The sequence below is a fragment of the Stenotrophomonas sp. T8 genome, from assembly GCF_051853085.1.
GTDB lineage: Bacteria > Pseudomonadota > Gammaproteobacteria > Xanthomonadales > Xanthomonadaceae > Stenotrophomonas > Stenotrophomonas sepilia.
On the sequence record NZ_CP195329.1, the window covers coordinates 64,175 to 119,424 of the forward strand.

54 protein-coding genes and 2 pseudogenes (2 of these 56 running past the window's edge) are annotated in these 55,250 nt (G+C 64.5%); 31 read left to right on the top strand and 25 right to left on the bottom strand.

What is annotated here, in order from left to right; all coding sequences use genetic code 11:
• Positions 1-90: the end of a hypothetical protein gene (locus ACSDHM_RS00300; RefSeq protein ID WP_072169045.1), read on the top strand. It extends 399 nt beyond the left edge of the window; 90 of the gene's 489 nt are visible here — the last part of the coding sequence; the start codon falls outside the window, past its left edge; its stop codon occupies positions 88-90.
• A 160-nt stretch (positions 91-250) separates the two neighbouring features.
• Positions 251-1,612 (top strand): 2-oxoadipate dioxygenase/decarboxylase HglS, encoded by a 1,362-nt coding sequence (gene hglS / locus ACSDHM_RS00305; protein WP_439426538.1) that lies wholly within the window; start codon positions 251-253, stop codon positions 1,610-1,612.
• A gap of 136 nt (positions 1,613-1,748) precedes the next feature.
• Here hglS and ACSDHM_RS00310 read toward each other — a convergent pair whose 3' ends face one another.
• Entirely contained in the window at positions 1,749-3,263 is a 1,515-nt protein-coding gene (locus ACSDHM_RS00310; RefSeq protein WP_021202957.1) for an acetyl-CoA hydrolase/transferase family protein, read from the bottom strand.
• A 385-nt stretch (positions 3,264-3,648) separates the two neighbouring features.
• Between ACSDHM_RS00310 and glnE the strand changes: the two genes are divergently transcribed.
• Positions 3,649-6,444 carry a bifunctional [glutamate--ammonia ligase]-adenylyl-L-tyrosine phosphorylase/[glutamate--ammonia-ligase] adenylyltransferase gene (gene glnE, locus ACSDHM_RS00315; protein ID WP_088496223.1) on the top strand — a complete coding sequence of 932 codons (2,796 nt, stop codon included), beginning with the start codon at positions 3,649-3,651 and terminating at the stop codon, positions 6,442-6,444.
• A gap of 174 nt (positions 6,445-6,618) precedes the next feature.
• Here glnE and ACSDHM_RS00320 read toward each other — a convergent pair whose 3' ends face one another.
• The 6 genes from ACSDHM_RS00320 to ACSDHM_RS00345 form a co-directional block, all read right to left on the bottom strand.
• The gene (locus ACSDHM_RS00320; protein WP_005415040.1) at positions 6,619-7,179 is read right to left on the bottom strand and encodes a queuosine precursor transporter; all 561 of its coding nucleotides are present in this window, start codon (positions 7,177-7,179) and stop codon (positions 6,619-6,621) included.
• 76 nt (positions 7,180-7,255) lie between these two features.
• Positions 7,256-7,768, bottom strand: coding sequence for a hypothetical protein (locus tag ACSDHM_RS00325; protein ID WP_439426539.1), 513 nt, complete (start codon positions 7,766-7,768; stop codon positions 7,256-7,258).
• A gap of 32 nt (positions 7,769-7,800) precedes the next feature.
• A complete protein-coding gene (locus ACSDHM_RS00330) occupies positions 7,801-8,304 on the bottom strand; it encodes a hypothetical protein (RefSeq protein ID WP_439426540.1) in 504 nt (167 codons plus the stop codon).
• Positions 8,305-8,323: 19 nt separating this feature from the next.
• Entirely contained in the window at positions 8,324-9,175 is an 852-nt protein-coding gene (locus ACSDHM_RS00335) for a DUF2145 domain-containing protein (RefSeq protein WP_439426541.1), read from the bottom strand.
• Positions 9,176-9,223: 48 nt separating this feature from the next.
• Complete coding sequence (locus ACSDHM_RS00340; RefSeq protein ID WP_005415044.1) at positions 9,224-9,454, bottom strand: hypothetical protein; 231 nt, start codon at positions 9,452-9,454, stop codon at positions 9,224-9,226.
• 154 nt (positions 9,455-9,608) lie between these two features.
• Entirely contained in the window at positions 9,609-10,568 is a 960-nt protein-coding gene (locus ACSDHM_RS00345; protein WP_088496219.1) for a mitochondrial fission ELM1 family protein, read from the bottom strand.
• 126 nt (positions 10,569-10,694) lie between these two features.
• Between ACSDHM_RS00345 and ACSDHM_RS00350 the strand changes: the two genes are divergently transcribed.
• Entirely contained in the window at positions 10,695-11,285 is a 591-nt protein-coding gene (locus ACSDHM_RS00350) for a malonic semialdehyde reductase (RefSeq protein ID WP_005415046.1), read from the top strand.
• An 86-nt stretch (positions 11,286-11,371) separates the two neighbouring features.
• Positions 11,372-12,076, top strand: a complete 705-nt coding sequence (locus ACSDHM_RS00355; protein ID WP_227838105.1) for a YceI family protein — start codon at positions 11,372-11,374, stop codon at positions 12,074-12,076.
• A 175-nt stretch (positions 12,077-12,251) separates the two neighbouring features.
• On the opposite strand, the gene ACSDHM_RS00360 is transcribed toward ACSDHM_RS00355, so the two are convergent.
• Entirely contained in the window at positions 12,252-12,653 is a 402-nt protein-coding gene (locus ACSDHM_RS00360) for a hypothetical protein (protein ID WP_312539613.1), read from the bottom strand.
• Between the two features lie 197 nt (positions 12,654-12,850).
• Here ACSDHM_RS00360 and ACSDHM_RS00365 point away from each other — a divergent pair.
• Positions 12,851-13,177: pseudogene (locus tag ACSDHM_RS00365) on the top strand (hypothetical protein); the annotation flags it as partial.
• Between the two features lie 158 nt (positions 13,178-13,335).
• Here ACSDHM_RS00365 and ACSDHM_RS00370 read toward each other — a convergent pair.
• Together ACSDHM_RS00370 and ACSDHM_RS00375 are read right to left on the bottom strand one after the other, a co-directional pair.
• On the bottom strand, positions 13,336-14,133 hold the full coding sequence (locus ACSDHM_RS00370) for a siderophore-interacting protein (protein WP_072167691.1): 798 nt from the start codon (positions 14,131-14,133) through the stop codon (positions 13,336-13,338).
• 60 nt (positions 14,134-14,193) lie between these two features.
• On the bottom strand, positions 14,194-14,754 hold the full coding sequence (locus ACSDHM_RS00375; protein ID WP_072167692.1) for a PadR family transcriptional regulator: 561 nt from the start codon (positions 14,752-14,754) through the stop codon (positions 14,194-14,196).
• A gap of 545 nt (positions 14,755-15,299) precedes the next feature.
• On the opposite strand from ACSDHM_RS00375, the gene aceE reads away from it, so the two are divergent.
• Together aceE and ACSDHM_RS00385 are read left to right on the top strand one after the other, a co-directional pair.
• Entirely contained in the window at positions 15,300-17,987 is a 2,688-nt protein-coding gene (aceE, locus tag ACSDHM_RS00380) for a pyruvate dehydrogenase (acetyl-transferring), homodimeric type (RefSeq protein ID WP_088496216.1), read from the top strand.
• A gap of 88 nt (positions 17,988-18,075) precedes the next feature.
• Positions 18,076-20,490, top strand: coding sequence for a hypothetical protein (locus ACSDHM_RS00385; protein ID WP_439426542.1), 2,415 nt, complete (start codon positions 18,076-18,078; stop codon positions 20,488-20,490).
• 566 nt (positions 20,491-21,056) lie between these two features.
• Here ACSDHM_RS00385 and ACSDHM_RS00390 read toward each other — a convergent pair.
• The 3 genes from ACSDHM_RS00390 to ACSDHM_RS00400 all read right to left on the bottom strand — a co-directional run bounded on the left by ACSDHM_RS00390 (position 21,057) and on the right by ACSDHM_RS00400 (position 23,655).
• Positions 21,057-21,962 carry an HNH endonuclease gene (locus tag ACSDHM_RS00390; protein ID WP_188241569.1) on the bottom strand — a complete coding sequence of 302 codons (906 nt, stop codon included), beginning with the start codon at positions 21,960-21,962 and terminating at the stop codon, positions 21,057-21,059.
• Positions 21,963-22,584: 622 nt separating this feature from the next.
• Positions 22,585-22,953, bottom strand: a complete 369-nt coding sequence (locus tag ACSDHM_RS00395) for a hypothetical protein (RefSeq protein ID WP_439426543.1) — start codon at positions 22,951-22,953, stop codon at positions 22,585-22,587.
• 486 nt (positions 22,954-23,439) lie between these two features.
• On the bottom strand, positions 23,440-23,655 hold the full coding sequence (locus ACSDHM_RS00400; RefSeq protein ID WP_439426544.1) for a hypothetical protein: 216 nt from the start codon (positions 23,653-23,655) through the stop codon (positions 23,440-23,442).
• 170 nt (positions 23,656-23,825) lie between these two features.
• Here ACSDHM_RS00400 and ACSDHM_RS00405 point away from each other — a divergent pair, with 170 nt between their 5' ends.
• The 9 genes and pseudogenes from ACSDHM_RS00405 to ACSDHM_RS00445 all read left to right on the top strand — a co-directional run bounded on the left by ACSDHM_RS00405 (position 23,826) and on the right by ACSDHM_RS00445 (position 32,719).
• A complete protein-coding gene (locus tag ACSDHM_RS00405; RefSeq protein WP_439426545.1) occupies positions 23,826-24,470 on the top strand; it encodes a DUF1629 domain-containing protein in 645 nt (214 codons plus the stop codon).
• Between the two features lie 98 nt (positions 24,471-24,568).
• Positions 24,569-25,210 (top strand): DUF1629 domain-containing protein, encoded by a 642-nt coding sequence (locus ACSDHM_RS00410; protein ID WP_439426546.1) that lies wholly within the window; start codon positions 24,569-24,571, stop codon positions 25,208-25,210.
• A gap of 87 nt (positions 25,211-25,297) precedes the next feature.
• Positions 25,298-25,942, top strand: a complete 645-nt coding sequence (locus ACSDHM_RS00415; protein WP_439426547.1) for an imm11 family protein — start codon at positions 25,298-25,300, stop codon at positions 25,940-25,942.
• 374 nt (positions 25,943-26,316) lie between these two features.
• On the top strand, positions 26,317-26,973 hold the full coding sequence (locus tag ACSDHM_RS00420) for a DUF1629 domain-containing protein (protein ID WP_088496207.1): 657 nt from the start codon (positions 26,317-26,319) through the stop codon (positions 26,971-26,973).
• A 104-nt stretch (positions 26,974-27,077) separates the two neighbouring features.
• A complete protein-coding gene (locus ACSDHM_RS00425) occupies positions 27,078-27,722 on the top strand; it encodes an imm11 family protein (protein WP_439426548.1) in 645 nt (214 codons plus the stop codon).
• Positions 27,723-28,019: 297 nt separating this feature from the next.
• Positions 28,020-28,661: a DUF1629 domain-containing protein gene (locus ACSDHM_RS00430; protein WP_439426549.1), complete on the top strand. Its 642-nt coding sequence runs from the start codon at positions 28,020-28,022 to the stop codon at positions 28,659-28,661.
• 1,042 nt (positions 28,662-29,703) lie between these two features.
• A pseudogene (locus ACSDHM_RS00435) lies at positions 29,704-31,866 on the top strand (XVIPCD domain-containing protein); the annotation flags it as partial.
• A 3-nt stretch (positions 31,867-31,869) separates the two neighbouring features.
• A complete protein-coding gene (locus tag ACSDHM_RS00440) occupies positions 31,870-32,037 on the top strand; it encodes a hypothetical protein (RefSeq protein ID WP_439426991.1) in 168 nt (55 codons plus the stop codon).
• A 7-nt stretch (positions 32,038-32,044) separates the two neighbouring features.
• Positions 32,045-32,719: a hypothetical protein gene (locus tag ACSDHM_RS00445; protein WP_143592484.1), complete on the top strand. Its 675-nt coding sequence runs from the start codon at positions 32,045-32,047 to the stop codon at positions 32,717-32,719.
• A 79-nt stretch (positions 32,720-32,798) separates the two neighbouring features.
• Here the strand turns inward: ACSDHM_RS00445 and ACSDHM_RS00450 are convergent, their stop codons facing one another.
• Positions 32,799-33,518 (bottom strand): hypothetical protein, encoded by a 720-nt coding sequence (locus ACSDHM_RS00450; protein ID WP_439426550.1) that lies wholly within the window; start codon positions 33,516-33,518, stop codon positions 32,799-32,801.
• Between the two features lie 67 nt (positions 33,519-33,585).
• Positions 33,586-34,344 carry a hypothetical protein gene (locus tag ACSDHM_RS00455; RefSeq protein WP_439426551.1) on the bottom strand — a complete coding sequence of 253 codons (759 nt, stop codon included), beginning with the start codon at positions 34,342-34,344 and terminating at the stop codon, positions 33,586-33,588.
• Positions 34,345-34,669: 325 nt separating this feature from the next.
• Here ACSDHM_RS00455 and ACSDHM_RS00460 point away from each other — a divergent pair, with 325 nt between their 5' ends.
• The 7 genes from ACSDHM_RS00460 (at position 34,670) to ACSDHM_RS00490 (ending at position 40,065) form a co-directional block, all read left to right on the top strand.
• On the top strand, positions 34,670-35,596 hold the full coding sequence (locus ACSDHM_RS00460) for an XVIPCD domain-containing protein (protein ID WP_439426552.1): 927 nt from the start codon (positions 34,670-34,672) through the stop codon (positions 35,594-35,596).
• Positions 35,593-36,228 carry a hypothetical protein gene (locus ACSDHM_RS00465; RefSeq protein WP_439426553.1) on the top strand — a complete coding sequence of 212 codons (636 nt, stop codon included), beginning with the start codon at positions 35,593-35,595 and terminating at the stop codon, positions 36,226-36,228. The genes ACSDHM_RS00460 and ACSDHM_RS00465 overlap by 4 nt, the downstream gene beginning before the upstream one ends.
• Positions 36,229-36,230: 2 nt before the next feature.
• Positions 36,231-37,244, top strand: coding sequence for an XVIPCD domain-containing protein (locus tag ACSDHM_RS00470; RefSeq protein ID WP_439426554.1), 1,014 nt, complete (start codon positions 36,231-36,233; stop codon positions 37,242-37,244).
• Between the two features lie 185 nt (positions 37,245-37,429).
• On the top strand, positions 37,430-38,575 hold the full coding sequence (locus ACSDHM_RS00475) for a YncE family protein (RefSeq protein WP_439426555.1): 1,146 nt from the start codon (positions 37,430-37,432) through the stop codon (positions 38,573-38,575).
• Positions 38,576-38,718: 143 nt separating this feature from the next.
• Entirely contained in the window at positions 38,719-39,294 is a 576-nt protein-coding gene (locus ACSDHM_RS00480; protein WP_438915099.1) for a hypothetical protein, read from the top strand.
• 128 nt (positions 39,295-39,422) lie between these two features.
• Positions 39,423-39,728 carry a hypothetical protein gene (locus ACSDHM_RS00485; protein WP_438915100.1) on the top strand — a complete coding sequence of 102 codons (306 nt, stop codon included), beginning with the start codon at positions 39,423-39,425 and terminating at the stop codon, positions 39,726-39,728.
• Positions 39,715-40,065 (top strand): XVIPCD domain-containing protein, encoded by a 351-nt coding sequence (locus tag ACSDHM_RS00490; protein ID WP_438915101.1) that lies wholly within the window; start codon positions 39,715-39,717, stop codon positions 40,063-40,065. The genes ACSDHM_RS00485 and ACSDHM_RS00490 overlap by 14 nt, the downstream gene beginning before the upstream one ends.
• A 63-nt stretch (positions 40,066-40,128) precedes the next feature.
• Here ACSDHM_RS00490 and ACSDHM_RS00495 read toward each other — a convergent pair whose 3' ends face one another.
• Positions 40,129-40,545, bottom strand: a complete 417-nt coding sequence (locus ACSDHM_RS00495) for an XVIPCD domain-containing protein (protein ID WP_439426556.1) — start codon at positions 40,543-40,545, stop codon at positions 40,129-40,131.
• Positions 40,546-40,620: 75 nt separating this feature from the next.
• Positions 40,621-41,100: a nuclear transport factor 2 family protein gene (locus tag ACSDHM_RS00500; protein WP_151355154.1), complete on the bottom strand. Its 480-nt coding sequence runs from the start codon at positions 41,098-41,100 to the stop codon at positions 40,621-40,623.
• Positions 41,101-41,327: 227 nt separating this feature from the next.
• On the opposite strand from ACSDHM_RS00500, the gene ACSDHM_RS00505 reads away from it, so the two are divergent.
• Positions 41,328-42,140, top strand: coding sequence for an alpha/beta fold hydrolase (locus ACSDHM_RS00505; protein WP_072167703.1), 813 nt, complete (start codon positions 41,328-41,330; stop codon positions 42,138-42,140).
• A 293-nt stretch (positions 42,141-42,433) separates the two neighbouring features.
• Here ACSDHM_RS00505 and ACSDHM_RS00510 read toward each other — a convergent pair whose 3' ends face one another.
• Positions 42,434-43,114, bottom strand: coding sequence for a hypothetical protein (locus ACSDHM_RS00510; protein WP_439426557.1), 681 nt, complete (start codon positions 43,112-43,114; stop codon positions 42,434-42,436).
• Positions 43,115-43,248: 134 nt separating this feature from the next.
• Here ACSDHM_RS00510 and ACSDHM_RS00515 point away from each other — a divergent pair, with 134 nt between their 5' ends.
• Together ACSDHM_RS00515 and ACSDHM_RS00520 are read left to right on the top strand one after the other, a co-directional pair.
• A complete protein-coding gene (locus tag ACSDHM_RS00515; protein WP_088496225.1) occupies positions 43,249-43,893 on the top strand; it encodes a hypothetical protein in 645 nt (214 codons plus the stop codon).
• A 64-nt stretch (positions 43,894-43,957) separates the two neighbouring features.
• Positions 43,958-44,926 carry a polysaccharide deacetylase family protein gene (locus ACSDHM_RS00520; RefSeq protein WP_065186647.1) on the top strand — a complete coding sequence of 323 codons (969 nt, stop codon included), beginning with the start codon at positions 43,958-43,960 and terminating at the stop codon, positions 44,924-44,926.
• A 3-nt stretch (positions 44,927-44,929) separates the two neighbouring features.
• On the opposite strand, the gene ACSDHM_RS00525 is transcribed toward ACSDHM_RS00520, so the two are convergent.
• The 3 genes from ACSDHM_RS00525 to ACSDHM_RS00535 form a co-directional block, all read right to left on the bottom strand.
• Positions 44,930-45,772 carry a class I SAM-dependent methyltransferase gene (locus ACSDHM_RS00525; protein ID WP_439426558.1) on the bottom strand — a complete coding sequence of 281 codons (843 nt, stop codon included), beginning with the start codon at positions 45,770-45,772 and terminating at the stop codon, positions 44,930-44,932.
• A gap of 456 nt (positions 45,773-46,228) precedes the next feature.
• Positions 46,229-46,867: a hypothetical protein gene (locus ACSDHM_RS00530; RefSeq protein ID WP_143592482.1), complete on the bottom strand. Its 639-nt coding sequence runs from the start codon at positions 46,865-46,867 to the stop codon at positions 46,229-46,231.
• Between the two features lie 136 nt (positions 46,868-47,003).
• Positions 47,004-47,423: a hypothetical protein gene (locus tag ACSDHM_RS00535; protein WP_439426559.1), complete on the bottom strand. Its 420-nt coding sequence runs from the start codon at positions 47,421-47,423 to the stop codon at positions 47,004-47,006.
• A gap of 90 nt (positions 47,424-47,513) precedes the next feature.
• Between ACSDHM_RS00535 and ACSDHM_RS00540 the strand changes: the two genes are divergently transcribed.
• Entirely contained in the window at positions 47,514-47,798 is a 285-nt protein-coding gene (locus tag ACSDHM_RS00540) for a hypothetical protein (RefSeq protein ID WP_005415073.1), read from the top strand.
• 86 nt (positions 47,799-47,884) lie between these two features.
• Here the strand turns inward: ACSDHM_RS00540 and dmeF are convergent, their stop codons facing one another.
• Complete coding sequence (gene dmeF / locus ACSDHM_RS00545) at positions 47,885-48,847, bottom strand: CDF family Co(II)/Ni(II) efflux transporter DmeF (protein ID WP_111201455.1); 963 nt, start codon at positions 48,845-48,847, stop codon at positions 47,885-47,887.
• Between the two features lie 50 nt (positions 48,848-48,897).
• Here dmeF and ACSDHM_RS00550 point away from each other — a divergent pair, with 50 nt between their 5' ends.
• A complete protein-coding gene (locus ACSDHM_RS00550; RefSeq protein WP_049417302.1) occupies positions 48,898-49,182 on the top strand; it encodes a metal-sensing transcriptional repressor in 285 nt (94 codons plus the stop codon).
• A 77-nt stretch (positions 49,183-49,259) separates the two neighbouring features.
• On the opposite strand, the gene ACSDHM_RS00555 is transcribed toward ACSDHM_RS00550, so the two are convergent.
• Positions 49,260-49,631: a MerC domain-containing protein gene (locus ACSDHM_RS00555; protein ID WP_188241585.1), complete on the bottom strand. Its 372-nt coding sequence runs from the start codon at positions 49,629-49,631 to the stop codon at positions 49,260-49,262.
• Between the two features lie 68 nt (positions 49,632-49,699).
• On the opposite strand from ACSDHM_RS00555, the gene ACSDHM_RS00560 reads away from it, so the two are divergent.
• A complete protein-coding gene (locus tag ACSDHM_RS00560; protein WP_439426560.1) occupies positions 49,700-51,025 on the top strand; it encodes a GTP-binding protein in 1,326 nt (441 codons plus the stop codon).
• A gap of 143 nt (positions 51,026-51,168) precedes the next feature.
• Here ACSDHM_RS00560 and ACSDHM_RS00565 read toward each other — a convergent pair whose 3' ends face one another.
• The gene (locus ACSDHM_RS00565; protein WP_439426561.1) at positions 51,169-52,776 is read right to left on the bottom strand and encodes an ATP-binding cassette domain-containing protein; all 1,608 of its coding nucleotides are present in this window, start codon (positions 52,774-52,776) and stop codon (positions 51,169-51,171) included.
• A gap of 226 nt (positions 52,777-53,002) precedes the next feature.
• Positions 53,003-53,902 carry a LysR family transcriptional regulator gene (locus ACSDHM_RS00570; RefSeq protein WP_088496186.1) on the bottom strand — a complete coding sequence of 300 codons (900 nt, stop codon included), beginning with the start codon at positions 53,900-53,902 and terminating at the stop codon, positions 53,003-53,005.
• A 226-nt stretch (positions 53,903-54,128) separates the two neighbouring features.
• Here ACSDHM_RS00570 and ACSDHM_RS00575 point away from each other — a divergent pair, with 226 nt between their 5' ends.
• A protein-coding gene (locus ACSDHM_RS00575; RefSeq protein WP_439426562.1) for a serine hydrolase domain-containing protein crosses the window boundary here: on the top strand, positions 54,129-55,250 show its 5' portion. 57 nt of this gene lie beyond the right edge of the window; 1,122 of the gene's 1,179 nt are visible here — the first part of the coding sequence; the start codon lies at positions 54,129-54,131; its stop codon lies beyond the right edge, outside the window.

Sequence of the window (55,250 nt, forward strand, 5' to 3'; positions counted from 1 at the left end):
GCTGTGCGCCATGCCATCGTGGCCAGCTACCAGCACTGGGACCGGCCGATCACCCTGGATGCCACGCTGAAGCGCCAGTTGAAGCGGTAGTGCCGGCCGCTGGCCGGCAATAGCATCCTTTCCAGGCATCCGGGGTTGCCGGCCAGCGGCCGGCACTACCCGGTCATGTTGCTCTGCGTATCGCCGCCGCCACGCGCTCCGGCGACAATACGGGTCCGAGCTGTTCCCCGTTCCCGTAATCGAGTGACTGATGAGCGCCTCTTTCGTTTCGCCTGATGTGATCCGCCGCCTGTTCGCGCAGGCCATGTCCCGCATGTACCGCACCGAAGTGCCGCTGTACGGCACGCTGGTGGAACTGGTGGAGCGGATCAACGCGCAGGTGCTTGCCCAGGACCCGGCGCTGGCCGCGCAGCTGCAGCGCAACGACGAGCATGCGCGCCTTGATGAAGAGCGTCATGGCGCGATCCGCGTCGGTACCGTGCAGGAACTAGCGACACTGCGCCGCCTGTTCGCGGTGATGGGCATGTACCCGGTCGGCTACTACGACCTGTCGGTGGCCGGCGTGCCGGTGCACTCCACCGCGTTCCGCCCGCTGACCGGCGCGGCGCTGGCGCAGAATCCGTTCCGCGTGTTCACCTCGCTGCTGCGCCTGGAGCTGATCGAAGACGAAGCCCTGCGTGCCGAGTCGGCGAAGATCCTCGCACGCCGCCGCATCTTCACCGACGGCGCGCTGGCGCTGATCGACCAGGCCGAGCGCGACGGTGGCCTGTTGCAGGCCGATGCCGAGCGCTTCGTCCAGGAGGCGCTGGAAACCTTCCGCTGGCACGGCGATGCCACGGTCGACCTGCCGACCTACCACGCCCTGCACAACGCGCACCGCCTGGTGGCTGACGTGGTCAGTTTCCGCGGCCCACACATCAACCACCTGACCCCGCGCACGCTGGACATCGACGCTGCACAGGCGGCAATGATCGAGCACGGCATGGCGGCCAAGGCGGTGATTGAAGGCCCGCCGCGTCGTGCCTGCCCGATCCTGCTGCGCCAGACCAGCTTCAAGGCGCTGGAAGAGGCCGTGCACTTCCCGGATGCCGAAGGGGGTGATGCCGGCACCCATACCGCGCGCTTCGGCGAGATCGAACAACGCGGCCTGGCGCTGACCCCGAAGGGCCGCGCGCTGTACGACCAGCTGCTGTCGCAGGCCCGCGACGCCGGTGGTGAAGGCAGCACCGGCGGCGACTACGGCCAGCGCCTGCAGGCGGTGTTCGCCAGCTTCCCGGATGACCATGACACCCTGCGCCAGGAAGGCCTGGGGTATTACCGCTACCAGCTGACCGACGCTGGCCGCGCCGCGCCGGAGCGCGTGGCCGATCTGCCCGCTGAAGTGCTGGTGGCCGCCGGCCTGGCCACGGCCGACCCGATCGTCTACGAGGATTTCCTGCCGGTCAGTGCCGCGGGCATCTTCCAGTCGAACCTGGGCGGCGAAGAACAGCGCGCCTATGCCGCGCATGCCAACCGTGAGGCCTTCGAGCAGGCCTTGGGCGTGGCGGTGAACGACGAGTTCGAGATCTACGAGCGGCTGCAGGCCGAGTCGCTGGCGGCGCTGCGCGGGTAAACCGCTTGCCGTGGAGCCGAGCGTGGGCTCGGCTCTACAGGGATTCTGCGGAGCGGCCCCTTTGTAGAGCCGGCCGCTGGCCGGCTGTTGGGGAAGCCGGCCAGCGGCCGGCTCTACCCGACGTCCGTAGCGGGCCTCAGCCCTTCATCGTGCCGGTATCCAGCCAGCGCTGGTGCCACGACAACGCTTCCGGCAGCAGGTGCGGGGTGTGCTTGCCGTAGCTCTCGCGGCTGGCACGGTCGAAGTAATCCTGCAGCTGCGGGCGGAAGTCCGGGTGGGCGCAGTTGTCGATCAGCACCTGCGCGCGCTTGCGCGGGGTCAGGCCGCGCAGATCGGCCAGGCCCTGTTCGGTGACGATCACCGACACATCGTGCTCGGTGTGGTCGACATGGCTGGCCATCGGCACGATCGCCGAGATGGTGCCGTTCTTGGCGGTGGACGGGCTCAGGAACGCCGACAGGAAACCGTTGCGGGCAAAGTCACCGGAACCGCCGATGCCGTTCATGATCCGCGTGCCCATCACGTGCGTCGAATTGACGTTGCCGTAGATGTCCACCTCGATCATGCCGTTCATGCCGATGCAGCCCAGGCGGCGCACCAGTTCCGGGTGGTTGGAGATTTCCTGCGTGCGCATGATGATGCGCTCGCGGTAGAAATCGATGTTCTCCTTGAACGTCTCATTCGCCTGCGGGCTCAGCGCGAAGCCGGTGCAGGAGGCGTAGCTCAGCACGCCGTCGCGCAGCAGGTCGAGCATGCCGTCCTGGATCACTTCGGTGAACGCGGCCAGGTCGCGGAAACCACTCTTGGCCAGGCCGGCCAGCACGGCGTTGGGGATGTTGCCCACGCCCGACTGCAGCGGCAGCAGGTTCGGCGGCAGGCGGCCCTTCTTCACCTCGTGCTTGAGGAACTCGATCAGGTGCGAAGCGATCTGCTCGCTGGTTGCATCGATCGGGCTGAACGGGCTGTTGCGGTCCGGGCCGTTGGTACGCACCACGGCCACGATCTTGTCCGGGTCGCAGCGCAGCGCGGTATCGCCGATGCGGTCGTTGGCGTTCACCAGCGGAATCGGCTTGCGGTGCGGCGGCAGCGCGGTGCCGTAGTAGATGTCATGCATGCCGTCGACGCCGGCCGGCTGCCATTCGTTGACCTCGACGATCACCTTCCTGGCCAGGTCCAGCCAGGTCTTGTTGTTGCCGACCGAGGTGGAGGGCACCAGCGAACCATCTTCGCGGATGGCCGAGACTTCGATGACGGCGGTATCGATCTCGCCATAGAAGCCGAACCACACGTGCTGGGCAACGTGGCTGAGGTGGATGTCGATGTAGTCGAGTTTGCCCTCGTTGATGCGGTTGCGCGCGTCCGGGTCGCTCTGGAACGGCATGCGCATGGCGATGCCATCGGCCTTGGCCAGCGCGCCATCGAGTTCCGGCGCGGTCGAGGCGCCGGTCATCAGCTTGATCTGGAAGGGATTGCCCTGGGCATGCACCGCTTCGATGCGGCGGGCCAGTTCGACGGGAACGGCCTTGGGATAGCCGGAGCCGGTAAAGCCGCTCATGGCCACGGTTTCACCGGGCTGGATCAGCGCGGCTGCGGCCTCGGCGGAGACCACGCGGTCACGGAGACGCGCGTTGGCGATGCGATCAACAGACATGACGACAGTGTTTCTGGGGGGAATCCCGATTATCGGCCATCCTCATCCGTACGGGGGGTTCTACCTTCGTGGAATGGCTTTTCCCCCAGGGGCTCACCCATACCCACCGGTTCTGTTTTGCAGTGCAGCGTGCAAAGTGCATTCGCAGCCCGCACGATGGCCCTGCATCCCGACGTGGGGGAGGGAGCAGAGCCCGCTGGCAGTTCGCTGCAAGCGGGCTTTTTTATTGCCTGTCGCCCAGTATGAATGCGCGGCTCCCAGTATCGGTAGTGGCGGCCGCTGGCCGGCAACCCCAGTAACCTTCGGCAGGATCATCGGATTTGCCGGCCAGCGGCCGGCACTACTGGGTCCGTTGCGCCCCAGCCGGGTCGATACAATCAGACCCATGACCCTCGCCCCCGCTGACCTGCCCGCCGCCCTGCAGCCTCTTGTCGACCGCGCGCTGGCGCGCTTGGCCCAGGTCCTGCCCGAACCCATCCCGACCGATCTGCTGCCGCTGCTGAGCCGGTTGGCGGTGACCAGCGACTTCGCGCTGGACACCCTGGTGCGGCAACCGGCGCTGCTGGCGCAGCTGGCCGCGCCCGGTTGCCCGCCCATCCCGCCACCGGTGCTCGATCCGCTGCAGCCCAGCGACTGGCCGGCGCAGATCCGGCGCTGGCGTACTGCCATGTCGACGCGGCTGATCTGGCGCGACCTGACCGGTCTGGACGACGTGGCACAGACCCTGGCTGGCGCCACCACCCTGGCCGAGAACTGCCTGCGGCTGGCGCTGGACGCGCTGCAGCAGGAATTCGCCCAGCGGCACGGTGTGGTCCGCGATGGCGAAGGCGCCGCGCAGCAGCTGGTGGTGTTCGGCCTCGGCAAGCTCGGCGGCGGCGAGCTCAACTTCAGTTCCGATATCGACCTGGTCTACGCCTATCCGCACGGCGGCGAATCCGACGGCCCGCGCGCGCTGGCCGCTGAAGAGTATTTCGCCCGCCTCGGCCAGCGCCTGGCCAAGCTGCTGGACGAAACCACCGTCGATGGCTTCAGCCACCGCGTCGACCTGCGCCTGCGCCCGTTCGGCAGCGCCGGCCGCGTCGCGCTGTCGTTCGCGGCGATGGACCAGTACTTCCAGCGGGAAGGCCGCGACTGGGAGCGCTATGCGTGGCTGAAGGCGCGCGCTGTCGCCGGTGATATCGAGGCCGGTGAAGCGTGGCTGCAGACCCTGCGCCCGTTCGTGTACCGCCGCTACCTGGATTTCACTGCGCTCGATGGCCTGCGCGAGATGAAGGCGGCGATCACCGCCGAAGTCGCGCGCCGCGAGTTGCACGAAGACATCAAGCGCGGCGCCGGTGGCATCCGCGAGATCGAGTTCCTGTGCCAGGCGCTGCAGCTGATCCGCGGTGGCCGCGAACCTGCGCTGCGCGAGCGCCGCCTGCTGGTGGCGCTGGACGCGCTGGTGGCTGCGGGGCAGATCGCGCCCGAGGACGGCAGTGCGCTGCGCGAGGCCTACCTGTTCCTGCGCCGCCTGGAGAACCGCCTGCAGATGCTGCGCGATGCGCAGACCCACGTGCTGCCCAGCGATGCACTGGACCGCGAGCGCATCGCCGTCGGCCTCGGCTACCCGGACTGGGACGTGCTGCGCGCGGCGCTGGCCGAACAGCAGCAGCGGGTCAGTACCGAATTCGCCGCCCTGCTGGCACCGCGCAAGGGCCAGGCCGCGCCCGACGCGCTGGCCAATTACTGGCGTAGCCTGCCCGAGGGCAGCAACGCACCGCTGCTGGCTGAAGCCGGTTTCCTCGATGCCAACGGCGCGGACCAGTCATTGCGTGATTTCGCGCAGGGAACCGGCGTGAAGTCATTGTCCGATGCCGCGCGTGCGCGGCTGGATCGCGTACTGCCCGCGTTGCTGCATGCGGCCACGCGTTCGCCGCAACCCGACGCCGCGCTCAGGCGCGTGCTTGGCCTGCTGCAAGCGGTGCTGCGCCGGACCAGCTATCTCGCGCTGCTGGACGAACAGCCCAGCGCGCTGGCGCGGTTGGTCGACGTGCTGGCGCGCAGCGCGCTGCTGGCCGAGCGGCTGGCCGCGTACCCGCTGCTGCTGGACGAACTGCTGGACGTGCGCGTGTCCGGGCCGATGCCCGATGCGGCCGGCATGCTGGCCGAGTGCCAGCAGGTGCTGGCAGTGGAAGATCCCGAATCCGCACTGCGCTGGCTCAACGAGACGCGGCTGGCGCTCAGCTTCCGCATGGCAATGGCCACGCTGGATGGCCGCCAGGGTGCGGTGGACAGCACGCGGCAACTGGCCGAGCTGGCGCAGGCGGTGGTCACCACCGTGCTGGCGATGGCCGAGGCGGACATGCGCGCCGCGCACGGCGGGATTCCCGGTGGACGTTTCGCGATCATCGGCTACGGCAGCCTCGGCGGGCTTGAGCTGGGCTTCGGTTCCGACCTGGACCTGGTGTTCCTGCACGACAATCCGGCCGGCGTGGAGGCCAGCGATGGCGCACGTCCGCTGGAACCGGGGCGCTGGTATGCACGACTGGCACAGAAGGTGATGGCGCTGCTTGGTGCGGTCACCGCCGCCGGGCGCCTGTACGACATCGACGTGCGCCTGCGCCCGGACGGTGGCAAGGGTTCGCTGGTGTCTTCGTTGGCCAGCTACACCGAATACCAGCGCGAACGCGCGTGGACCTGGGAACACCAGGCCCTGGTCCGCGCACGCGGTGTGGCCGGTGATGCCAGCCTGCTGGCCGATTTCGAACAGGTGCGCGCACAGACACTGGGTCGTGAGCGCGATCCGGCCACGCTGTATGCCGATGTGCTGAAGATGCGCGGCCGCATGCGCACTGAACTGGACCGCAGCGATGCCGCGCGGCTGGACCTGAAACAGGGTGCCGGTGGCGTGGTGGACCTGGAGTTCCTGCTGCAGACCGGCGTGCTGGCGCGTAGTGCGCAGCATTCCGCGCTGTTGCAGCCACGCGACACGCCGTCGCTGATCGATGCGTTGGCGGTTGCCGGTTTCCTTCCGGAAGACACTGCGCAAGCACTGCATGGCGCGCATGCCACGCTGCTGGATGTCGGCCTGGCCTGCACGCTGGACCGGCGCCCGCGACTGGCACCGACCACGCCCGCGATTGAAGAGGCGTGTGCCGCGATTACGGCAGCGTGCAGAGCGGCAGCGTTGCCGTTCGGGTGATGGGTGCACCCATTAGAACAATTGCCCGGGGATGATCCGCTGTTGGTAGGTGCCAACCGTTGGTCGGCACAATCTGTCAGCGGTGATGAACTCTGATGGAGCGTGCCGACCAACGGTCGGCACCTACCGTGCTCATGTGCCATCCAAGGTCGGCACCTACCAGAGCATGTGCGGTCAGCTGGTCGCGCGCAGCGGCGCCATCTTCCACAGCAGCGCGCGGAACGGGGCCAGCAGGCACACGCCGATCGCCAGCTTCACTGCCAGGTCGCCGGCTGCCCAGCTCACCCACGGCAGGGTGGAACCGGCAAACGCGATCGACCAGAAAATGGTGGTATCCACCGTCGCACTGCAGGTCGTGGCCACCATCGGTGCGCGCCACCAGCTGCCACGGCGCAGGCGGTCGAACACGGTGATGTCCAGCAACTGCGCCACGATGAAGGCCGAGCACGAGGCAACGGCGATGCGCGGCGTGGCCACCCAGATCGACAGCAGCACCGCCACCGCGAAGCCGATCCACGCCACGCGGCGCGCCGGGCCCGGGCCGAAGCGGCGGTTGATCAGGTTGCTGACCAGGAACGCGACCGGATAACTGAAGGCACCCCAGGTCAGCCAGTCGTTGATCGGGTACTGCACCAGCACGTTGGACAGCAGCACCACCGCGCCCATCGCCAATACCGCCAGCACCAGGGCGCGGGCGGTCAGCGGGGCAAACACAGGGGCAGGACGCACGGACATCGCGAGCCAGGGGGGACAAAGGGGATCGCCCATTATCCGCCCGGCCCGCGGCAAAGCCAAAACCGCTTGTTCAGCTTTACAACGCTTCGCTCATCACATCGCCCGCGGCGTAGGCGGTGGGGACGTAAGCCAGCGCCTGGCCCTGTGCGCTTTTCACGGTCCAGCCGGCACCGGCCTCGGTGGGGTCGAAATGCACCTGCTGGCCGACCACGAAGGCCGCCGTCTGGTCTTCATGCACGCGCGCCGGCCAGCGCAGGGTGGCGGTTTGATCGGCCTTGCCGGGCACCTGCAGCTGCACCTGGCGCTCGCCCGCCGCCGTGGTCTCCACCTTTTTCACTTCCATCGGTGGCAGCGGCACCGCCTTGGTGCGGTCAACCCTGCCATTGCGTTCGCTGGCCTTGAACGGCGCTTTCGACAGTTCGGACAGGCCCGCCGACGCAGCGAGCGGCACCGAGACCACGATCAGCGAGGTGATCAGCACGCTGGCCTCGCTGCTGTTCAACTCCGGCGCGGCGCCGGCATGGACGGTGGGCACCAGCAGCGCGGAGAGCAGCAATGCAGAAGCGGGAACGCGCAGGCAACGGAACATGGAGACCTCCTGGTCAGCGTGGGGACGGCGGCTCAGCGCCGGGTATCGAAGATGTCGCGCGGGCCGGTGGCTTCGGGCAGGTATTCCAGCGGGCGGCCCTGGTTGTCCTTCAGCTGCCAGCCCTGGTCGTTGCCGGTCGGCTCGAAGTTCACGGTCTGGCCCACGGTGAACTGCACGGCCGGGTCGCCGACGCCGCGCGGATACTGCATCGATGCGGTGTTCTGCGGATCGTTGGCATCACGCAGCAGCACTTCGCGGCGGCCATCGACGGTGGTGGCGATGGCACTCACCTCCATCTGCGGCAGCTTGATCTGCTGCGGGCGGGCCAGCGGCTGGCCGGCATCGGCCGCATCCTGGGCTTCCTTCGCTGCTGCGGCGCGGGCCGAGGCCACCATCTGCGTGGACATTTCCAGGCTCGGTCCCTGCGGGCCCGGGTCATGGATGATCACGATGCGGCGTTCGGCGTGGGCGGCCGTCGACCACGCCAGGCCGGTGACGGTCACCATCGACAACACAGAGGTAAGCAGCGGACGCATGTGGTTCTCCTTGCGGGATTCAGGGCGTGGCGGCAGTGGCACCGGCCACCGGCACGTGGGGGATCACCAGTTCCTGCTGCAGCTGCCTGCGCTGGTGCAGGAAGTCGAACACCGATTCCACCGTCACCACCGCATAGTTGCCGGAGATGCGTTCGCCGGCCGGATGGTCGGTGGTGGTGGCGTTGGCTACGAACAGGCGCGCACCCACGCGCTTGCCGAGGCCGATATGCAGCACGCTGGGCTGGTACTTCTGCTGGCGCAGCCACTGCTGTGCCTGTTCGCGCTTGACGATGGCCGGCGCGCCTTCGGCCTGCGCCATCGCCGCCGCCAGCACTTCCAGCACCCACTGGTTGGAGTTCTGGTAGTCGGTGGCGAACGGGTAGGCGACCACGTTGTACTTCGCTTCGTGCAGCGCCTTGGGCTGGATCGAGGGCGACACCAGCATCGCGCGCAGCGCCGCACGCAAGGGGGCCGACGGCACGCCGATGCGCAGGTCGGTATGGCCGCCGCTCTCGCCGACGAAGTTGCCGAGGCCCTCGTGGTACAGCTGCGAGCGGTCGGTCTTGCAGCGGTTGAGCAGGTGCATCGCGCGCCAGCGGTCGTCGTCCTCGCGCAGCAGGAAGGCCAGGTGGCTGTGGCGCAGGCCATAGCGGCTCAGGTCCTGGCCACCGCGCGCGGCCACCACCACGTCCACATCGGGCAGCGCGTCCAGGCGTTCGGCGGTGGTCCAGGCGACATCCAGCATCGCCGCCTGCGACGCCACGCTCGGGTAGCGCTCGCGGCAGGCGGTGCTGTCGGCCCAGGCCGGTGCGGTCGCCAGCAGGCTGGCGATCAGCAGCGCGGCGCGGCGCAGGCGGGAAAAACGATCCATGTCGGTACCTTCAACGGCGGGCAGGCCCGCGCGCCGATCATACGCTGCTCAGCGCAGCGGGCGATCCACGCCCTTGCGCTGGAGTTCCCTGTCGCAGGCATCGCTGATCGGGGCGATCGGCAGCGGCGGGCGCTCGCCCGTCTTCGGATCGCGCAGCGCCGGCTGTTCGCGGTACGCATCCAGCTGCTGCTGGCATTGATAGGAGATCGGGTCCAGCTCGGTGGGCGCGGTCGAACACGCGGCGAGCAGGGCCAGGGGCAGCAGGAGCAGGGTACGCATGAAGGCATTCGGTCCGGTGGGGGACACCGGACTCTAACGGTATGGGCGGATTGAAATGTTCAGAAATCGCTGCGCACCCCGGTAGTGCCGGCCGCTGGCCGGCATCGGCAGGGTGTCCGGTAATGCGCACAGCGTTGCCGGCCAGCGGCCGGCACTACCCCAAGGCCAGGCGCTGCTTTACTTCCGCCGCCACGCGCGCGGTTTCGCGCAATGGCTCGATGCGGTCGTACTGCCAGTCCAGCCAGTGCGGCTGCAAGCGCCCGCGTTCGCGCAACTGCTGCTGGAAACGGGCCAGCCGGCCCTGCGCGGTATCGGCCAGTGCCACCATCACCGGCATGCGCGTGGCGCAGGCTTCAGAGAGCAGGTTCACCGAATCGGGCGAGACCACCACGCGGTTGGCCCAGCCGAGCAGGCCACCATAGGGATTGGTACCGTCGCCACCATCGCCCCAGATCACGTGCGGCAGGTCGGCGAACTTCGCGCGCAGGATCTCGGCCAATGCCGGCGGCGTGCGTCGCGAGGTGGTCGCCAGCAGGCTGCCACCTTCATTGCGGATCTGCTCGGCCAGCGCCTGGAACACACCGATCATTGCCGTCTCGTCCCACGGCGCCAGCGGCGTCGGCCCGCCGACCAGCAGTGCGGTGCGCGGGCCGGGTAGGGTGCTGAAGCCGGCGAACGCGGCGCGGCCCCAGGCCAGCCAGTCGTCGTCCACCGGGTTGAGGCTGCCGAGCAGGGTCAACACATTGCTGCCGCGCAGGGCATCGTGTTCGGGCACCACCACCACGTCCCAATGGCGGGCGCCGATGCGCGGGTCGAGGATCTGCACCACCTGGCTGCCGCGTGCACGCAGCACGCGCAGGGCACCGGCCGCCTGGCGACCACAGCCGATCGCCAGTGCCGGCGCCTCAGCCGCCAGCGTCGCCAAGGCCTCGCCGTAGCCATTCACATCGCCGGGCAGGCGCCGCGGCGACAGCCAACGCCAGGGTGCGCGCGGTTGCAGGAGCAGCGGTCGGTGGGTGCCCTGGCGCAGTGCCGAGGCCAGCGCGACCGCCTGGCGGACATTGCCCGCACGGCCGTCAGTGACCGTCCATGGCGCGCTCGATCGTTTCACCATTGGCATTAATTCGTTTCAGCCCTGCTGGGTGTTGCAACAGTCGCGACACTCTACACTGCGGCTCGTCGTTTCGCCCCGCGCCGCCCGCGGGCACTGACTTCCTTTCGCCGCCCTGGAGATCCACCGATGTCCCACGCGCTCGACGCCGCCGCCCTTGATCAGCTGTTCCGTACGGCCCGCACCCAGAACGCCTTCCTCGACAAGCCGGTCCCCGAGAGCCTGCTGAAGGAACTGTACGACTTGGTGAAGTGGGGCCCCACCGCGGCCAACACCACGCCGGCCCGCTTCGTCTTCGTCACCTCGAAGGAGGCCAAGGACAAGCTGGCCCCGGCGCTGTCCGAAGGCAACCTGGCCAAGACCATGGCTGCGCCGGTCACCGTCATCATCGGTTTCGACCTGGACTTCCACGAGAAGCTGCCGTACCTGTTCCCGCACACCGATGCCAAGGCCTGGTTCGATGGCCCGCAGGAAGGCCGCCACGAAGCCGCCATCCGCAACGGCAGCCTGCAGGGTGCCTACCTGATCCTGGCTGCGCGCGCGCTGGGCCTGGATGCCGGCCCGATGTCCGGCTTCGACCCGGCCAAGGTCGACGAAGCCTTCTTCGCCGGCACCTCCATCAAGTCGAATTTCCTGGTCAACCTGGGTTACGGTGATCCGGCGGGCCTGTTCCCGCGCCTGCCGCGCCTGTCGTTCGACGAAGCGGCGCGCATCGCGTAAGTCGCTGTATCGGTTTCGGGCCCGCCGTCCCGCGGCGGGCTCTTGCTGCACCGTGTACCCACCCTACGATCCGGAGAGTTCCTCAGATGAGCGCCACCCGTAAACTGCTGCTGCCGCTGGCCCTGACCCTGGCCATCGCCGCCTGCTCCAAGCCGGCCGATACCGCTGCCCCGGCCGATGCCGCCGCCCCGGCGACCACCGAGCAGGCTGCCACCCCGGCGGCTGATGCCGCCGCTGCTGCGCCGGCTGCCGAAGCGATCAAGATCGCCTCGGGCACCTACAAGCTGGACCCGAGCCACACCGACGTGCTGGCGCAGTGGAGCCACTTCGGCTTCTCCAACCCCAGCGCGCACTTCGGCAACGTCGAAGGCACCCTGGTGTACAACGCCGAAGACGTGACCAAGTCCACCGTGGAAGTGAAGCTGCCGCTGAGCGGCCTGAACAGCTTCACCGCCAAGTTCGACGAGCACCTGAAGAGCGCCGACTTCTTCGACGCCGCCAAGTTCGCCGATGCCACCTTCAAGAGCACCAAGGTGGAAGCGGCCGGCACCAACAAGCTGACCGTCACCGGCGACCTGACCATCAAGGGCATCACCAAGCCGGTCACCCTGGACGTCACCGTCAACGGCGGCGGCGAGCACCCGATGGCCAAGGTTCCGGCCGCCGGCTTCGATGCCACCACCACCCTGAAGCGCAGCGATTTCGGCGTCGGCGCCTACGCCCCGAACGTCAGCGATGAAGTGAAGATCCGCATCACCACCGAAGCCACCGGCGAAAAGCCGGCCGCTTGATGCACCCCGCTCACTCGTCGTGAGAAGGCAGAAGGCCCGCTGAAAAGCGGGCCTTCTTTTTGGGTTCTGCATGCGAGGCACCCGATGCCGATGGGGTTGCCGGCCAGCGGCCGGCACTACCCGGCAGGTGCCAACCTGCATCTGGTGGGTGCGGACCGTTGGTCCGCACGATCCCTCAGCGCAACGCGCCCAGCCACGCCCCACATGCTTCGCTCGGGCTCTGCTTGGCCTTCACCGTCATCCCGCTCACCCGCACGAACGTCTGCGCCGCCTGCGCCACGCTCTGGCGGGCGATCAGCGCCGCCTGCTTGGTGGCAGCCTGCTGCTTGCGCAGCTGCACGATGTTGATCGAAGGCCGACCCACCGGCGCGTACTTCTGGTCGCGGCGCAGCACGTCGGCCACCTGCGCCACTTCGAATTCGGCCTGCAGGTAGCGGTGCTGTGCTTCCACCAGCTCGCGCAGCGGCGCGCGCAGTGCAGCGGTGTCGGCGAAGGCGGCCAGGGCCGCGTCGCAGGCAGCGTCATCAGCGAAACGGGCGCGCAGCGCATCCACGCTGGCCAGGGTCAGTTTGGCCATGTGGGCCTCGTTGCTGCAGGAAAGGAGCGCGATTGTCGCATTGCTTGCCGGCGGATGCGTTGAACCGGGCGATGGAATACCTGTAGAGCCGAGCCCACGCTCGGCTCATCGCGCGCAGCGCGAGGGTTTTCCGATGGCGGAACGACGAGCAGCCGAGCATGGGCTCGGCTCCACAATGGCCCGCTGTATCACCCACGGAAGTGCGCGAAGGTCTGCTGTGCGGCATGGTGGAAGACACGCTGGTGGAACGGGCCGGTACCCTCGGCCTGGAACCGAAAGTGGTGCGCGAGGCGCTGACCATGCACGTGGATGAGCTGCTGCACACCCGTGGCGTGCTGCGGCTGGTGAAGGCGCAGATCAACGGCATGATGCCCGGTGTGTATTTCGGGCTGCTGTTGCCGTTGTTGATCATCGCGCTGCTGGTGGCGCTGGAGATCTGGGCCGCGCAGCGGTTCGGGTGGATGCGGCAGGCGGCGCCCAGTGCTCCTGTAGAGCCGAGCCCACGCTCGGCTCATCGCGCGTAACGCGAGGGTGGAGCGAAAAGCAGCCGAGCGTGGGCTCGGCTCTACATGGTCAAGGGCGTGCGGACCAACGGTCCGCACCCACCCAGGAAGGTGCGTCAAAGGCGTGCGGACCAACGGTCCGCACCCACCAAGCAGGGTCCGCACCCACTGCCTTTTGATCAATCGCCGTCGGTTTCGTCCGGATGCGCCTTCCAGTAGCCGGTGGAACGAATCCAGTCGCGTGGCACACCCAGGTGGCCTTCGATGAACTTGCGCATCATCCGTGCGCGGCGAGATTCGGTGGCGATCCAGTAGAAGACATCGCCGTCCGGGGCCTCGAAGTCGGTCAGCATGTCTTCCAGCAGCGTACTGCTGGCCGCCGGGAAGCCGTTGCGCTCCAGCCAGTGGATGCGCACGTTCTCGTACTGCGGCAGGTCCTGGCGCTCGGCCTCGTCGCGCACTTCGATGAAGGCCTGCACCTCGGCACTGTCCGGCAGCATGTCCAGCCAACGGGCGATGGCCGGCAGTGCGGTTTCATCGCCGATCAGCACGTAGGCGTCGTAGGTGTCGGCCACCACGAACGAGCCGCGCGGGCCGCCGATCACCAGCATGTCGCCCGGCTGTGCGCGTTCGGCCCACGGCCCGGCCACGCCCTGGTCGTGCAGCACGAAGTCGATGGCCAGCTCGCCGCGCTCGTGGTCCCACCAGCGCGGGGTGTAGTCACGGGCCGGCGAAGGCGCCTTGCCGGCCGGGTAGCTGCGGCCTTCGGCGGTCAGCACCGGCAGCACCATCTCGCCCGCAGCGTTGGGGAAGAACAGCTTGATGTGGTCGTCGGCGCCGGGCGAATCGAAGCCGGCCAGGTCGTCGCCACCCAGCACGATGCGGCGCATGTGCGGGGTGACCTCTTCGGTGCGCAGCACGGTCAGTTCACGGAAGCGCACATCCAGGCGCAGGCGCGTGTTGTTGTGTTCGGTCATGGGGGTTACCTGTAAAGGTGTCGCGCGGGGGCGCGCGGCGTAGGGGCGACCTGGCTGGATTCAGTCTGGCTGGGTCGTTGAAATCGGTGGTTGCTCGCTACCGGCCGTACCGTTGAGCAGGGCCGAGGCCCGCGTCAGCAGCGCCGCCACTTCGTCCGCCTCGCCCTCGGCCCAGCGGCCGTGGTGATGCACCAGCGCCCGCTTGAACTCGCGCAGGGCAGTGGCCAGCGGCGGCGGCAGCGAGGCCTTGGTGATCTCGCGGGCACGGTCGAAGGCACGTCGCTGCGCCAGGCGTACCTGGGTGCGCTGCACCTTCAGCTCGAACTCACCGGCAGCGGTGATGCGGAAGATCCGCTTGCCATCCACTTCCTCGGCCTCGATCCAGCCGGCCTGCTCGAAGCTGGCCAGCAGCGGGTACATGGTGCCGGCGCTGGGCGTGTAGGCCTGCATGAACTGGTTGCTGATCAGCTGCATCAGCTCGTAGCCATGGCGCGGCTGCTCGCCGATCAGGGCCAGCACCAGCAGGCGCAGGTCGCCGCGGCTGAGCACCCGCGGCTGGCCATTGCGACGTGGCACCGCTGAATCGGTGGAACGGGCTCTGGGAGAGGGGCTTCGGCTCATTTCGATATATCGGTAAACGAGTGTGCAAACGATATATCGATATGTCGAAAGCGACAACATCCGATCCGGCCACAAGCAGGTGCAATTTGGGCCACGGACCTTCGTGCGCACAGCAAAAGGGGCGCCCCCTGCGAGGCGCCCCGGCGATGCTGTGGAAGGGAGCAGGGCCATCGGGCCCATCACTCGCGACCCACCCTGGGCCCGCGACTGGCAGCGATCCAGAGGCAGGTGCGACATGTTGTCGCCGGTTCAGAACCGCTGCCCGGCGCCCACCTACGGCGGTGCCGGAGTTGCCCTACAACCGTCATCGGCAGCAGTAACACTGCGTCCTGCGCATGGGCGCAGCGGCCCGCAAGCGACAGCCCGCGCCGCCGCCAAGGCCCGCCGCAGGGCCATCAGCGGGCCCGGCAAGCCCCTTGCGGACACTGGCCGGTTGCATCCATACGCCAGCGTAGCCAAGTGACGAAAGCCCTTGGTGCGCTACACTTTGCGGTCTAGAAATCTATACAACAGTCGCGCGCGTGCGTGCGGTTATGGGAGCGCTAATGAACTGGTTGAACGAGGTGCTGAACAACGACCCGAATCCTGTGGAAACCCAGGAGTGGATCGAGTCGTTGAAGGCCGTTATTGATGTCGAGGGCTCCGAGCGCGCGCATCAGCTGCTGGAAGGCATGGTGGAACTGACCCGTCGTTCGGGCGCCTACCTGCCGTTCTCTCCCACCACCGAATACGTCAATACCATCGAACCGCAGTTCGAGGCCAAGAGCCCGGGCAACGCCGAGCTGGAATGGCGCATCCGTTCCATCATCCGCTGGAACGCGATGGCCACGGTGGTGCGCGCCAACCGCAAGCCGGGTGACCTGGGCGGCCACATCGCCTCGTTCGCCTCCGGCGCCACCCTGTACGACGTGGGCTTCAACCACTTCTGGCGCGCCCCGAGCGAAAACCACCCGGGCGACCTGCTGTTCATCCAGGGCCACAGCGCCCCGGGCATCTACGCGCGTTCCTTCCTGGAAGGCCGCATCAGCGAAGAGCAGCTGGACAAGTTCCGCATGGAAGTGGATGGCGGTGGCCTGTCCTCGTACCCGCACCCGTGGCTGATGCCGGACTACTGGCAGACCCCGACCGTGTCGATGGGCCTGGGCCCGCTGGCCGCCATCTACCAGGCGCAGTTCATGCGCTACCTGGAAAACCGTGGCCTGATCGAGAAGTCCGACCGCAAGGTGTGGTGCTTCATCGGCGACGGCGAGAGCGACGAGCCGGAAACCCTGGGTGCCATCGCCCTGGCCGGCCGTGAAGGCCTGGACAACCTGATCTTCGTGGTGAACTGCAACCTGCAGCGCCTGGACGGCCCGGTGCGCGGCAACGGCAAGATCATCCAGGAACTGGAAGGCGTGTTCCGTGGCGGCGGCTGGAACGTGATCAAGCTGCTGTGGGGCGGTTACTGGGATGCCCTGCTGGCCAAGGACACCAACGGCGTCCTGAAGAAGCTGATGATGGAAACCGTCGACGGCGAATACCAGAACTGCAAGGCCTTCGGCGGCGCGTATACCCGCGAGCATTTCTTCGGCAAGTACCCGGAAACCGCTGCGATGGTGGCCGGCCTGAGCGACGACGACATCTGGCGCCTGAACCGTGGTGGCCACGACCCGCACAAGGTGTATGCCGCCTACCACCAGGCCGTGAACACCAAGGGCATGCCGACCGTCATCCTGGCCAAGACCGTGAAGGGTTACGGCATGGGCAGCGCCGGTGAGGCACTGAACCCGACCCACCAGACCAAGAAGCTGGACGACGAAGCGGTGCGCCACTTCCGCGACCGCTTCAACATTCCGGTGACCGACGCGCAGCTGGCCGACGGCCAGGTGCCGTTCTACCACCCGGGCCCGGATTCGCCGGAAGTGCAGTACCTGCAGGAACGCCGTGCCGCGCTGGGCGGTTACCTGCCGCAGCGCCGCCGCAAGGCCGACAAGACCTTCGTGGCACCGAAGCTGGAAGCCTACGAGCGCCTGCTGAAGAGCAGCGGCGAGCGCAGCTACTCCACCACCATGGCGTTCGTGCAGAGCCTGAACATCACCCTGCGCGACAAGGAGCTGGGCCCGCACATCGTGCCGATCGTGGCCGACGAAGCCCGTACCTTCGGCATGGAAGGCCTGTTCCGCCAGATCGGCATCTACGCGCCGTTCGGCCAGAAGTACAAGCCGGTCGATGCCGACCAGCTGATGTTCTACCGCGAAGACCAGAGCGGCCAGGTGCTGCAGCAGGGCATCAGCGAGCCGGGTGCGATCAGCTCGTGGATGGCCGCCGGTACCAGCTACTCGGTCAGCAACGTGCCGATGCTGCCGTTCTACATCTACTACTCGATGTTCGGCTTCCAGCGCGTGGGCGACATCGCCTGGCAGGCCGCCGACATGCGTACCCGCGGCTTCCTGCTGGGTGGCACCGCCGGCCGCACCACGCTGAACGGTGAAGGCCTGCAGCACGAAGATGGCTTCAGCCATCTGGTGGCCGGCGGCATCCCGAACGTGCGCAGCTATGACCCGACCTTCGGGTTCGAAGTGACGGTGATCCTGCAGCACGGCACCAAGCGCATGATGGAAGACCAGGTGGACGAGTACTACTACGTCACCCTGATGAACGAGAACTACACCCACCCGGAAATGCCGGAAGGCGCGGCCGAAGGCATCGTCAAGGGCATGTACCTGCTGACCGACGCCGGCAAGCCGAAGAAGGGCGAGCTGCGCGTGCAGCTGCTGGGTTCGGGCACCATCCTGCGCGAAGCCATTGCCGCGGCCGAGCTGCTGGACAAGGACTTCGGCGTGACCGCTGATATCTGGAGCTGCCCGAGCTTCAACGAACTGCGTCGCGATGGTTTCGACGTGGAACGTGCCAACCGCCTGCATCCGGAAGGTGAGCAGCGCAAGGCCTACGTGACCCAGCTGCTGGAAGGCCGCCAGGGCCCGGCGATTGCCGCCACCGACTACGTGCGTGCGTATGCGGACCAGATCCGTGCGTTCGTGCCGATGAGCTACACGGTGCTGGGCACGGATGGGTTTGGTCGTTCGGATACGCGTGCGAACCTGCGTCGGTTCTTTGAGGTGGATCGCTACTACATCGCGCATGCCGCGATTGCGGCGCTGGCGAAGGAAGGGAAGATGACCGCAAAGGATGTGGCCCGGGCGATCAAGCAGTACAAGATTGATCCGGAGAAGGCTAATCCTGTTGGGGTTTGATTATTCATTGTCCATGCTAGATTAAACGGGGCGGCCCTTGGGCTGCCCCGTTTTTCTTTCTGCGTCTCTTAAGGATAAGGGGGAAGTGATGCAGCAATACTTCAATAGCCTTGTTAACGACATTCGCTCAACCAGTAACGATGTTGAGCTGCGCGTCAAAGTAATCGCTGCCACTAGGCTCCTTCTGCAGCAGGCAGTATTTGGTCTTGCCGAATGGGTTGGGCAGAAAGTCCCCGATCCTTCCGTTGCGCCCGCCAGGAGTGTCGTCGATTCGCTTTGGCAACCTGCAGATGGTTCTCTTGTTGATGCGTTAGACAGTCTTCTCATTTGCGCAGAGCAGACGGGATGGTCGGGGGTATCAAGAATTCTGATCAAAGGCATCGGGACTCGCCCCGCTGAGCAAATTTGTGGAGAGCAGCCTAAGAATTTCCTTGGACTTCTACGTGCTCTAATACAAATTCGGAACAATGGCGCCGAGGGTCACGGTTTGCTGGGGGATTATCGTCCAGAATGCGAGGTGGACGCGATCGCCTATCTGGTGGATTCCCTAGCGCCGGTGCTTCCCAGAGCTACAGCGGAGGGCTTGGTCGTCGGCAGTGCACCTGATGAAGTCTTTCTGCATTTCCTCAAGGTTTGGGATGGGAGTCCGGCACTTATCCGGAAAATTCGCCGGATAGCGTCGGACAGGGTGAGAGTCTATTGCCAGCTTTACGGTGAAGGGGGACGTGCAGAATTCAACTACGATGCGTCCAACCCATTTGCTGGACTGGGGGTAAAAGAACTTCCTGCGCTCGTAAAATGGGAAAATGGCTGGTGCCCAGAAGTATTTATACCCGATCGAAAGACTGACTCTTTCGCAGGTAGGCAATCGCAAGTTGATGAGCTGATCGAATGGTACGAGGATGCTGATGCTCGGGCCTGCCTCGTTTACGGTGACGGGGGCTACGGCAAGACAACACTCGCGATCGAATTTATGCATCGTGTGTTGGAAGAGGATATTAAGGTTTCCTGGCATCCCAAGGTTGTTATCTTTTACACGGCAAAGAGAACACAGTGGGGCCTCGATGGCCTTGAGCCTATTAAGGCAGGGCAGCCTCACTTAATTGAGCTTCTTGCGAATATTCATGTTCTTCTTTTCGGAGCATTTCCCGCGAACGATTTCTATCGACTCGATCTGTCCTCGGCTGCGTTGCAGCTTCAGGGGAAGATCCAGGAGTTGAAGGGATTGAAGAGACAGGAGATCTGGCTCGTCATCGATAACACGGAAACTCTTATCTCCGACGAGGGCGAGGGCCGACTTGTAGGTAAGGAGATTAAAGAGATTGCCCGCAGGGTCGGTAGGGTGCTTTTAACCTCGCGGCGAATGGAGCATCTCGAAGCCTCACCAATTGAGGTCCCCGTGTTCGAGATGCGAGAAGCGATCGACTTCGTTAGAGATCGCTCACGCCTCCTTCAGTGCAAGCTGGGATATGAGGCGTCTGATGAGGAGCTACAGAGGGAAATTGACAGGATCGAAAGAAGGCCGATTGTCCTGGAAGCCTTCGTAAGCGCTCTCTGCGATCCCGGTGTTAGAAAAATATCGCGCGCTACGGATCGTGTTTCAAAAATGCTCAGCAAGGATCTCGGTGAGTTCCTCTTTGCAGATGTGTGGGCAAAGTTCTCGTTAGATGAGAAGCGGGTGCTTCTCCTGATGGCAAGAGTGGGCGACGTACATCAGTCTTACTCTTTCAAGACATGCTGTGAGGAATTTGAAGTTTCAGTTTCGTCAATGGAGCGAGTCCTGCAGCAGTCGAGCGGGATTGCGTCATTTGTTACTGTTGCTAATGACATACAGGTAAGTTTTTCAAGAAACTTCGTTGCCTTCGCTAGTGGGCAAAAAGTTAGAATTGCGGATGGAACGGAGTCGCCGACTGCAGAGAACGTCTCGAGAGTTACTGCGCGCGTCTCGGCAATGGTTAAGAATTCTTCCAGATACCTGGCAGGAACTGCGGCGGACGCCGTACGAACCCCACTAGCCAAAGCTGCTGAGATTGCGCGGCGCGAAGGAAAGATAGACGAGAGCCAGAGGCTATTTGAGCAGGCCGTTGCCTCGGATAGTATGAATGGGCACTTGAGGTCGAAGTTTGCCTATTTCTTGTTTTCGGCGCGGCAGGATATGGATGCCGCGCTACATCAAGCAAAGGCCGCGGTGGATCTGTTGCCTGGAGATGCGGAAGCTTGGTTCCTCAGGGGAATGATTGAGGCGCGAAAAGGCGACGCGCGTGCTTGCGATCTGTCGCTTTCCAAGGCTGAAGAGCTCGGAATTCCTTGGTACAGGTGTTCTGTCCAGATGACCTGGGGCCTCTTGAAGGCTCGGCCAGCGCAGCTCCCCCTGGCTGCGAGGGAGCTCGCGCGCCTAGATGCGTATCTGAAGTCAAAATCTAGTGATCGCAGAGTAATGGGGGAAGTTGATCTTCTGAAGAGAAGGCTGAAGTCGCTATCCGAAAGGCGTACAAAAAAATAAGTCAGGAGGCTTTGTGTGATAAGAAAAACACGAGCAAGTCAGCCTTGGGGCTTCTGTAGCTATCGAGGTTGAGCGACCAATTTCTGGAAAGGGCGTATCCGGGTTCTGGCAGACTTGCCAGCCAGTCCCAAGTAGTTTGGGTACACAATGACAACGAAATATGACGTGGGGTGACGCTGGAGTGGGTGTATGAAAAGGGGGACAGTGTTTGATTGAACTACAAAGTCGATCCAGAAAGGTCTGCGCCAGTATTTCATCGAATAACTGCGCGATGAATGCCGTAATAGAAATTGCTTCCTACACCGCTCTATGTCCGTTCCAATATCGAAAGCTGGCGGCGCGATTGCAACGAAGATGGGCCATAAATCGCGCTTGGCGGGCTAACCATTCTCCGCCAAGTGCGCCGCGCAGTTGGTGGCAAAGAATGATAACTTCAGTAATGGCCTCCTACCCCGACCGCTAATCAGGGCGAGAGAGTTCGGTTCAACAGTTGATCTCATCTCATTACCGTGCGTGTCGACGCTTGCTTAAGAGGCGTAGTGGCCGAGCAATGCTCCTGTGAACTCTTAAGATATGGGGATTAAAGTGCCTCGCCGTCTGTCAAAAATAACGTCTCGATGAAATTCTAAGAAGCCAAGTTGCTTCGCGGAGAAGACTCCACATCGAAGTGAAGCATCCAACTTCAGACCAAGCCGAACTTGAACGTCAGACGGTAGGCCGCTCGAAATCAGCAGGCGACCGGCCGACGAGAAGCTAATCCAGCCGCGATCAAAGAGTAGGTCCGCATGCGGAGCCAGCAGAAGGCCGTTCTCCCCATCAACGCGTTCGCTATGAGTACTATCTGCCCATGGCTTGATATGGCTCGCACGGAGGAATCTAAGATCCTCAATGCCGGTCAGCCGGCACCCCTTCTCAACGCCGATCAGACGCTCGCGGAACAGGCGTTGCTTCGTCCGCACTTCGGTTTCGCGTCTTGTGGTCGTCGCGCCAACGTCATCGATAGCGGCATCGATCTCTGCCTGGTCCGTCTCACCCGCCGCGAGGCCAATTGAAGCTTCCAGTGATCTCAAACGGAACACGATGGCAGATCTTGGCTGCCCTTCCCGATCTGGCGTGCCAGGCCGAACGTAGGAGGACTGGCACATGAACCTACCAAGGTATCGGTAGGGCCGCCCCTTGCCCATCATCTGGAACACCACGAGCGTCTTGCCATCTTTGACGTGCTCGCCGATCGCTCGGTTGCCGGCCACATACTTCATGTCTCCGACTTGACCTTCGCCGAAGTAATGAAAGACTTCGTCGTCGTCCCAGAAATCATGGTAGCCATGAGACACGCCGGCCTCGCCAGTGAACGCGATGACTAGCGGATACTCCTTGGGTGTCGAAATGCCGCCTTGCTGTTGCCCGCCAAATACACCGTGGATCTGCTTTTGACGGTTGTAGAGCGCGCCCACCTCGAATGGGAGTTCCATCCTAGATCCCTGTCCCGAAAGCTAAGTGCTCAGGATTCTAGCTAGAACCAGGTTCCTTGTGTCATTGGTTGACGCATTCGGCCGCTGGGGCAGAGTACGGATGAGTCTATCGGGACGCAAACCTGGGGCAGCTGTGCTCAGGCAGGCTCAAGTTCCTCCTGCGTCCCTCGGGTGAGCCCCATCCATCCTTCCAGCGCTGTAGCTCCATAGCATCGCTTGCGACCGTAGACATGGTGACTATTAGAAGACTCGGCCCAGAGTTGTCCACGAACAGTATGGCATCGCCAAGTACGCTCATATCAAAGAAGCGTCTACTGGAATCATGTTTTTCGATGGTGACGCCTTGGCAAGCCAATGCTTCGGCAAAGCTCTCGGCGTCGGCCTGGAACAGGGCAAACTCCGAGTCGGTGAGTCTTGGGTAGTTCTCAAAACTCATTGCGGTGGCCGGCGCGTACGTCCCTCCAATGATCAGTCCCAATAGCGCTGCCGTCGTCAGGGCAAGCAAAGTCCGGCTCGGCATAGTGAGGCTAGTGTTAGAGGCTAAAGGCTCAGACAGCGGCGAATGCTTCGGACCGTGCATACGATCCTTGCATTGCATTCGATGTGCGCAGCGAGGTGCGCTCTACTCCCGAACCTGCAGCCGCTCAATAGCCTGCGCAGTCAACGCCACACACGCCATCTTCAACCCTTCCATAACTCGATCCCCGAGGTATTCCTCGGGCGCGCCGTTCTGCCTAGTCCGCTCCGCAGCCAGCATCAGCTCGGCCACCACACGCAGCCCTGCCAACGCGCAATCCGCGTCTGCCAGTTGAAGACGCCGGCCAGGCAGTTGATGCCGCTCCGGCCAAGGCTGGCCATCCGCAGCCGCACCGGTTCCGATGCGGTGCAGCGTTGCGACGAAGGCGTTGGGATCGACGGACAGTTCGCGCTCGGGTTGGGCGTTGTCCGGATCGTACTGCGCGTGCAGGGAACGGAAGTCCGATGTGCTCATGGCAATGCTCCGTACAGGACAGACAGCAGCGCCACCGATAAAAGTGGCGGACGATGCGAGGCTCGAAAACCGGTCAACAACCAATCCGGCGGGTCCGAAGACCCCCACGCACCGCCCGCCATGGACCGCGAACGGATTGCCAGCCGGCGTCACACGAACGTGACGCCGGCTGACAAGCGCAAACACATGGTTGTTGACCGGGTTTTCGACGCCCGCGCCACCCTGTGTGAGGTGGCATGCCAAGGTGTACTCGCATGCTTGCGAGATGCCAAGAAACCGTAGGCCGCGGAGGCCGTAAATGCTGACGCTTACGGCATTGTTGCATGGCGCACGCGCGGCAGAACCCTTGCGGTGCAGTGGTTTCGGCCGGTGTTAAGTTATCGCCCGAATGCGCATTGAAAAGCACGGTTTGCAGCTGTTCGGGATCCCAAAAGCGACACGTAGCCCAGAGGGCCCGTTCGCGCAGCGTGCCGATTGCGACACAGCTTAACTTTGCCCCGCTACGCGCGGTCGAGGCCACAGCGCATCGTCGCGCTCCAGGTCGTAGTCGCTGCCGAACGCCAGGGCAGCCTCACGCGGCGGAAGGTCTGTGTAGCAGCCCAGCAGGTATTCATCCATGCCGGCATCGCGATGGTCGATGGCGAACAGGCGGAGGAGCTCCTTGTCGAAGGCTTCCAGCGATGCGGGGTCGATCTTGGTCATGTCATCCTCCAGAGGGGAAAGGGAGGATGGCTGGAGCGCGTCTCAAGACGTGGGACGCATGCTTGACCAGGTTCGGAATCTCGCAGTGATCTGATTGCACCAGGCGCAAGGTCGGGGTAGAACGGGGCAGACTCGCTACGGCGCATCATAGCTAAAGGAGGCGAAAGAGCATGGAAGCATTGAAGTCGAACCAGCCTGTTCCTGGCGAGTTCTTCCTCCTGATGCCTGATACCACGCGTGGGGGAAAGGGGCACGGCGTCGTGTTCGAGAACGCGAAGCGGCTGCGCATCCCGCCACGCCTGATCCTGCGACCCGAAGAGGGCGGCTTTCCGCCCATGGCGGAGAAGCCGTTGCTCGTCTACTCGGCAAAGAAGGGGAGCCTCCCAGAGGATCTGGAGGGGGGCATGAGCGGGTACTGGATGGTCTCCGAACGATTACGCGGTGCTCTTGTGTCTGTAGATCCGGCTGGCTTCGAGTTTGTGGAGTGTGATTACCGTCTTGCCGATGGATCCAAGGGGCCGCGGTACTTCCTGTGTGATGTAATCCGTGAGCTCGATGCGGTGGACGAAGAAGCCTCGAAACTTCGGATCATCACTGACGCAGGCTATCGAGGTGGGAAGTTCTACGACCTTAGGGGCGGAGCCAGTCTGGCGTTCCGCAAGCAGGTCATCGGCCACGCCAGAATATTCCGGACGCCTTACTCGGGAAACCTCGTCTTCTGCGACAGAGAGCTCCGCGACGCTGTGTGGAACGCTGGAATCGGTGGGCCGCGCGTATCCCGGGGCCTCTGGTTCACCGACGCGGCCAGCATCTGAGTCAGAGCTCTGAGGATCGGACCCTTGGGCGCCTTCTGGATTCGCTTCAACTGCTTACGAGCGAATTCGATTCACATTCACATGGTGAGATGACAAGCATGGGATCAACCTCCACCCATCGGCCGCGCAAGGGCGAGTTCTTCAAGCTACGACCGGATGCTACCCGTAGAGGAAAGGGTCACGGGGTGGTCTTTGAAAACGAGGACGCGTTGCTTGCGACTCCCAGACTGATCCTGTTGCCCGAAGCCCGTGGCGTCCCCCCACTGCGTGAAGTCGCGCGCTTGGTCTATCAGGAGCGGCAGGGCGTCCCTCCACAGGATCTGGAAGGCGGGTTGAGCGGCTATTGGCTGGTCTCCGAGCGATTGCGCCAGGTCATGGAAGAGATAGACCCTGACGCGTTCGTTTTCGCTGATACCGACTATCGCTTGGAAGACGGTTCAAAGGGACCAACCTACTTCCTTTGCGACGTGGTCCGTACGCTGGACGCCTTGGATGAAGAAGCGTCCCAGCTCAACATCGTGATCAGCGATGAGTACGAGGCAGGGAAATATTACCGCCTGACCGGTGATATCCGGTTGGCGTTCAAACGCGAAGTGCTGGGTTCGGCTCACGTGTTCAGATTGCCGTTCCAGGGCGGGGTATTCTGCGACCGAACGTTCAAAGATGCGGTGGAAGCTGCCGGCATCGTCACGGCCAAGAGATCCAACGGGCTCTGGTTTGAAGATGTGGTGAACTGCTGAGTCGGTCCCACCGGCGCTAACCTCGCGACCTATGCTGCAAGTGTGCGGAGTGCGGTACATGCCTAAAATTGGGAGAGAAACAAGCACATGCCCTCGTCAAAACGTAATCAGCCTGTGCCTGGTGAATTCTATCTGCTGATGCCCGACACGACTCGAAGGGGAAGAGGGCATGGAGTTGAGATCGAGAATGAGGACGCACTGCTGACGCCTCTCAGGCTGATCATCCGCCCCGAAGAAGGCGGCTTTCCTCATCTGTCGCAGAGACCGCGTCTGGTGCTCGATCCAGAGCTGGGGGATCCACCGCAGGACCTCGAAGGAGGAATGAGTGGCTACTGGTTGGTATCAGAGCGCCTCAAGATGGCCTTCACCGAAATAGATCCCGTCGCCTTTGAGTTCGTGGAGTGTGATTACGTGCTTCCGGACGGCACAGAGGGCCCAACGTACTACCTGTGCGAGGTTGCTCGCGAGCTGGATGCCGTCGATGAGGAAGCATCGAAGTTCCGGGTCATCGTCGATGAGGGCTATCCGGGCGGGAAGTTCTACGACCTTCGTGGCGGAGCAAGCTTGGCATTCAAGAGGGACGTAATTGGGGACAGTCATGTCTTCAGGAGCCCGTACTCCGGCGACCTTGTCTACTGCGATCGCATGTTCCGGGATGCCATACGCGCTGCGGGAATTGGAAGCGAGTGTGAAATGCGTGGCCTGAGGTTCAAGGACGCAGCCAATGTCTGATATGGCGCGCGTCATTCTAAGCATAATCCGCATGTAAAAATTGAAGACGGCTGCGGCGCGTCTCATGGAACGGGATCGGTAGTCGAACTTAAGATCGATTTCATTTTTGTCCGATTGCTTGCCGGTGCAGAACGGTTTAAAAAGCAGTCATGCCTATTCAGTGCTTGAGTTGAAGGCAGGGCGGTAAGAGGCAGGCCGCATCGGGACTTCAGAGCGCCCAGAGGAATTGGAGAGCAGCAGTAGTGCGCTATGTCGGCGGAGAGGACTTCAGGCTGTGAGCGCTCGGGCATGACTCGAGGAGGGCATGGAAGGTTGGCACCCTCTGATAAGCTCTTGGCACGCTTATTTAGATTGATTCTGAGGTGAGGCAAACAATGACTTCGAATCTGCCAAAGAAGGGCGAGTTCTTCGAGTTGCGCCCAGATGCCCGACGGCGCGGCAAAGGGCATGGCGTCGTTTTTGAGAACGAGTCTTCCCTGAAGACCCCTCCAAATTTCCTCTTGCGTCCCGATCAGGGGGGCTTCCCGCCTCTGCGCGAGACACCGCGTCTAGTGTATTACCCAAGTGAGGGGTGGCCACCGGAGGATCTTGAAGCTGGAATGAGCGGCTATTGGCTCGTTTCCGGGCGTCTCCGCGAGGTGATGGCGGCCGTGGACCCAGGTGCTTTTGCCTTCAGGGAGACTGACTATCGACTCGCTGATGGAGCAATGGGTGGCCCTTATTTCCTTTGCGATGTCATCAGAACCATTGATGCCTTGGATGAGGCAGCATCCCAGCTGAAGATCATCGTGAGTGACGACTATGAAGAGGGGAAGTACTACGACCTGACCGGCGACGCGCGTCTGGCATTCAAGCGGGAGGCCATCGTTGACGCTCACGTGTTCCGGCTCCCCTACTACGAGGGAGTCTTCTGCGACCACATCTTCAAGAACGCAGTAGAAGGTGCCGGCATCGTGACCGCCAGAACATGCAACGGGCTCTGGTTCGAAGACGTTGTGAACTGTTGGGCCAGACGGTCCTCCGAAGATTGAGTAGCACTGCGGTTTGGAGCCCAATCTTTAATGACAATGCGATCTCGATCTGTGCGTTCCGAACAATGTTTGCCTGAGCTCGCTGACGCCAGTGGATAACGAGAATGAATGAGGACGGCATGAATAGAGTTGCGCCCCCTAAAGGTCGCTTCTACGTGCTTAGCCCCGATATGGGTGCGCCTGGTCGTGGTCATGGGGTCGAATTGGACAATGAAGAGGAAATCCCTTGGCCGACCTACATGAGCGAGCCTTCTGAGGTGGGCTGGCTTGCATCACTCAGGGTTGTTCCCAAGCTTCGCTTCGATAGCCAAGTGGGTGATATGCCTTTGGATCTGCAAGGCGGATTCAACGGCTATTGGCTGATTTCTCAACCCCTGAAGGATGTAATGGAGAACATCGATGCCGAAGGCTTTGCCTTTGCGAAGTGTGCCTTTCAGCTCGAGGACAGTTCAGAAGGTGAGCCTCACTACTTGTGTGAGGTGATAAGAATTCTGGACGCGATTGACGAGAATGCATCGAGTGTGAAAATTCTGGATGGCTACCGGAACGGCAAGTACTACAGCCTCTCAGGTGGCGGCAAGTTGTCCTTCAAGGAAGCGGAAGTGGCTGATGCGCATGTATTCATGGATATCCATTCGGGCAGCCGTGTCTACTGTGACAGAGTGCTTCGCGACGCGCTCATCGAGCATGGATTTGGAATGGTGATCAATCCGCGCGGCGTGTGGATTGAAGACGCTGCAGGCTACTAGTTAAACAGCACTTTTCGCCCTCTTGGGAACGGAATCCTATGCCCGCAGAAAGCGTAATTCTACAAAGTCATCATGTCTTTGAGCAGGTGGTGTTCAGGGATCATCCTCTCGTCAAGAGGCTTGTCGAGGCGGGATACCTGGCTAAGGATGAATCGCTCAATCATCTCTACCTTCCGTCTGGAGGTGGGCTCGCGGAGGACCTCGACACCTCTCCACATCCTCGCTGTCAGGTCCAAGTGTGATCGATGTAAGCTCTCTCACAGATCGTATTTGCAAGAAGCCCAAAGGAAAACGACGATGGAACCGATGGCAATCAATGGGCCTGAATCGGGAAGATTCTTCCTGTTTGCGCCGGACCTGGAAAGCAATCGTCCTTTCAGAGGAGCGATCTTCGAGAACGTTCAGGCGCTGCTGTCGCCACCGCGGATAATCCTCAGGCCAGAGAACGGTGGATTTCCCGAGCTCCGGGAGAAGCCCCGAATTGTGTTCGATGCTTCTCAGGGGCCTGCGCCGCGGGATCTGGAGGGTGGCTTCAGTGGGTACTGGCTGGTCTCGGAGCGACTCCAGAGCGTAATGAACGCGCTGGATCCAGGCGCCTTTGCATTCGCCGAATGTGATGTTCGCTTTGCAGATGGCTCGCGGGGGCCACGCCACTTTCTGTGTGACGTAGTGAGAGAGCTGGACGCAGTGGACGAGGATCGTTCACGGCTGGATATCGAGATTGACGATGAATTCGTCAATGGCAAGTTCTACTCGATTGCAGGCGGGGCCAGCTTGGCCTTCAAGAACGATGCACTGGCAGGAGCGCATGTCTTCCTCACACCGTTCAGCACGTTCGTGATCGCTGATCGTAGGTTTGTGGATGCTGTGCATGCTGCTGGAGTGCCGGATGATCCGGAGTTGAGTGGAATATCTTTTATTGATGCATCAGATATCTGATTAAGTGCGGCTGCACGGAAGGAGCCTCCAGATGCCTCGAGTCGTTCCCATTTTTCAGCAGCATCACGCCATCGAGCAACAGATGCTTGGCAATAGTCGCTTGCTCAAGGCTCTGGCTGATGCGGGTCGCTTCAACATCGATGCCGATCAGAACCTGATCAATATGCCCCACGACAAGGCGCTCGCGCAGGCCTTGGGGGTGTCACCTCACAACGGCGGACCGATTCGTGAGTATCGAATCGGATTGGAGGCCAATCTCGCCCGCCTCGAGAGAAGCCGGGATGGCCAAGCAGCGCTGGCTGGCGACCTGGAGGCAATGGATCGCATCGCTGCCAAAGTTCATCGGTTGAGCGACATTTCACAGGTCGGCTTGGTCAACGGAGACCTGCGGACGAACACTGCTTTAGGACAAAGCACAGATCAGGCGCGTGTCCAGACGAGGGAGTTCTACAGGAGGCCCGAGGAGTACGCCCAGCAGTACTCTGGACAGCTGGAGCACCACCAGCAGTCTTCCGTTCTTTCCAGGCAATGGAGCGCCGTCACACCCAACGAGAGCCGCGTTGTATACACGCTCCAGCACTTTCAAGGATCCGGACAGCCGCTGATACGTGGCGGCAACATCGAGCTGCAGCGTAACGGATTGTCGAATGCTATCGCTGATGCCCATCAAGCCGGGCGTCTCCAGATGTCTCCGGGCGGAGTTCTTGTAGTTGAGTCTGTTCTTGGTGAAGAGGCCGCGTCACGCCTTCGTGCTCCGGTCGGGCAACGCGGCGGAGTTACCCTGGACTTCCTCCTCGGCGAAGCCTCCACGAGCCAACTGATCCGCTCCGGCGGCCTGCTCGCCTCCGGCGCCGACGCTGTCATCACCGCCCGCCGCACCTCGCAACTGCTGGAAGAAGGCAACGGCACGGCCGCCCAGTCCGAGCTCACCCACGCTCTGGCACGCAACGGCGGTGGCTGGATCGGTGGCATGGCCACGGCATCGGTGATCGGCATGTCCAGCTTCGTCCCTGCGGCCATCGTCGCGGGCGATGCGTTGCTGATGAGCAAGGCGTTCGACAAGGGCGCCGATCTGCTCGACAACCGCGCCATCTACCGGCAGACCGACAAGGCCGATGTCACATGGCAGTTCGATGGCCGCAACTGGCAGCGTCAGGCGGTCATGGACAGCGCGGGCGACGGCTTGGGCAATCCGGCTGAGCGTAGTGTGGGCGCCAGTTACGAGAAGGCCCGCGAGCTGGGCGCATATGCCCATGTAAAAGCGGTAGAGCTGGCGCTGGGCAAGGCGCCGCCGCCGCAGGATCCTTTCAGCATCCCGGCGAAGGACGGCGAGGCCCGTCTGGACAATCCCAACTGGCACCGCGATGCGCAGACCGAACAGTGGACGCGGCAGGTCAAGATCGGCGTGTCCGGTGCCAACGACCGGGGTGTGTATGAGACGCAGACCGCCAGCCCCGAACGCGCCAACGAGTTGAATCGTGAGGCGGTGCAACGCATCGAGAACAACATCGCCAACGGCAAGGCCGCGATTGCCGCCAGCTACCTGGAGACCTACGCCGCTACCCGCGCCAGCGACTTCGTGCCGCTGGTGCCGGAAGCGGTGGAGCAGGCGCGTGCCAGGCCCGACGCCATCCAGGGCTCGGACAACCAGCTCTACCAGCGCGATGAAGCAGGGCAGTGGAGCCATGCTGGCCAGAACGCACAGGGGAACATGGCGCTGGAGCTGGAGCTGACCCGCACCATCCAGCAGCCGTCGCTCGATCAGTTCAACCAGACCATTGCCGCATTGGACGCGCGACGGTTGCCATCTGCGGCGGAAGTGAACCAGAACGAGCTGCGCCACAGCTACTACGCTGCGGGCATCGCGCTGACCCCGGCGTGGGAGCAGGCCATTGCCCTGGCCACGGCACGCACGCGCGAGCAGCACGGCATTGCGGGTCCCACGCTGCAGGAACTGGGGCCTTTAGCCGAGGGCAACGCGGGCGCGTCCCGGCCCATCACCCATTACCAGGTGGGTCAGGATGGCGTGGCGCGCGCCGTCGCGACCACCAGCACGCAGGAGCTGCAGGCCGCATGGAATGAGGTGCGTGCGCGTGCCAATGAGCAGGCGCCGTTGCCGGACTCGCCCGAGCTACGCATTGCAGCGCTGTCGGCGGGTGAGCAGGAGGTGTACCGGCAGGCAATGCAGGAGGCAAATCGGCTGGGTGCTGCGCAGGTAGATGCAGGACAGGCTGCACGAGCAGCCGCGCAGGTGGCACATGGCGACAAGCCATCCGAGCAGGATGGGAATGTGGAAGTGCGGCCTGAAGAGCCTGCGACTGCGCAGCCCATTGCGCCTGCGGCGGTAGCGGTCACGCCAGCGGTAGCGGTCGCACCACCACCTACGCCCGCGCCACAGGACAAGCCCGCGCCTCAATGGCACTCCGAGCAGCGCGATCCGCCGCGGCGTGAGGCGGAGCCGCAACCTCAGCCCCATCCAAACAGCGAGGCGCCTACCGAAAACCGTATCGCCTCACAGACGCCGGAGCCCGCTGGGCCGATGCAGGCACAACCGGCCGCACCTGAGCGCGCGATGCCGCATGTCGCCGCGCCTCTGGATGCGGCAACGCAGATGATGCCCACGCAGCGCACAGAGCAGGCATCGGAACCGGAGAAGATGGCCCCGATGCCTGCGGTTGCTCCCACTCCAAAGCAGTACATGGCAGTGCAGGAGGTCGAGCCGGTGCCGTTCAAGGAGCCGCTGCCTGCTGAGCCTGCGCGCGATCCATGGCCTTTGGAGCAGGAAGCGGCACAACACGTGCCAGAGCCCGAACCGGCTCCGTTGGACGACCTCCAGCCAACCGCTGCGGCTGTCCCTGTTCCTGCCGAGCCCACGATAGCGCCAAGCCCTGAGCCAGCCGCGCCCGCACCGGATGAGGCATCGGCCCCGAACCTGGCGCTGCAGGATCCTACGCAGCCCGGCCACCCCGATCACGCGCTATATCAGCAGATCCGCGAGGGCGTGGAAGCGCTGGACGCCAAGCACGGCCGCAGCTTCGATGAAGTCAGCGAACGCATGACGGCCAGCCTTCTGGTACTGGCCAAGGACAACGACCTGGAACGGGTGGACCATGTGCTGGTGAGCAACGCCACGCACTAACACCCGGCTGGGCACACGCTGTTCGTGGTGCAGGGCGAGCCCAGCAATCCGGCACACCAGCGTGCTGCGATGCCGACCGAGCTGGCGGCGCAGACATCGGTGGAGGAATCACTGCAGCAGTTCGATGCGGTCAGCCGTGAAGCGCATCAGCGTGCGCTGGCGAATCAGATGGACCAGCAGCTGGAAGACCAGCGGGTGCAGCACGAGATACAGATTCGTGCGGCGAGCGGGGGATGAGTAGGGCATGCACTGCACTGGCGACCTGGACGGAGGACTGAAGATGACGCCACATGGAATGCGCCGGATATGCATGCTCGCAGCACTACTCGTTCTTCTGGCTACCGCGTGCCGGCCCGATGCGGCTCGCGACGAAGGCTCGATAGCAGAGGCCCATCGTCCGGATCTGGTGCCGCTTGTGCGAGCCATGCCCACCTCGTCAATGGATGCACCATTGACGGTCGAGTTCGATGTGGCTGCTCCCAGCAAAAATTCCTCTCCAACGCTCATGATCGGCATTCGCGTTGACCGCACGGATAACACCGCGGCTTTTGGGGCACTGGCCGATGTTCGGGCGTCCGGGTTCCAGGCGAAGGTTTCCATGCAGCGCCTGGAATCGAGTGGATGGAAGGACGTGCCCTTGCACCGGCTGGAATGGGTCATTGGGGAACCTGCCAGAACAATTCCCATCCCCGCCGATGGTCGAGTGACAAATGCGTGGCTGGACGATGTTGACGTGCTGGCGCTGCAGAATGCTGGGCTGGAACGACCCGATGATAACTATGCACAGCTGGCCTTCGCATGGGCACGCAATCCGTCGCCGGGCCGATACCGGGTTGAAGTGCAACTGCACTCCCCTCTGCCACAGCTTGAGCCGTACCAGCCGGAACTCCTGGTTGCTTACTTGCGCAGGCCCAAGTAAGGCAGCCTCGCCACCGCCGGTACGCTGAGTGTCACGGGTAAGTCAGCTCGGCATTCTGCCGATAGAGGGGGGATCGTATTCATCTGTCTCCCCCTCCGAACTGGACCGCGTAGACGCAGGTTCTCGCTGTATCACCTTCATCGGAACGATAGGTCAACAGGCTGGTATCCATACCCTGGTTACCACCGGTGATGGGGCGCCGGTACTGCCTGATGCCCCCTCTCTGAAATGGCACTTCTGCTCCGGTTCTGTATCCGAGGGCTTCGAGCGCTCGTCCGGCACTTTCGGCTTCCCAGTAGCACACGCCATTCGGAGCATCTGTCACTGGCTGCTTGCCCAGCTGATAGAAGATCACCTCTTGGTTGGGGAACTCACGTGCCGACTCAACCGATAGAGAAGTAACCCCATAGTTATAGCCGTCCGTTGTTGTCAGGTCCTTCGCGATGTGCCTGATGCTGACCTTTTCGTCTGGCACGAATGACACACCGATCGCCGTGCCGAACTTGTCCGGACTGATGTCCGCTCTTGACCTGAGCGAATCCGCGTAGGCGAGAATGCGTTTTTGCAGCTCGGCCATGGAGATGCGGGCAGGCTGCGTATCTGCGGCAGCGGCACGTTCATTGACGGCAGACGTATCCGTCGATCGGGCACATGCAGATGTTAGCGTGAGCAAGGCCGACAGTCCGGAAATTGCCCCAATGCGAGCTGCGCGCGGCATAGCTCGACGTAGCTGCGGCCGAAGCAATTTGGTCATGATGGCGGAGAGCAAAGCCGAAGCCTCTTTCGTTGTGATGCCCATCGGTGAGTCCCTGACGGTGTTGAAGGTACTGTGCGACCCGAATGAAGAGCGCCCGGACCTCCATCGTTCACGGCTGAACGCGATATCGTTCCAGAAGATCACGAACGCTGGTTTCCAGACGCTGCCAGTCGCTCAGCATGACGCGTGCATAGTTCATCTCGATGGCGATGCTGTCGCCCACGTCCACGATGGAATGGCGGCACATTGCGATCTGGCCTTCGCCAGCGCGTTCAAGTGTCTTTGCCTGAACTACAAGTCCGTCAGGAATGCGGTCTGCCGGGTCGCAGCTGATGAACGTTGTCAGTTGGCCCTCCGCCGAGCGGGCCACATACCAGTCTGGTTCCATTCCTGGGTTGTGCACGTAAGGCCTGCCCAGAGCAGCCTCCGAGTCCTTTGCATAGGCTGCCATCAACGATGGGTCGATCGCATACGGCGTCAGACCCCAGCGTTCGGGTTGTGCAACGCGCAGCGCGAGGTTCTCTACCGGGTCCCTTCGCTCCAGTGATCCCGGCGCGCTGGTGGTCTCACTGCTGGACCGACGCGCCAGATAGTTCTGGATGGGAACGCGATCGATGTATCTAAGCTCGACCAGCACCTGCCGCCGGCTGTCCTGCGAGCTGCGAACCGGGCGATCACCGGGAGGCGCTGCATCGAAATCCGGCCAGAACACCGTGAGCATGACGCCCCCATCGGCCAGGGGGCCCGTCTGGTTGTAGTAGAGGTTGGCCGGGAACATGAAGCGGCGCGGGCCCACTCGTGCCTCTACGGGCTCCGTTGTATAGGTATGTCCACCCACCGTACGGGGGCTGGTTGCGGCTTCGGACATGGGGGGGTCGTTCGGGCCCGTTTCCGTAGATGGGGCTTTCGCGCAGGCGGTGGTGCTCAGCACCGCCACCAGGGCGAAGGAGGCAAGCCGGCAAGCCGGCGCTCTGCTCATGGGCGATTCCCTTGCATGACCGGAACGACTATAGAACGGTGGAATGGCAAGCTCCAGTCGTTGCCGGGACCTTGCTCACGCCCGGGTCCAGTACTGCACGCTGGCTCACATATTCAGCAAGTCGCGATCGGCGTCCTCTCTTCTTGCATCTGCCCCCATCCCACCTATGCCATCATCCGCCCAGGACCGCAGTACCCATCAAGGCTGAACAGGCATGGAGCAGGCAACACGCTACACCGCAACCCTTTATCTGGCCGCACCCGGCACCCCGCTGAAAAGTGGGGGCATCTCGCCGCGCGGCCACATGTACCTGCAGGTCGCTGCGGGCGACGAGGCCCACAGCTACGGCTTCGCGCCGCCGCGCCAGGCGCCGGGCGAAACCCGCACCGGCGTGCAGTACGCGCAGGTGCGCCACGATGATGCCGACGAGCACCTGGATCCGTACTACAGCCGCACCCTGGAAATCACCGAGGAGCACTACGGCTGCCTGCGTGATTTCGCCGAGGAACCGGCCGAGTTCGAATTCGACGTTGATCGCCCGGCCACCATCAATCGCTGCAGCGATTTCGTCTGGGCGGCCCTGCACTACGCCGGCCTGCATCCGCTGCCGGCGCCGTTGGATGGCAGCAGCAACCTGGGCGAGTTCGCGGTGCTGTTCAACCTGCCGGAGATCCAGTGCATCGCCGCGCCGTTCCCGGGCAGCGACCTGAATGCCGAAACCCATCATGCGATGCCCGAGCGCGAGGCCGAGCATCATCGCCAGGGCGACCGCGCCAGCGATGAGCCGCCGCCGACGCCGATTGAAGTGGCCGGCACGCTGCTGGACCCTTCGCATCCGGACCATCGCCTGTTCTCGCAGCTGATCCAGAAAGTGGCCGAGCTGGATGCCGCGCATGGGCGCCCGTTCGATGCGGCCAGCCAGCGCATCAGCGCCAGCCTGCTGGTGCTGGCCAAGCAGAACAACCTCTCGCGCGTGGACCACGTGCTGCTCAGCCGGCCGACGAAGAGCAGCCATGCGGCGGAGAGCATCTTCATCGTGCAGGGCGACCGCAACGACCCAGGGCACCGCCGCGCCAGCATCGCCACCGAGGTGGCGGCCAAGACCGATGTGGCCGATTCGCTGCGGTTGAAGGAGCAATGACGCGGCCACTGCGGCGGGGGCTGGTGGTACTGGCGGTGCTGGGCGCGCTGACGGCATGCCGTGCGTCACCTGCGCCTGAGGTTGCGCCGCCCCTGCTGACGCGCGCACAGGCCGAGGCCCGCACGGTTGTGCCGTTCACGCGGGCCGTGCAGTTGCAGAAGGCCGGTCGGATTGCCGAGGTCACGTTTGATTTGCCGGCGGCCCAGAAGCCGGCCATTCCGATCCTGAACATCGGGTTGCGGCTGCAGGATACCGATGCCCGACGGCTGCTGGATGCTTCGGAGAAGATCACGCTGGGACGGCTGCCAACGCGGCTGCGCCTGGAGCGTACTGATGGCGGTGCACCTGGTCCTGTGCAGCTCTGGCAGCGTACTCGCGATGGACGCGATTCTCAGAAAATCGGGGAGGATGGCGTGGTAACAGACCTGACGACGGGGAGCGTGGACATCAACAGCTTGGCCGAGGCCGGGTTGTACTCTGAAGAGGTGCTCTATCGCACGTTGCAGTTGGCGCAGGTCGGAGGCATTGCACCCGGACGCTACGTTCTGCGGGTGGACCTTGTGGAGGATCGGCCCCGGCTGGAAGGCCTGAAAGCAGAACTGATCGTTGGCTACCAATCACTAGGAAAGTAGACATGCACAAGGACGATGCCGAACGCTACAGCGTAACCATTCATCTGGCGGCCCCCGGCACGCCGCGCTACGGCCGTGATGCTGAGGGAAACAGGTTTCTGCTGGAGCCATCGTTCGCGGGGCACATTTTCCTGTCGCTGCGCCGTTCGGGTGAACCCTTGCCGGAGAGCGTGGGTTTCACCCACGCAGGCACCAAGGACGAGCCGAACAGGGGCAAAGTCGATGACATGGATGTGTTGGTCTACGACAAACCCCGCTTCGAGCGCACGATCGAGATCAGCAAGGCGCAGTACGACCGCATCCTCGAGTTCTCGGCAGACCCGAAGAAGCACGGCTTCGACATGGAATACGACTTCTTCTCCAACGCCTGCACCGATTTCGCTTGGGGTGCCCTGAACCACGCTGGGCTGCGCCCGGTCGGGCTGGCCGGGGAGATCACCAACTACGAGGGCGCTACCAGGGTCCTGGACAACATCCGCGCGGTCAACGCCATTCCGCAGCAGGTGAAGGGCAGCGAGCTGGACAAGGTGCAGTGGAACCCGATGCCGAAGCAGACCTTCCGCGAGTGGATGTTCACCGAGAACGGCGAGCAGTGGCGCGGCAACAGTACGCTCGCGGCAAGCGGCACGCCCGCAGACCCTGCGCACGACGATCATGCCCGCCTCAACCAGATCCACCAGCAGGTGGCCGACCTCGGCGCTTTCGGGGCGCGCAACGGCAATGTCAGTGCCAGCCTGCTCGCGCTGTCGAAGGAGCAGCAGTTCTCGCGCGTGGACGAGGTGGTGCTGGGCGAGCAGCGCGGTGATACCGCACCGCAGCTGTTCATCGTGCAGGGGGACCGCAGTGACCCGGCACACCAGCGCGCCAGCATGCCGGCGGAGGTGGCTGCGCAGGCACCGGTGGAGGCCTCGTTCGATCGGGTCGCGCAGTTGCAGCAGAATGAGCCGCAGCGAGACGCGCAGCGCCTGCAGGAGGAGCAGCAGCTTCAGCAGAGCCACGGCCCACGGATGGCATAGCGGCGGGCGCAGCATCGAGGTCGAGCGTCGGCCATGCCCGCGCCGGCGCACGCCACGCCCCCCACCTGCTACCATTCCCCCGCAACCCCAGCCAGCCCACCCCGCGCAGACAGATGCGGGGCGGGCCGTCGAAGTACGGCCCAGCGAGCCAGGACACCTTCCCGTGCCCATTCAAGGACGCTCGCATGTTCCGTACTCCTCTCTTCCGCTCGGCCGCCCTGGCCGTTGCCGTTTCGCTCAGCCTCGGCGTGCCCTCCGCGTTCGCCGACAACGCGCCCGCCGCCAGCGCCACCACCGCCGTGCAGCGCCAGGCCGTGGCCAAGGGCCTGTACGAGCTGGCCTACAGCCCGAAGCAGAACGCCGTGTTCGTGGCCTCCTCTGGCGGTTTCGGCGATGACGCCGGCCCGGCCCAGGTGCTGCGCCTGAACCCGGCCACGCTGGCCGTGGAGACCCGCATTCCGCTGGAGCGCAAGGCCTTTGGTGTGGTCCTGGATGACGCCCACAACCGCCTGTACGTGGGCAACACCGTGGACCTGTCGGTGACCGTGGTCGATACCGCGCAGAACAAGGCCGTCGGCACCATCCAGCTGATGGAGAAGAAAGCCGGCAAGGACGGCAAGGCCGCCTACACCCACGACCTGCGCGAGCTGGTGGTCGACAGCGCGGCCAACCGCCTGTACGTGACCGGCCACAGCAGCCAGCCGGACGTGAGCAGCGTGCTGTTCGTGATCGATACCACCACGCTGAAGGTGATCAACACCATTGATGGCCTGGGCAATGCCAAGGCACCGGGCCTGGCGCTGGATGCGGCCAACAAGCGCGTCTACACCAGCAACCTGCTGGCCGACCTGGTGGTGGTGGGCACCGATTCGAACAAGGTGGTGGCGCAGCACAGGATCGCCGCCGAGCAGCCGATGAATATCGCGCTGGACCCGGCGGGCAAGCGCCTGTTCGTGACCGACCAGGGCTCGGAATTCCTGCGTGGCTACCAGGCCAAGAGCAGCGGCCTGGTCAGCAAGCATCCGGGCCAGCGCGTACTGGTGCTCGACCGCAGCACCGGCAAGGAACTGGCCAGCATCCCGACCGATGCCGGCCCGCTGGGCATCCTGCTGGATGCACCGCGCAAGCGCCTGTACGTGACCAACCGCGAAGCGGGCACGGTGACGGCGTACAACAGTGACAGCTACCAGAAGGTGGCCACCTACACGGTGCCGACCCACCCGAACAGCCTGGCGCTGGATGCGAAGAACAACGTGCTGTTCGTGAGCATCAAGAACGGCGAGAAGGATGACAAGGGCGCTGACGAGAGCGTGGCGCGGATCCAGCTGTAAGGCGCTGACGCCGGACTCGCCCGGCAGCGTGCCGCATGAAGAAGGCAGGGTGCAGGCCCTGCCTTTTTCTTTGCTTGGTTGCAGTGCCCAGCGCCAACCCGCTAGGGTTGAAACCCATGGCAGGGAGCCAAAGGATCTGAATCATGCTGGGCATCCACCGCTGGTTGCGCGCCGGCCTGTTGATCATGTTGAGCACCGGGCTGGGCGCCTGTTCCGGGCGTGATCCTGTCCCACCCGAGCCGCTGGATCTGGCGCAGCCTATCGCTGTGGATCAGCCGGGCCAAGGGGTGAAGTTCGAGTTCGAGATGAACGCGCGAAATTACATCCCACATCGCACCTACGCCGTGGAGCTGGAATTGCAGCGCCAAGAGGCGCGCAAGCCCGACGAGCCTGACGTGGGCACAATGAGGATCCCGTTCGAGGTAACCCTGCAGCAATGGGGCGCTGATGCCTGGAAAGATGTTCCCACCTACGACAGCTACCAGGCGGGGGCACTCAACGCGGGAGAGCCGCTTCCGGAATGGCATGCGTCCAGCGAATGGCGGTATACGTCGCCGCACATGGGCAGTGACGGCCAGTACACGCTGAGCCTGATTGCTCTGCCAGTGGAGCCTGATACCCGCTATCGCGTACAGGTTCGCACGGTACAGGCCACGCCGGAATTGCAGCATTACTCGGCTCAGTTGCGGGTACACGCCGCCCGACTGCCAGGGAAGTAATCAACCTCACCACCGGACCCGGAAAAATTCGTCTTCAGCAAGCACTATCAGGATGTTCGCCACAATTGCGTGGACTTCACTTGGGAAGCGCTGAACCATGCGGCATCCTGCGGAAAAGCAGCATCGACGTGAACGCGTTGGGAGGTCCCGCCGGGCAGCTTCTTCCGGATGTTCGCATTCCTCTTGATATCAAGGGTGCAGGCAAGGATGCGTTCAGGCCGCTGCGCAACATCCATGGCGTGGACAGCATTGATCCGCCGTTTCCGGACAGCGAGCTCAATCAGCGGAAAACCAACCCCATGCCGAAGCGCAGTTTCAAGCAACACATGCTGAGTGACGCTGAGGGCATGGGCGAACGAAGCGGTGATCGTCTGGCCCGGCACGGTAACGACCCGCTGCTCTCGCAGATCCACCCCGGGCGTGGCCCGGCTTGATGCAGAGCGGGGCCGCAGCTTCGATGCCACCAGCGAGAACATCAGCGCCAGCCTGTACGCCCTGGCAAAGGCAAACGGACTGACCCGGGTCGACCACGTGCTGTTGAGCGATCGTACTGCGCAGGCGGATGTGGCGCAGAACATCTTCATCGTGCAGGGCGAGCGCAACGACCCGGCACAGCTGCGTGCCAGCATGCCTACGGCGGTGGCCGCGCAGACACCGGCGGAAACATCGTTCGAGCGCGCCGAGCAGTTGTCCCAGTCTGCGCAGGTGCGCACGCAGGACGCGTTGCAGCAGCGCCAGGTGCAGGAGCAGTCCGGGCCGCGCATGGTCTAAGGTGGCAAGTACCACGGCGAGCCGGCGTCCACGCGCTGGGTCGCCAACAACAGTGGCGGCGGCTCAGCCCAGACGGTGTGCCGGGTTCTGCTGCTGCTCCTGCTCACGGGCCTGCTGTTCGGGCACCACCCCAACGGCCTGCTGCTGCGGGGCCACCCCCAACTTCTGCATCGACTGCTCCACCGGCGTCTGCGCTGCCAGAGCCGTCGGCATCATCGCGCGCAGGTGCGCCGGATTGGCCGGGTCGCCCTGCACCACGAAGATGTTGTGCCCGGCCGGGTGCTGGGCCGTGGCGTTGCTGACCAGCACGTGGTCGACCTGTTGCAGGCCCTGCTCGCGGGCGAGCACGGTCAGGCTGGCGGTCAGGCGCTCGCTGGTCTGGTCGAACGCACGGCCATGCTGGGCGTCCAGTGCGGCCACGCCCTGACGGATCTGCTGGTTGAGGCCGTAGTCGGGGTGGTTGGGGGTGATCTCTGCCATGGCGATCGAACGGTAGCGGTGGGTCGGGGTGAACTCTGCCAGTATAGATCCGGCCGGTGAAGGGCGCCGGAAAGGTCAGTCCGCCGGCCGATGGTCATAGCTGATCACCCGTTCGGCCAGCCAGTTCCCGTCCACGCGGCGCCAGACCTGGATGAAGCGGGCCTGGCCGGTCCAGCGTTCCACGCCGTCGTTGCCGCGCTCGTAAAAGCGGTGGTCGCCGATTTCGAGCGCGCGCTCATCGTGCAGCGGAAACACCTGCAGCGAAGATTCCACGAGCTCGCGGCGCAGCTGCCAGCCACCCTCGCGCGCGCTGCTGCACCGGTTGGCCACGCTGTGGCGGAAGTCTTCGCGGCTGCTGGCCGACTTGCCGTCCTTGTCATGGAAGAACTCCATGTCGTCGGTCGTCATCGCCGCAGCCCTGTTGGCATCGCAGGCCTCGAAGGCCGCAGCGAAGAGCTGGGTATCGGCCTGGCGGATCTGCACGCGCAGGGTGGCGGCGGGCGCTGGCGTGGCAACGAGGCCGGCGGCCAGCAAGGGCAGGGTGAGCAGCAGCATGGTGAGGCTCCAGGGAGGGTTCACGCAGGCTCGCATGGCGTTTGGGCCACTGCAGCCGGCTTCCGACGAAACGGCCCTGCCACGGAATGAATGCCCATATTGGCGGCCCGGTTCCAGCCTTGAGGCCGTTGCCTGTGCAGGGGATGTCATGAGCGGCCGGGATTCCCTCACGGCCGCCACAGGTGACGGCCACTAGCCTGAAATCCTTCCCTTCCACAGGAGCGCCCATGCCTGCTTCCCGCATCCGCCTGCACGTTGAAGACACCGGTGGCGATGGCCGCCCGGTTATCCTGATCCACGGCTGGCCGCTGTCCGCCGATGCCTGGAAGACGCAGGTGGCGATCCTGCGCGACGCCCAGTATCGGGTGATCAGCTACGACCGGCGTGGCTTTGGCCGCTCTGACAAGCCGGCCGAAGGTTATGACTACGACACGCTGGCGGCGGACCTGGCGGGGTTGATCGAGGAACGTGACCTGCGCGACGCCACCCTGGTCGGTTTCTCGATGGGTGGCGGCGAGGTGGCGCGCTACGTGGCCAACCATGGCCAGGATCGCCTGCACAGTGTGGTATTCGCGGCCGCTGTGCCACCGTTCCTGCTGCGCAGCGACGACAATCCGGAAGGTCCACTGACGCAGGCCAAGGCCGATGAAATGCGCAGCGGGTTGGAGAAGGACCGCGAAGCGTTCTTCGACGGCTTCACCCGCGACTTCTTCAGCGCCAACGGCCAGTTGATGGTCACCGAGGAGACGCGCCAGGTGGCGATCGCGCTGTGCCATCAATCCGACCAGGCGGCGGCGCTGGGCTGCATGAAGGCGTTCGCCACGACCGATTTCCGGGATGACCTGAAGAAGATCACGGTGCCGACCTTGATCCTGCACGGCGACAGTGACGCCATCGTGCCGTTCGAGGGCTCCGGCCAGCGTACCCACAAGGCCATCAAGGGCAGCGAAGTGGTGATCCTGGAGGGGGCGCCGCACGGCTGCAATACCAGCCATGCCGACCGCTTCAATCTGGCGCTGCTGAACTTCCTGAAGCGGTAAGCTGCGGCGATGCGCGAGCCAAAGACACCCCCGTGGAAAAAGCCCAGGCCCAAAGGGCAGACGTCGCAACCGCTGTCGGATGCGCAGAAGGCGGCGGCACGGCAACGTGCCGAGGAGAACGGGCGGCGGTATCCGAACCTGGTGGACAACATGTGGGCGGCGAAGCTGCCGCGTGGGTCGTGATCCACAACCTGGGTGTGGGCTTGATGTAGAGCCGAGCCGATGCTCGGCTGGCGCGCGCAGCGCGTGCCATCCGGAGAAGGGGCAAAGGGCAGCGGAGCATGGGCTCGGCGCTAAGGGCCGGGCAGTGGCTGCCAGCCCGACTCCCGCCATGGCGCTACGTCGCGCCTCTGCACGTTGATCGCCTCGACCGGCAATCCTGCCTGTCGCGCCAGTTCGGCACGCAGTACTTCGCTGTCCACCGGCAGTGCGATGGCCACCTGCAGCTTCTCGCCCTGCTGACGGACCTGCGTGGGCACCACCGCATGGGCTTCATGCTCGCCGCCGGTGCGAGCAATCCGATAGCGCATCGCCACGGGCCTTCCCAGGTGCGCCAGTACAGGGCGCCATGCCTGCAGCACGACAGGCTGTGCTGCTGCGGGAACACGCACCTCGATGATGGTTCCCGGGTAGCCCATGACATTGCCCACCATCACCTGGAAGCGCGCGCCATCGGGGATGGCGACCACAGTGGCGGCCAGCACGCCTATCGACAGGACAGCTGCGGCGAAGCGCCAACTGCGCGGCGCGGCGGCGGCGCGGGTCGCCGTGCGCAGCCCCGGCTTGCGCCGCAGCTTGCGCGCGTAGATGCGCCGATCCTTCCTGCGCGGGCTGCTGCTGTGCGCCGGCAGGTTCAACGGGACGCGTGGCAGCCGGGCGACGCGCGCGTCGATCAGGCGCGCGAGCAGGTACCACGCGAGCACGAATGCCAGCAGGGGCAGCAGCGTTCGTACGGTCAGGTACAGCATCACCATCGGGAATACCAAGGAAATTTCGCATTCAAACAACCGTGCCATCGTAACGGCGCTGCGTGGTGTGTGTCGCATCCGCCAGCCGACACGTGCGAAGCGCTTGGTTAGGATGGCTCTTTGCTGTCATGGATGAACCGATGAGCGCCGCCACCTCCCGAATCCGCCGCATCTGTGGGCAGGGGCCGATCCTGTTGATGCTGCAGTGGGTGGCGCTGCTGTCTGTGGTGCTGGCTGCCGGCTTCTTCCATTACCGTGTGGAGCTGTTGCTGGAGCCGGTGACGGTGGCCTGTGGCGGCCCGGACGCGCAGGCGCGATTGAAGGTTGCCGAACAGGTGATGGCGCGTGTGGGCGCACTGGATGACTGGCAACCCCTGGGCTGGATTCCATGGGTAGGCGTGGTGCTGGCGTTGCTGGGGGCCATGGCGGTGTGCGCGAGCCGTGCGCTGTGGCTGCGCGATCGGCTGCGCACGGCGAACGTGGCGCTTATGGTGCTGCACGGTGGTGCACTGGCTTTGGCCGGATGGGTCCTGCACCTGTACGAGAATGCGTGGAGCAATGTGGCGCGGCTGTCACCCACGGCGTGCCTGGTGGAGCTGGTGCCGGAGGGTGATGTACCGCTGGAGCAGGCGCAGCGCGTGGTGTTCCACATCCTGACGCGGGTGAACGCGCCACTGCTGCGCAATCCGGATGATCTGGCGCTGGTGTTGACGGTGCTGTTGTTGGCCGCGATGGCCGGCGGCGTTGCCCTGTGGCGCGCGATCGCGTGGGCCCGGGCGGGCTGAGCACGCTCGGCGGCGCGCGGTAATCGCGCTACAGTCGACGCCTCGCCACTCCAGGGAAGACCCGATGCGCTTGTTGCTGCGTGCGTTGCCGTTGTTGCTGTGTTCGCTGGCCGTACACGCCGCCGAGGTGGACCGTCGTATCGCGGTGACCATCGATGATCTGCCATGGGCACGGCTGGACCAGATCGTGCCGCCGGATCTGCAGGCGCGGCACGAAGCGTTGATGGCCCAGCTGCGCGAGGCCGGCGTGCCGGTGGTGGGCTTCGTCAATGAGAACAAGCTTGAGGTGAATGGACAGGTGCAGCCGGCGCGGGTGCAGATGCTGCGCGACTGGCGCGATGCTGGCTATGTGCTGGGCAACCACACGTACTCGCACATGGATCTGAATGCGAAAGGCGTGGCGGCGTTCCAGAAGGATTTCCTGCGCGGCGAAACGGTGCTGCGGCCGCTGCTGGCCGAGAAGGGGCAGGCGCCACAGTGGATGCGCCACCCCTACCTGCGGGCCGGGCGCACCGCGGATGAGCGCGTGCAGATGGAGGCGTTCTTCAAGCAGCATGGCTATCGCGTGGCACCGGTGACGGTGGACAACGGGGAATGGGTGTGGGCGTTCGCCTATGCCAACGTGATGAACGAGCAGGCGGATTCGCCGGCGAGCGACGCGACGCTGGCGCAGCTGCGCAAGGGCTACGTGCCGTACATGCTGAACAAGCTGGATTACTACGAGAAGCAGTCGCAGGCGCTGCTGGGGTACGCGCTGCCGCAGGTGTGGCTGATGCACGCCAACGAGCTCAATGCGGCCACCCTTGCCGAACTGGTGGCGGCCACGAAGCGCCGCGGCTATCGCTTCATTTCACTGGACGAAGCGATGCGTGACCCGGCGTATGCGCGGGGTGCGGAAGGCTACAACGGCCGCTATGGCCCGAGCTGGCTGCATCGCTGGGCGATGGCGGAGAACAAGCCGAAGGACTTCTACGCCAGCGAACCGGAGGTGCCGGCGTGGGTGATGAAGCTGGCCAAGGTCGACTCGGAGTGAGGCTCAGCGCTTGACGGCCAGCACGCCGTCCAGCGCCAGTTCGGCCTTGAAACCGGCCTTTTCCAGTCGCTTGGCCACTTCACGCGGCACGTCGCGGCCGCTGGTCAGCTTGTTCGGCGCGCCGGTGTAATGGAACAGGCGGCCGCCCTTGCGGATGACGCGGGCGAGGTGGTCGTAGAACACCTGCGAGTACAGCTCGCCGGCGATGCCGAAGCGCGGTGGGTCGTGCAGGATTGCGTCGACACTGCTGCTGGCCACCTGTTCGATCTGCTGCGAGACGTCACCGTGGCTGAACTGCAGGCGGCCACCGGCGGCAGCAGAGTCTGGATCCGGCGACCACGGGTTGAGCGTGCGCAGCCACATCACATCGGCGTTCTTCTCGAACGAACGGATCTGGCCGACACCGGCTTCCAGCGCGCAGGCGGCGAAGTAACCGAGGCCACCGCAGGTATCGAGGATGACCTTGCCGGCCGGGGCGACCAGCTCCACCTTGCGGCGCGCATCCTCGAACGGCGACAGCTTCGAGGTGGGCAGCATCTTGATGCCGTCGATCTCGAACGTCGGTGCGCCCCATTCGGTGGGCACCAGCTTGATCAGCGAGCCGCTGTAGCGCGAGATCGGCGCGAATTCCTCGCCATCCCAGTAGTACAGCGTGCGGTCCTTCAGCTTGCCCGGCCAAGGGTAGGGCTGGCCCCGGAAGTGGAAGCCGTCCGCATCCAGCGCCACGCTGTCCTGGCTGCGGCCGAGGTCAAGCGATCCCTGCCAGTCGGCGGCGCCCTTGTCATGGGCACGGCGCAGGGTATCGGCGCTGTCGCGGGTCAGCAGGGGGCCGGTGTAATGGGGCACGGCGGGTACCGGGGCGGTTCGGGGGAGGGCATGGTACCGCAGGACCTTTGCCAGGATACTGAGATTCCGTAGTGCAGACCCAACCGGTGGAGGGCGTTGGTAGAGATGCAGTTCCCACTGAGGGCGTCATGCCCATAGCGGCACAGAATTCTCTGTGGAAGTCGCGTGACGCTGACGGTTGAAGATCGTAATGATAGGTCAGTACTCCCTCTTCATTTCTGATCAAAAGTTGCTGGATGCATATCATGTTCCCAGAACTGTCAGGGGCCAATGTGCTGCGGATGACCACTGGTGTCCCTTGGAGGCTGTAGTCCGCGCTCAGTTGGCCTGGGATGCACGAGCCTGATACGCAAATCAGGGATTGAGCGATCGTAGCGATCATTGGGAATCGGGTCATGTACCTAAGCAGTGAGGGTGGCTTGGTCACCCTCACTGCTAGGTCAAAAGGTTTTGGTATCAGTTGGCTCTGATGGAACCACGATCACTGGCGCAGGCGCGCGGTACACAACCTTCCATCAGCGTATTCATCGTCTGCGGGGAATGAGCAAAGCAGAGGACTCGTGCAGTGTGATTTCCCACCGTGTTTGGCGGGTAATACTCGCTATAGAAGGTCCGGCACCTTCCGTTGTCTATTTGCGCGCTACCCTGGATGTTCCCACTGACTGAGCTGTTGAATCTTACGGTTCCGTAGGAAACGAAGTTCTGGCCAGCTGATACCTGTCCATTTGGTGCATAGGCGATTACATAGTCAGTACTCTTTGCGTCGCTAGCACTGTTCGAATCGATGCTTGAGCAATGCCATGCAGCGCTTCCTGGCCCCACTGTGATGGACTCGCCCTTGGCAGGGTTCATTCCAAGATCTGCGCAGGAAGCCTCGTGATACTGCTTCGTCGCTTCCGTTTGATCGTCGTAGCGATATACATATTGTCCCTTCGAGTTGCGGGTGAGGGACTGCTCCACACTGATCGTCCCCCCAATGAAGTCGGGCCATTCTGCGCTGCGAACGATTTTTTCCGGGATCTTTGCTTCGTCTGCGGTTTGTCCGACAGCTGGATTCCCGTCTCCTGCCTGCACGGATGCAGAGGCGATGAACATGATGATGGCTAGCTGCAATTTCACTTGGGCCTCTCAAAATCTGGGTGAGGCTTCATCTTCGCTACTTGCCCAATGGTGCTTTTGGTTGCATTACGCAGTTCTTTGGATTTCAAACATTTCTCAAAAGTCTGTGTCGCTAATCGCACTTCACCGCATACACCGGCCCGGCCCCGATCAGCATCAACGCCATGTAGTCGCTGTCGCTGGCCTTGCCCTTCAGCGTCGCGCCCTTGTTGAAGTGGAAGATGCCGAAACCGCCGGCCATTTGGATCAACGCACTGTCGATCTGCTCGGCGTCGTCGCGGAAGTAGCGGCTGATCTCGCTGGAAGTGGCCTTGTGCAGGGCATTGGGTTCGCGCTGCCACTGGTCGCCACGGCTGAAGGAAACGAAGTACTGGCCACCTTCCTTGTCGATGCGGAAGTCGGCGGGTTTGCGCGCGCTGGTGGCGAAGCAGCCCTGCAGCGGGTCGGTGGAAAACGGAAGCCCGGCGTCACCGCTGCAGGCGGCGGTCAGCAGCAGGAGGGCACCGGGCAGCAGCAGGCGGAGCGTGCGCATGGGATGTCCCTACAGGGCAGGTGCGGCTAGTGTAGGCAGCATGCGGGCGCGGTCCGTACAGAAATTCGGCAAGGACACAGGGGTTTTCGGATGGCGCAGGGCAAGGCACCGTGGTGCGGCGTGGCCAGTTGGCTGGGTATTGCAGTGGGGTGGGGGGCAGGCACCGTGGCGGCACAGGCGGCGGTCGCTGCGGGTGGCAATGGCATGGCCGCAGGGCTGGGCGTGGGCGTGCTGGGTGCGGCGCTGGTGGGCGGCGGCCTGGCCGTAGCATCGCGCGTGCGCGGTGAGCGCTGGCCGTGGATCGGCATCGGCGGTGCAGTGCTGAGTGCGCTGCCGCTGCTGATGTACCTGCTGCGGATGATGCTGAAGCTCTGACTGTAGAGCCGAGCCCGTGCTCGGCTGATGGCCTGCGACAGCCGAGCATGGCTCGGCTCTACAGATTCGACCGCAGTCGCGCAGGATCAGCTGCGGTGGATCTCCACCGTTACGTGCACCAGCTCTTCATGGATGGCCAGCGCGTTGCGCACGGTATCGGCATCCAGCGTGGCGTCACTGGTGACCACGCTGGCGCTGACCGCGTACTTGCCGCGACCCACCTGCCAGACGTGCAGGTCGGCCAGGCGCGCCGGCCACGGGCCCTGTTCGATCACCTCGCGTACTTCGGCCACCACCGGCGCGTCCATCTGCGCGTCGAGCAGGATGCGGCCGCTGTCGCGCAGCAGGCCGATCGCCCACACCGTGACCAGCACGGCGCCGACCAGGCCCATCACCGGGTCCAGCCAGGTCAGGCCCAGCAGCTTGCCGCCGAGCAGGGCGATGATGGCCAGCACCGAGGTGGCGGCGTCGGCCAGCACGTGGACGTAGGCCGAGCGCAGGTTGAGGTCGTGACCGTGCGCATGGGTGTGATCGTGGTTGTGGCCGTGGTGATGGCCATGGTCATGCCCGTGGTGGTGATGCGCGTGGCCCGGGCTGTCGTGCAGCCACCAGGCGCACAGCAGGTTCACGCCCAGCCCGACCGCAGCGATGGCGATGGCTTCGTTGTAGTGGATCGGTGCCGGTACCCACAGCCGCTCCAGCGATTGCACCGCCATCAGCGCGGCGACGCCAAGCAGGGCGATGGCACTGGTATAGCCGGCCAGGATCTCGATCTTCCAGGTGCCGAAGGCGAAGCGCGGGTCGTGCGCGTAGCGGCGCGCGCAGCGGTAGGCGAACACTGCCAGGCCCAGCGCGAGTGCGTGCGAACTCATGTGCCAGCCGTCGGCGAGCACGGCCATGGAGTTGAACCACCAGCCGCCGACAATTTCCACCAGCATCATGCTGACGGTGAGCCACAGGGCGCGGCGGGTATTGCGTTCGGCCAGCGGGTTGCCGTCGTCGAAGCGGTGTTCGTGGCGACGGGCGGCGGCGAGGGCATCCAGGTGCATGGAAAGACCAGAGGGTGGAAGGATACCCCCATAGGGTATACGATGCGCCCATGGCCCATGTACACAGGAATCGAAAGCAGCTGCTGACCCGGGTACGCCGCATCGGCGGCCAGGTGGCGGCGTTGGAGCAGGCGCTGGACAGGCCGGAGGGTGAGGCCGGCGACTGTGCGGACGTGCTGGTGCAGGTTGCCGCCGTGCGCGGTGCCGCCCACAGCCTGCTGATGGAGCTGCTGCACGAGCATCTGCAGGAACATGTGGTCGGCGCCGAAGACCCGCAGCAGCGGGCGGCCGAGGCCGAGGTGCTGGTCGAACTGCTGCGCCGCTACGGCAAATAGCAAGGGTAGTGCCGGCCGCTGGCCGGCACCTGCGGGCTGCGCGCGGTGTTCCTGGGGATGCCGGCCAGCGGCCGGCACTACCCGTGCCGGTGCCGCGCGTTCCAGATATGCGTGGCGGCCAGCAGCAGGCTGCCGGTGACGGTCATCGGTGTTTCCCAGTCGTGCGAGGGCAACGCCAGCGCGCCGGCCAGCAGCAGGCCAAGCCCGGAGCCGGCGGTGGCCCAGGCCAGCACCGGCAACGGATGGCGGCGCTCCGCCCGCCATAGTGCATACCCGGTCAGCGGCAGGGCGATGGCCACGAACAGCAGGTGGACCCATTCCGCTTCGGCCCAGCTGCCGAACAGCGGCAGTGCGGCGGCAAGCAGGGGCAGCGCCAGGCAGTGCAGCAGGCACAGGCTGGACAGCGCGACCGCGCCGGCATCGAGCAGGGCGGCAGACGGCGACTTCATCGGGGACGTTCCTTGCGAAGAGAATGTTATACAGTAACATTTCCGTTCCGCAGCCAATCTGCTCCGACATGAACACTGTTTCCCGCGCCGACCGTCGCCTTCCGGTCACCGTGCTGTCCGGCTTCCTCGGGGCCGGCAAGACCACCCTGCTCAACCAGATCCTGCGCAACCGCGCGGGCCTGCGAGTGGCCGTCATCGTCAACGACATGAGCGAGGTCAACATCGATGCGCAGCTGGTGCGCGAGGGCGGCGCCGAACTGCGCCGAACCGAAGAGACGCTGGTGGAATTCAGCAATGGCTGCATCTGCTGCACGCTGCGCGATGACCTGCTGCAGGAAGTGCGGCGCCTGGCCGACGCCGGCCGCTATGACTACCTGTTGATCGAGTCGACCGGCATCGGTGAACCGATGCCGGTGGCGGCCACGTTCGCGGTACGCGACGAGCAGGGCTTCAGCCTGAGTGACATCGCGCGCCTGGACACGATGGTGACGGTGGTGGATGGCAGCGCATTCCTTGCCGACTTCGGCTCGACGCTGCGCCTGGCCGAGCGCGGGCAACAGGCCGGGCCGGATGATGATCGCGGCGTGGTCGACCTGCTGTGCGAGCAGGTCGAGTTCGCCGACGTGATCGTGGTCAGCAAGGTCGACCAGGTGGATGACGACGTGCTGCAGGACACGCTGGCCGTGCTGCGCGGCCTGAACCGCGACGCGAAGCTGCTGCTGTCCCGCTTCGGTGCCGTGCCACTGGCCGAGCTGCTGGACACCGGCCGCTTCGACTACGAGCGTGCGCAACGTGCGCCGGGTTGGGTGAAGGAACTGCGTGGCGAACACACGCCCGAAACCGAGGAGTACGGCATCGCCAGTTTCGTCTACCGCTCGCGGCGACCGTTCCATCCCGCGCGCTTCGCCCGCGCGCTGCAGTCGGGGATGCCCGGCGTGATCCGCAGCAAGGGCTGGTTCTGGCTGGCCAATCGCATGGACTGGGTGGGTGAGCTGAACACCGTGGGTGCCGCGACGCGGACGCAGGCGGCGGGGTTCTGGTACGCCGCGCGTGATCGCGTGCGGGCTGGGCTGGAGGACACCGCGCCATTGCTGCCGCCCACGCCGCTGCCGTACAGCGACCTGGGCTGGGCGCGGCAGCAGGCCGACTGCTGGAGCGCACCGTTGCCGGGTCTGGAAGACTTCCCGGATGCGGCCGCGCATTCGGCGATGCAGCGCGTGTGGCACCCGCTGTGGGGCGACCGCCGCCAGGAGCTGGTGGTGATTGGCGTGCACATGGATGAGCGCGCGGTGCGTGCGGAGCTGGACGCGTGCCTGCTCAACGACCAGGAACTGCGTGCGGGGCCGCTGCTGTGGCAACAGTTGCCGCAGGCATTCCCGGTGTGGAAGCGGTGACGGTGCACTGAGGATCTACGGATTGCCGGCCAGCGGCCGGCACTACCCCTGGTCGGTAGGCCATGCATGCCTCCACGCATGGCCTATCCTGTAGAGCCGAGCCGACGCTCGGCTGCTGCAGTAGGTCCACGCATGGCGTGGATCTACAAGGCGTCACGCCACTGCCACCCCCCGGTGCCCACCTGCAGCACGTGGGTCGGCCGCAACGCCTGCAGCAGGTGCCGGTCGTGGCTGACCATCAGCAGCGCGCCCGGCCATTCCGCCAGCAGTTCTTCCAGTGCCTGCAACGCGCTCAGATCCAGCGCGTTGCCCGGCTCGTCCAGCAGCAACAGCTGCGGTGCGGGATCGGCATACAGCACGCTGGCCAGCGCGCCTTTCACCCGTTCACCATCGCTGAGGCTGTGGGCTGCACGCTGGATGCGCTGTGCGTCCAGCCCGAGCAGGGCCAGCCGTGTGCGCAGTTCACCCGCATCCGCCACCGGGTTGGCGGCCTGCACGGTGTCGAGAATGCTGCGTTCGCCGGACAATCCCAGCAGCTGCTGGTCGAGCAGCGCCAGTGGTGCATGACGCTGCACGATGCCGCTGCGTGCAGGCAGCTGGCCGGCCAGCACGCGCAGGAGCGTGGACTTGCCACTGCCGTTGTCACCGACCACGGCGATGCGCTGGCCGCGGCGGATCTCCAATTGCAACGGTGCACTGCAACCCTGCGGCAGCACCAGCGACTCCGCCTGCAGCAGACGTGCGTTGCCGCGTTCACCGTCACCGGCGAACAGCGCCAGCTCCGGTGTGGCGTGAACTGCCGAAGCCGCTGCGCGCAGCTGGTCGGCGCTGGCCTGCAGACGATCAGCCTGTACCTGTTGCGCGCGCCCGTGGCTGGCCTCTGCACGCTGTTTCTGCCGGCCAAGCAGGATAGGTGCCTGGTTGGCCTGCTTCGCATCGCGATTGCCACGTGCCTGGCGCTGCTGCTGGCGTTCGTGCTGCTCGCGCGCGCTGCGCTGTTGCTGCCGGTGCTGGGCGCGGGCGTGGTCGAGCTGTGCGGCGGCCGCTTCGCGTTCGGCGGCCCGCGCGTCGGCGTAGTGCTGCCACGGGCCGCCATAGCGATGCAGCCCGCGCGTGTCGAGCTCGACGATCTGCTGCATCTGCGCCAGCAGCTCGCGATCATGGCTGATCACCAGCAGGCCGCCGCGCCACTGCTGCAACCGTTCGTACAACTGCTGGCGATGGCGGCCATCGAGGTGGTTGCTGGGTTCGTCCAGGATCAGCCAATCGGCGCCGCTGGCCCAGGCGCCGGACAGCGCCACCTGCATGGCCTGGCCGCCACTGAGCCGCGCGGCGGGTTGGGCGGGATCGAGATCGTCGGGCAGGCGGAGCGCCTGCCATTGCTGCTGCAGGCGCTCGCGCAGATCCCAATGGTCGCCGACGCAGGCGAAGTCGGCCTCATCCACGCTGCCGGCTTCGATGCGTTGCAGCGCGGCCAGTGCCGCGCCGACGCCGGCCAGTTCACCGACCGTGCCGGCGGGTGGATAGCCGGGCGTCGGCAACAGGAATACGCGGCCGCTGCTGCGCACCTGCCCGTTCTCTGGCCGCACCCGACCGGCCAGCAGGCGTGCGAGCACGCTCTTGCCGGTGCCATTGGCACCGACCAGGCCGGTGGCGACCGGATCGAAGGAAAACGAAAGATCGGAAAACAGCGGGCGGCCGTCGGCCAGCCGATACGACACGCGATCGAGCGTGAGGGAATGTGTGGTCATGCGACCTCCATGGATGCCGGGTTCTCCCCTGCGCGCAGGGGCGGGAAGAGTCAGGCCGTCTGTTGGGAAGACGGCGGCATCAATGGCGCATTGGTCGCGAGCCTCTGGGAGGAATGAGCGGCCAGTATAGCGGGGTTGGCTGAATGGTTTGATGGCTCTGCACTACAAGAGCATCCACGCATGGCGTGGATCTACTGTGGGCCGGGCATGGGTGGATTTCTCGCGGCTACGGCACGGTGTCCAGGCGGGCGCCGACGAAGTCGATGAACACCCGCAGCTTCGGCAGTACGTGTCGGCCCGACGGCCACAGCAGGTGGAAGGTGCCGCAGGAGTGCACATGATCCTCCAGCACGGTGACCAGGCGGCCGTCGGCCAGCGCTTCGCGCACCGAGTGCACCGGCACGAAGGCCAGGCCGGTACCGCGCAGCGCCAGCGCCACCCGCGCCTCGATGGTGTTGGCCACCATGTGCACCGGCAGCTCCTGCGGTGTTTCGTGGTCGGGCCAGTGGATCGGCCACGGCTCCAGCTTGCCGGTGCTGGGGAAGCGGTAGTGCAGCAACGTGTGCTGCAACAGGTCGGCCGGCGTGCGTGGAACGCCGCGACGCTGCAGGTAGCCCGGCGAGGCGACGACACGCCGCGGGAACACCCCCAGCCGGCGCGCGTTCATCCGCGAGTCGCTGGGTTCGCCAACGCGCAGCACCGCATCGAAACCTTCCTCGATGACATCGACCAGCCGGTCGCTGAAATCCAGGTCGAGGCGGATGTCCGGATACGCGGCCATGAATTCGGCCATCAACGGCAGGGTGAGGTCACCTACCAGCGGCAGGCTGATCCGCAGCGTGCCGCTCGGTGCAGCGTGCGGTTGCGCCAGTTCGGTGCGCGCGGCATCGCGTTCGTCGAGGATGCGCCGGCAGCGCACCAGGAACAGCTGGCCCTCGGCGGTGAGGGTGATGCTGCGCGTGCTGCGGTGGAACAGGCGCACGCCCAGTGCGTGCTCCAGCCGCGCAACGCACTTGCCGGCGGCCGAGGCCGAGATGCCCTGCAGGCGCCCGGTCTCGACGAAGCTGCGGGTGTCGGCGGCGTGGACGAAGGTCTGCAGGTTGGCGAGGTTGTCCAGGACTGACATGGGCGTACCGGCAATGAAAACGGCAGGGTAGGGGCGGGTGATCGCGACACGCGGCGCGGCCGTCGCAACACTGTGGTGCGGGGCCTCGGGCAGCCCTTGCGGCGTTCCAGTTCCGGGCATCATGCCGATTGCGGACTGCACGGTCCATGATGCCCGGAGCGGCAACCGGCTTTTTGCGCCGCGTCGTGCTGCCTAACGTGGCGGGCCTCTCCCCACGGATACCGCGATGAATGCCGCTCTTTCCCTTGAATCTGCACCGACGCTGCCTTCGGTGCAGCGGCTGCTGCAGCAGGTCCACCCGCTGCGCCTGGTCGGTGCGGTGGTGCTGGTGCGCGAGCACGGCGTGCTGCGCCATGCCAGCGCGACCGGGCTGGCCGATCGCGAGTCGGCCAGGCCGATGCAGCGCGATCAGCTGTTCCGGCTGGCATCGGTCAGCAAGCCGTTGCTGGCCACGGTGATCCTGCGCCTGGTGGCCGAAGGCGTGCTCGACCTCGACACACCGGTGCAGCGCTGGCTGCCGGACTTCCGCCCGGCGCTGGCCGATGGCCGCACGCCGCCGATCAGCCTGCGCCAGCTGCTCAGCCACAGCAGCGGGCTGGGCTATCGCTTCCTGGAGGCGGATGCGGTGGGGCCCTACGCGCGCGCTGGCGTCAGCGATGGCATGGACGCCAACCCGCTTTCCCTGGCCGAGAACGTACGCCGGATCGCGCAGGCGCCACTGCTGTTCGAGCCGGGCAGCCAGTGGCTGTACTCGTCGGGCGTGGACGTGGCCGGTGCGGTGGCCGAAGCCGCGACTGGTGAAACGCTGCAGGCGCTGTTCCAGCGTCTGCTGGCTGCCCCGTTGCGCCTGCGCGATACCGCGTTCGCCACGCGCGATGCCGCACGACTGGCCACGCCGTATGTGAGCGACACGCCGCGGCCGCATCGCCTGCAGGAAGGGGAGGTGGTCGCGCCGTTCGAGGGCACGGTGGGCATCGAGTACAGCCTTGCGCGTGCCCTCGATGCAAGCCGTTTCGCTTCGGCCGGCGCCGGCCTGGTGGGTACTGCCGATGAAGTGATGGCGGTGTTGGAGGCGCTGCGTGACGTGCAGCGCTCTGGCCTGTTGCCACCCGCGCTGGCGGAGGAGATGGCCAGCCCGCAGGTGGGCGAACAGGGGCCGCCGGAACCGGCCGGCTGGGGCTTCGGGCTGGGCTTTGCGGTACTGCGCGACGCCGCCGCCAGCGGCACACTACAGCGCGAAGGCACCTGGCGCTGGGGCGGTGCCTACGGGCACAGCTGGTTCGTCGACCCGTCGCGTGGGCTGAGCGTGGTGGCGCTGACCAACACGCTGTACGAAGGCATGGATGGC

Bases quoted from the DNA above. Each gene is read 5' to 3' on its own strand.
- ACSDHM_RS00465 (WP_439426553.1), top strand. From the start codon at position 35,593: ATGACGCGGCCACTGCGGCGGGGGCTGGTGGTACTGGCGGTGCTGGGC.
- ACSDHM_RS00395 (WP_439426543.1), bottom strand. From the start codon at position 22,953: ATGAGCACATCGGACTTCCGTTCCCTGCACGCGCAGTACGATCCGGAC.
- ACSDHM_RS00495 (WP_439426556.1), bottom strand. From the start codon at position 40,545: ATGGCAGAGATCACCCCCAACCACCCCGACTACGGCCTCAACCAGCAG.
- hglS (WP_439426538.1), top strand. From the start codon at position 251: ATGAGCGCCTCTTTCGTTTCGCCTGATGTGATCCGCCGCCTGTTCGCG.
- ACSDHM_RS00310 (WP_021202957.1), bottom strand. From the start codon at position 3,263: ATGTCTGTTGATCGCATCGCCAACGCGCGTCTCCGTGACCGCGTGGTC.
- ACSDHM_RS00515 (WP_088496225.1), top strand. From the start codon at position 43,249: ATGAGCGCCGCCACCTCCCGAATCCGCCGCATCTGTGGGCAGGGGCCG.
- ACSDHM_RS00325 (WP_439426539.1), bottom strand. From the start codon at position 7,768: ATGTTCCGTTGCCTGCGCGTTCCCGCTTCTGCATTGCTGCTCTCCGCG.
- ACSDHM_RS00390 (WP_188241569.1), bottom strand. From the start codon at position 21,962: ATGGAACTCCCATTCGAGGTGGGCGCGCTCTACAACCGTCAAAAGCAG.
- ACSDHM_RS00535 (WP_439426559.1), bottom strand. From the start codon at position 47,423: ATGCGCACGCTCCGCCTGCTGCTGCCCGGTGCCCTCCTGCTGCTGACC.
- ACSDHM_RS00510 (WP_439426557.1), bottom strand. From the start codon at position 43,114: ATGGTGATGCTGTACCTGACCGTACGAACGCTGCTGCCCCTGCTGGCA.
- ACSDHM_RS00340 (WP_005415044.1), bottom strand. From the start codon at position 9,454: ATGCGTACCCTGCTCCTGCTGCCCCTGGCCCTGCTCGCCGCGTGTTCG.
- ACSDHM_RS00560 (WP_439426560.1), top strand. From the start codon at position 49,700: ATGAACACTGTTTCCCGCGCCGACCGTCGCCTTCCGGTCACCGTGCTG.
- ACSDHM_RS00450 (WP_439426550.1), bottom strand. From the start codon at position 33,518: ATGGGCATCACAACGAAAGAGGCTTCGGCTTTGCTCTCCGCCATCATG.
- ACSDHM_RS00550 (WP_049417302.1), top strand. From the start codon at position 48,898: ATGGCCCATGTACACAGGAATCGAAAGCAGCTGCTGACCCGGGTACGC.
- ACSDHM_RS00375 (WP_072167692.1), bottom strand. From the start codon at position 14,754: ATGAGCCGAAGCCCCTCTCCCAGAGCCCGTTCCACCGATTCAGCGGTG.
- ACSDHM_RS00470 (WP_439426554.1), top strand. From the start codon at position 36,231: ATGCACAAGGACGATGCCGAACGCTACAGCGTAACCATTCATCTGGCG.
- ACSDHM_RS00405 (WP_439426545.1), top strand. From the start codon at position 23,826: ATGGAAGCATTGAAGTCGAACCAGCCTGTTCCTGGCGAGTTCTTCCTC.
- ACSDHM_RS00480 (WP_438915099.1), top strand. From the start codon at position 38,719: ATGCTGGGCATCCACCGCTGGTTGCGCGCCGGCCTGTTGATCATGTTG.
- ACSDHM_RS00425 (WP_439426548.1), top strand. From the start codon at position 27,078: ATGAATGAGGACGGCATGAATAGAGTTGCGCCCCCTAAAGGTCGCTTC.
- ACSDHM_RS00475 (WP_439426555.1), top strand. From the start codon at position 37,430: ATGTTCCGTACTCCTCTCTTCCGCTCGGCCGCCCTGGCCGTTGCCGTT.
- ACSDHM_RS00345 (WP_088496219.1), bottom strand. From the start codon at position 10,568: ATGGTGAAACGATCGAGCGCGCCATGGACGGTCACTGACGGCCGTGCG.
- ACSDHM_RS00565 (WP_439426561.1), bottom strand. From the start codon at position 52,776: ATGACCACACATTCCCTCACGCTCGATCGCGTGTCGTATCGGCTGGCC.
- ACSDHM_RS00440 (WP_439426991.1), top strand. From the start codon at position 31,870: ATGCCGACCGAGCTGGCGGCGCAGACATCGGTGGAGGAATCACTGCAG.
- dmeF (WP_111201455.1), bottom strand. From the start codon at position 48,847: ATGCACCTGGATGCCCTCGCCGCCGCCCGTCGCCACGAACACCGCTTC.
- ACSDHM_RS00355 (WP_227838105.1), top strand. From the start codon at position 11,372: ATGAGCGCCACCCGTAAACTGCTGCTGCCGCTGGCCCTGACCCTGGCC.
- ACSDHM_RS00385 (WP_439426542.1), top strand. From the start codon at position 18,076: ATGCAGCAATACTTCAATAGCCTTGTTAACGACATTCGCTCAACCAGT.
- ACSDHM_RS00455 (WP_439426551.1), bottom strand. From the start codon at position 34,344: ATGTCCGAAGCCGCAACCAGCCCCCGTACGGTGGGTGGACATACCTAT.
- aceE (WP_088496216.1), top strand. From the start codon at position 15,300: ATGAACTGGTTGAACGAGGTGCTGAACAACGACCCGAATCCTGTGGAA.
- ACSDHM_RS00335 (WP_439426541.1), bottom strand. From the start codon at position 9,175: ATGGATCGTTTTTCCCGCCTGCGCCGCGCCGCGCTGCTGATCGCCAGC.
- ACSDHM_RS00400 (WP_439426544.1), bottom strand. From the start codon at position 23,655: ATGACCAAGATCGACCCCGCATCGCTGGAAGCCTTCGACAAGGAGCTC.
- ACSDHM_RS00370 (WP_072167691.1), bottom strand. From the start codon at position 14,133: ATGACCGAACACAACAACACGCGCCTGCGCCTGGATGTGCGCTTCCGT.
- ACSDHM_RS00350 (WP_005415046.1), top strand. From the start codon at position 10,695: ATGTCCCACGCGCTCGACGCCGCCGCCCTTGATCAGCTGTTCCGTACG.
- ACSDHM_RS00520 (WP_065186647.1), top strand. From the start codon at position 43,958: ATGCGCTTGTTGCTGCGTGCGTTGCCGTTGTTGCTGTGTTCGCTGGCC.
- ACSDHM_RS00570 (WP_088496186.1), bottom strand. From the start codon at position 53,902: ATGTCAGTCCTGGACAACCTCGCCAACCTGCAGACCTTCGTCCACGCC.
- ACSDHM_RS00500 (WP_151355154.1), bottom strand. From the start codon at position 41,100: ATGCTGCTGCTCACCCTGCCCTTGCTGGCCGCCGGCCTCGTTGCCACG.
- ACSDHM_RS00360 (WP_312539613.1), bottom strand. From the start codon at position 12,653: ATGGCCAAACTGACCCTGGCCAGCGTGGATGCGCTGCGCGCCCGTTTC.
- ACSDHM_RS00420 (WP_088496207.1), top strand. From the start codon at position 26,317: ATGACTTCGAATCTGCCAAAGAAGGGCGAGTTCTTCGAGTTGCGCCCA.
- ACSDHM_RS00445 (WP_143592484.1), top strand. From the start codon at position 32,045: ATGCACTGCACTGGCGACCTGGACGGAGGACTGAAGATGACGCCACAT.
- ACSDHM_RS00330 (WP_439426540.1), bottom strand. From the start codon at position 8,304: ATGCGTCCGCTGCTTACCTCTGTGTTGTCGATGGTGACCGTCACCGGC.
- ACSDHM_RS00410 (WP_439426546.1), top strand. From the start codon at position 24,569: ATGGGATCAACCTCCACCCATCGGCCGCGCAAGGGCGAGTTCTTCAAG.
- ACSDHM_RS00430 (WP_439426549.1), top strand. From the start codon at position 28,020: ATGGAACCGATGGCAATCAATGGGCCTGAATCGGGAAGATTCTTCCTG.
- ACSDHM_RS00505 (WP_072167703.1), top strand. From the start codon at position 41,328: ATGCCTGCTTCCCGCATCCGCCTGCACGTTGAAGACACCGGTGGCGAT.
- ACSDHM_RS00415 (WP_439426547.1), top strand. From the start codon at position 25,298: ATGCCCTCGTCAAAACGTAATCAGCCTGTGCCTGGTGAATTCTATCTG.
- glnE (WP_088496223.1), top strand. From the start codon at position 3,649: ATGACCCTCGCCCCCGCTGACCTGCCCGCCGCCCTGCAGCCTCTTGTC.
- ACSDHM_RS00320 (WP_005415040.1), bottom strand. From the start codon at position 7,179: ATGTCCGTGCGTCCTGCCCCTGTGTTTGCCCCGCTGACCGCCCGCGCC.
- ACSDHM_RS00530 (WP_143592482.1), bottom strand. From the start codon at position 46,867: ATGTTCATCGCCTCTGCATCCGTGCAGGCAGGAGACGGGAATCCAGCT.
- ACSDHM_RS00555 (WP_188241585.1), bottom strand. From the start codon at position 49,631: ATGAAGTCGCCGTCTGCCGCCCTGCTCGATGCCGGCGCGGTCGCGCTG.
- ACSDHM_RS00460 (WP_439426552.1), top strand. From the start codon at position 34,670: ATGGAGCAGGCAACACGCTACACCGCAACCCTTTATCTGGCCGCACCC.
- ACSDHM_RS00540 (WP_005415073.1), top strand. From the start codon at position 47,514: ATGGCGCAGGGCAAGGCACCGTGGTGCGGCGTGGCCAGTTGGCTGGGT.